This window comes from Actinoplanes italicus (assembly GCF_003001815.1).
Taxonomy (GTDB): domain Bacteria; phylum Actinomycetota; class Actinomycetes; order Mycobacteriales; family Micromonosporaceae; genus Actinoplanes; species Actinoplanes italicus.
Genome location: NZ_PVMZ01000003.1, coordinates 225,698 through 279,238, shown reverse-complemented (window position 1 = coordinate 279,238; position 53,541 = coordinate 225,698). Strand labels below are relative to the sequence as shown.

Here is a 53,541-nt window from a genome sequence, read left to right as displayed (position 1 = left end):
CCGAGAAGCGCGATCAGACCAAGGAGAAGGCTGTACGCGGGGAGCGCGCTCATGTTGCGCTTGATGACGTCCCGGTTCTTACTGGCCAGCACACCGGTGATGCTGTGCGGGTAGAGGAAGAGCGCGAGCGCCGAGCCGAGCGCCAGGGTGAAGTATTGGACCTGGTTGTTGGCGTTGAGGATGATGCCGTCATTGGGTGACGGTGACGCCTGGAACTTCGCGTCGGCGGCGTCGAAAATCGCGTTCCAGCCGCCCAGCTTGTAGGGCAACCAGATGACGGCCACGATGATCACGATGTAGATCAGGGTGTCTTTGACGAACGCGATCAGCGCCGGCGCGCGCAGCCCCGACTGGTAGGTGTAGGCGGCCAGGATCGCGAACGCGATGATGATCGGCAGATGCCGGGCCAGGACACTGTCACCGGTGACGCCCATCGTCTTGAGAACGGCTTCGATACCGATCAACTGCAGGGCGATGTACGGCATGGTCGCCACGATTCCGGTGATGGCGACGACGAGCGCGAGGGTCGGCGAGTCGAACCGGGTGCGGACGAAGTCGGCCGGCGTGACGAAGCCGTGCCGGTGTGACACCGACCAGAGCCGGATCAGGATGAGGAAGAACAGCGGGTAGATGATCACGGTGTAGGGCACCGCGAAGAACCCCGCGGCCCCGGCGCCGAAGATCAGGGCGGGCACGGCCACGAAGGTGTAAGCCGTGTACAGGTCACCACCCACGAGGAACCAGGTGATCCAGCCGCCGAAGCTGCGGCCGCCCAGCCCCCACTCGTCGAGGTGGGCCATGTCCTTCGGCGCCCGCCACCGCGAGGCGACGAAGCCCATGCCACTGACCAGCAGGAACAGCAGCGTGAAGATGACGATCTCAGTGATGTGATCGCTCACGGCTTGCTCCGCTTCCGCTTGGTCATCTGGTAGACGATCGTCGTGGTGGTGACGCCGAGCAGGATGAACGCGAACTGCAGCCAGTAGAAGAGCGGGAAGCCGGCGATCCGCGGCTCGTCGTGGTTGTACAGAAAGGTCAGCAGCGGCACCACGATCGGCACCACCAGCAACCAGTTCCAGGGACTTCTATCGGTACGGGGAGTTTCCGGCTCAGCCATGAGTCTCCTCAGTCGACGTTGCGTGTGGTCCACGTCACGCTAACGAGACTTCGGCCGTTCAGGCGATCCCCTATGCGCCGAACGGGCGGGACGGTGCGCCGAAACGCTCCGCCCCGCCCGCTGTTTCGACGCGGTGTCAGCTCAGTCCGGCCGAGATGGACTTGGTGAGCGACGCCCTCTCGTCGTCGCCGTCGAGCGACCACATCATGGCGCCGCCGAGACCCTTGGCCCGGATGTAGAGCGCCTTCTGGAAGACGACAGCCGGATCGTCGTACGTCCAGAAGGTCTTGCCGTCGAAGAGCCAGGCGTGACCGTTGCGGATGTCGCGGTGCACGCTGAAGCCCTGCGTCGTCAGTTTCTTGAGGGTCTTGTAGTCCTCGGTGCCGTTCGCGAAGACACCCGGCGCCGGGCCGGTGGCGGTCTGGAACAGGCCGTTGTTCACGCTGCTGGTGATGCCGGTCCAGCCCTGGCCGTAGTACGGCACGCCGAGGATCAGCTTCTTCTTCGGAGCGCCACCCTTGATCCAGTGGTTGATCGTGTTCTCCACCGAGAAGTCAGGGTTGTCGGGCGCCCCGGCCGGCACGCGCAGCGCCGACTGCTGGTTGGCCTTCGGCTCCCAGGTGCCGTGGAAGTCGTAGCCCTGCACGGTGGCGAAGTCGAGGTACTTGAAGATCTTCTTGACCTCGAAGCCGACGTCGATCTTCGCGGGGGCGGCCGGAACGAACGCCGTGAGCAGGTACTTCTTCTTGGTCTTCCGGCTCAGCTTGTCGAGCTGGGTGCGGAACTCGGCGCACAGCAGGGTGAAGTTCTGCTTGTCCTCGGGCCGGATGATGTTGCCGTCGTTGCCGGACGACGCGGGCCACTCCCAGTCGAGGTCGATGCCGTCGAGGATGCCGGCGGCGACGCCCTCGGGCAGGCCCGTCAGGTTGCCCTTGATCCACAGATCGATGCAGGACGAGACGAGCTTCTTGCGCGACGCGTCGGTGAGGACGGCGTCCGAGAAGTACGCCGAACCGCTCCAGCCGCCGAGCGAGATCAGCGCCTTGAGCTTGGGGTTCTTCTTCTTGAGCTCGGCGATCTGGTTCAGGTTGCCGGAGATCGGCTGCCCGGCGACGTCGGCGACACCGTCCACACTGTTCTCCGCGGAGAACGGCGTCTGCCAGTCGGCCCACGGGTCGGCGGAGGCACAGACGCCGTCCGCGGTGACCGGGCCGAACGCGTAGTTCAGGTGGGTCAGCTTGGCCGCTCCACCGGAGTTCTGCACGTCAGCGAGCTGGAAGTCGCGGCCGTAGATACCCCACTGAGTGAAATAGGCGACCTTGGCGTATTTGTCGTTCCCGTGTGCCTGTGCGGGAGCGGATACGACCACCGTGGCGCACGAGGCGGCCGCCGCCACAGCGACGAGGCGGCGGGTGAAACCGCGCATGAGCCCTCCAGGGCGAAACGTTGAAGAAAGTTTCCTAATTGAGGAAGCTAAACGTCCGCCCTGCGAGGGGTCAATATCCTTATCTCAAGTGCGCGGTTTCGTTGACCGATCTGACCGCGATGTTCCCATCCGGCCACACGTCCATCGTCGACACACCCGCGGCGTCGAGGAACAGCCGATGCAGGAAGGCATCCCCGGCCGCCAGCGCATCCCGGAGGATCAGCTTGATCGGCGACACATGAGAGACGAGAACGACGACCTTTCCGGGGTACGCGCTGAGCACCGTCTGCAGAGCGCCGCGCACCCGTTTCGCCACCGCCTGGAACGACTCCCCACCCGGCGGGGCGACACTCGTCGAACCCAGCCACGCGTCCATCTCGGCCGGCCACCGCTCCTGCACCTCGGCGAACGTACGGCCCTCCCAGGCCCCGAAGTCGCACTCGATCAGGTCGTCCATGACGGTCACCGGCAGCCCGCCCGCCTCGTCGGCGATCAGCTGCGCGGTCCGGACACAGCGGGTCAGCGGCGAGCTGAGGACCGCCGCTACCTCGCGCGAGATGCCGGCCACCCGTCCCGCGGCGGCCATCGCCTGCGCCTCGCCCTCGTCGGTGAGCGGCACGTCGCCGCGGCCCGAGTAGCGGCCCTGCTGGGTCATCGGCGTCTCACCGTGCCGGACCAGGATGATCCGGGTGGCCTCGGCCAGCGACGCGGGCGGCGCCCACGACCTGGGCTTCTCGGCGGCGGGCGCCTCGGTGACGCCGGCCTCCTGGTCCATCGCCCGGTTCGCCAGCGCGTCGGCGGCCTTGTTGCGCTCCCGCGGGATCCACTCGAACGTCACACCGGCGAACTTGCCGACCAGGGCTGCCGCCTCCGCGGCGAGCGGCCGCAGTCCCGCGTTCTTGATCTGCCAGCGGCCGGACATCTGCTCGACGACCAGCTTCGAGTCCATCTTCACGACGACCCGGTCGGCGTTCAGTTCCGCCGCCGCCTGCAGACCCGCGATCAGGCCCGAATACTCCGCCACGTTGTTGGTGGCGACCCCGAGCGAGGCGAACCGCTCGGCCAGGACCTCACCGGACTCGGCGTCCCGGACGACGGCGCCGAAACCGGCCGGACCCGGATTGCCCCTCGACCCGCCGTCCGCCTCGACGACGACGCGGAGCGTCACAGCCCCGACTCCGCGGTGCGGACCATGATCCGGCGGCACTCCTCGCAGCGGACCACGTCGTCCTTCGGGGCCGACTTCACCCGGTTCAGGTCGGCGCCGTACAGCTCGATCCGGCAGGCGCCGCAGCGGCCCGCGTAGAACAGCGCCGCACCCATGCCCGTCTCCGAGCGGATCTTCTCGTAGAGCGTGACCAGGTCGTCCGGCAGATCGGCGGCGAGCGGGACCCGGGCCTGGGTCTTGAACTCCAGCTCCTTGGCGATCTCACCGAGAGCATCGTCGCGGCGGCGCTCGGCGTCCGAACGGCGCTCGACCGCGGCCGCGATCCGGCCTTGCACCTCGGCCAGCGTCGCCGACGCCGTCTCGGTCTGCTCCATCAGCTCGAGCTCGGCGTCCTCCAGCTCGGACTGCCGCCGCTTCAGCGTGGCCATCTCGTGCTGCAGGCCCTCGACCTCGCGCAGCGAGCCGCCTGCCTCCAGGCGCTTCTGGTCCTTGTCCTTGCGCTGACGTACCTGATCGATGTCCTTCTCCAGGCGGGCGATGTCGCGTTCCAGATCGTCGACCACGACCTGGGCACGGACCCGCTCGTCCTCGAGCGCGGAGATCTCCCGCGCGACCGCGTCGATCTCGGCCAGCTCGGGCAACGACTTACGCCGGTGCGCGAGCTGCGCCAGGGTGGTGTCGACGGCCTGCAGGTCGAGCAGACGGCGCTGGGCTTCCGGGGCGGCCTTCACGGGCGGATCTCCAAATCATCGCGAATCGCATGGACGGTCCAGGGGTCGGTGTCCAGATCGGACACCACGACCTCGACGGGGAACACCTCGCGCAGCCAGGCCGCCACGTCGTCGAGCCAGGGACGCTCGCTCGCCCAGTGCGCGACGTCGAGCAGCGCCGGGCCACCGGCGGCGAGATGCTCGCTCACCGGGTGATGCCGCAGATCGGCGCAGAGGTACGCGTCGGCGCCCGACCGCGCGGCGACGGCCAGGAACGAGTCGCCCGCGCCGCCGCAGACGGCGACCGTGCGGATCAGCCGCTCCGGGTCACCGGCGGCACGGACCCCGGCCGCGGTCACCGGCAGGCGCTGCGCCGCAAGACGGGTCAGCGCCGCCAGGCTCAGCGGCTCGGGCAGCTCCCCGATGCGGCCCAGGCCACGCCCCTCCCCCGCGGCCGCGCCCTCGGCGGGCGCCAGCGGTCGCAGGCCGGTCAGGCCCAGCCGGGCGGCCAGCGCGTCGGAGACACCCGGGTTCGCCACGTCGGCGTTCGTGTGCGCGGTGTAGAGCGCCACCCCGGCCCGGATCAGCCGGTGCACGAGGGCGCCCTTGAAGGTGTCCGGCGCGATCGACGACACCGGTTTCAGGAACAGCGGGTGATGCGCGACGATCAGGTCGGCGCCCAGGTCGAGGGCCTGGTCGACGGTCTCCGGCACGCAGTCGACGACGCAGAGGACACGGTTGACCGGGTGCTCGAACTCGCCGAGCACCAGTCCCACCCGGTCCCACGACTCCGCCCAGTTCCGTGGGTAACGCGCGTCGAGGGCATCCACCACGGAGCGGACGGTCAAGTCGGTCACGAGGGCCAACCCTATACCGCTAGGAAAGCGCCCCCGGCTCGACTCGGCTGCCCGCCGCGATCGGGTTGCTGACCGCCTGCAGGGCCCGCCGCCAGGGGAACTGGCCACGGAAACGATCGGTCTGTCCCGGGCCGCCGAGACGGCACACGTCCTCGCCGTAGAGCACGTGCACACCCCAGTCCCGCAGCTTCGCGAGACTCTCGTGCAGCGCCGGGTGCAGAGCCATCACCTTGTTGGTGTACGGCACCACCGCGGTGGGGACGCCGTAGCCGTACCCCTCGACGAGGAGCCCGAGCACCAGCGTGTCGGTGATCCCGGCGGCCCACTTGTTGACCGTGTTGACGGTGGCCGGCGCGACGATCATCGCATCGGCCGCCGGCAGCACGTCGGGATCGCCGGGACTCTTGTAATCGGAACGGACCGGATGACCGGTCTGAGCCTGCAGGGCCGCCACGTCGACGAACTTGCGGCCGTCCGGGGTGGTCACCACGCAGACGTCCCAGCCGTCACTCTGGGCGAGACTGACGAGGATCCCGACGTCCCGGGCCATCGGTGAGCCGCACACCAGCACGTACAGCACACCGGGTGAGGGGTTGCCCGTCATCACGCGCTAACCCACCTCATACACCGACTCCCATCTGTTCGGCCAGCTCCGCGATCGGAGCGGGCGGCGTGCCCCGGGTACGCCGGAGCACGTCGGAAAGGACCTCATGGGCGAGCGGCCGGCACCGGATCTCGGAGGGGGCGAGGCGGTCGCCCTCCAGCAGCATCTCGCCCGCCTTCTCGACGTCGCCGATCTGCGTGTAGCCACGCGCGATGTCGAGGTAGTGGTGCGCCCGCCGCTCCGGGAGCATGGCGTGGAACCCGTTCTGGTCCATGCCCAGGTGCGTCTCGACGGCGAGGCGCCCGTCACCGAGCTCGACCGCGGTCGCGCAGCGGTGCAGCTGCACGTTGGTCGGCCCGAAGCTCGTCCAGTAGTGGTTGAAGTCGCCGCCCAGCTCCAGCGACGCCTGGTCGGCGCCGCAGAGCAGGTCCCGGACGGTCGCGCTGTCGCCGATCCGCGCGGCCGACATGGCCCCGTTGAGCAGCAGCATCCCGTACACCGAGAGCTGCTCCGGGCGCGGCCGGTCCAGCCCGGGCGCGAGGCGGTTGGCTATGTTGACGTTGACCTCGAGCGACGGCCGGACCCTGCCGAGCGCGAGCAGCGCGCTGCCCACCCGGTAACTGGCCAGCCCGGCCAGCAACTGGTCGCCGGCCCGCTGCGAGACGGCGATCGAACGGTCCGCGGCCAGCCAGGACAGCTCGTGCTCGCCGACCTTGCGCAGCGCCGACGAGGCGATCTGGTAGACCTGGCCGAGCAGATGCGCCGCGTGTGGCGCCTCGTCGCTGTCGGCGTGGGCGCTGTCCGCCGCCTGGGCGTCGCGGAGCAGCTTGGGCAGTGCGCGCGCCAGAGCCCCGTACTTGGCGTGCTGATAGGTCAGCCATGCGTGGCTGACCGCTTTGCGCATCTCCGTCAGCGGTGGGGAATGTGGCACAGCCTGGAAGAAAGCGCTCATCTGGTCATAACGCTCCAGAGCCGCCCGAATCTCCTCGACCTCCACCTGGTCGATGCAGTTCTGCGTCTCCGGCTTACGCTCCACCTCTTTGCCCAGCAGCAGCTGGACGTCCACCTGGAGCACGTCGGCGATGTCATAGACAACAGAGAATTTGTCGAGTCGGCGAACCCCGCGCTCCACCTTGTCGACCCAGCTCTTCGATTTGCCCAGCCGGTCCGCGAACACCTGCTGGGACATCTTGCGTCGGCCCCGCCAATAGGCGACGCGGCGGCCGATCGGCAGCTCGTCCACGGTGCCTCCCCCACTCAACCAGCGGTCTCTCCGCCGGTGAGCCATCCGGTGTTGATCCGCAGTGTGGACCTCTCACGTGCGCGCAGATCGCACAGCGTGTGTGATCGCCTGCTCACCGATGCTCGTAGTTTTCCTGCAAGTTGCAAAGGGTGGATCTGCCGGGCCCAACGACGTCCGTCGCCGCGGGATACGGCCTTCGCACCCGACTCCGGGGGTATCGAGCTATGCAGTGGACCAGCCGTCAGCCGTTCGTCCCACCGTCAATCCTCGACAGAGCCCTCCTACGCCGGGCCGCGCTGCGGTATGCGGCGCACGGATGGGCCGTGACGCCCGGCGCATATCTGACCGGCCACCGTTTCGACTGTGGCCGATCCGGCTGCACCATCACCGGCTGCCACCCGGCCCTTGATTCCTGGGCCGCGGCGGCCGGTGACGATCCGGCCCGTATCGCTGCGTGGTGGCGGCGGCACCCCTACACCGTCCTGCTCACCACGGGTGGCGCCTTCGACGTACTGGAGGTGCCCGCGAACCTGGGCCGGCAGGGACCGGACACCGGACCGGTCGCGGTGACCGCCGCCGGCCGTTGGATGTTCCTGGTCCGCACCGGAGACCCGCTACGGCCCGAGCTGGAACAGCGCCTCGACGTGATCCGCCACGGCACGGGATCGTGGATCCCGGCGCCACCGAGCCGGATGCCCGAGGGCCCGGTCCGCTGGGAGGTGTCGCCGGGCCGCGCACAATGGCGGTTGCCGAGCTCGGAAGAAGTGCAGGAGAAGCTGGTCGCCGCGCTCGGACCGGCCCGCCCGGCGGGCGCGTTCCCGGTGCCGCGGCAACTGTCCACGTTCCGCAGGGCGGCCTGAACTCACCCCGACTAGGCCCTTGAAAACGTGTCACAGGACTAGGTTGCCTGATCGGCGCCCTCGATCACATCACCCCTGCGGGGGAAATGGGTGAGTGAATCTCCGTGGCCTTCCCCGGGTGGCGCTGCCCGGCTTTCGCCGGCCTCTTTCTCAGGCGGCCAGGTCCCGGTAGGCGGCGATCACGGCCTCGGTCCGGCCGGCAAGGTCGGGCCCACTGTCGGCGGTCGCCGGCACCCCCGCGACCCGTGCCAGCGTCCGCTCCGCATGCCGGGCGGTGGCGGCCACCTGCCGCTCGCGGATGAAACCCTCCCCGGCCCGGGCCGCCGCGTCGATGCTGCCCAGAATCCGGTTGGCGGCGTCACCCGCCTCCCGCCAGGCGACATCGGCCCGCTCCCGGGCCGCATCGGCGGCGAGCTTCGCCGGACTGTCCATCGGAATGTCCGCGTCCCGCACACCCGCGAGATCGCCACGAAGCCGCCGCAGTTCCTGCCGGCGGGCCAGCACATCCGCCAGCTCACCGAGCGCCCGCGTCAGCGAACGGTCCGCCAGCACAGGATCGATCATCCCGTCCAGCGCCGGCCAGGTCCGCCGCACCCGCCGCGAGGCGTCCAGAGCCCCCGCGAACGCGGCCCGCTCCGGCACCGACCACAGAACCCGCGACTCACCATCCCGAGGCACCGCGAACGCCGCCTCCTGAGCCGCCCGAGCCTGCCGGCGCCACATCGCCGCGACGAGCACAGCACTACCACCGGCGGCCAGCCACCAGCTGAACCCCGACGCGGCCAGCACAGCGGAGACGAACAGAAGCGGCAACGCAAGCCGGGCCGCGAAGGTCACGCGATCCTCCCGGCTACGCCCGCTGGGCATCCGGGGAACGGTCTCGACCAGAGTCCCGGTCCGCTCACGGCGGACAACCCCACTACGAACCTTGATCGGGTACGGAGAGACGACCACCTTTTCAGCGTCGACCCCGGCGTGCAGTTCCATACCCACGTCCGGCCTCCGTGCTCGAATGTCGACACCACCCAGTCCCGTATCTCCGGGCGGGCCCAGACCGCCGAGGGGAAACCGGCCGGGACCCGCCCACCGCGGATCTCCCCGCGGACGCCAGTACGAATCGGCCCCCACACCCCCGTCTTGAGCCCAGTCCCCGTTGCACCCTGGTTGCCTCTTCCCCATCGCCCCACCCACCGCCCGCCTCGCCCGGCCATCTCGCCCCACCCCGCATTGCACGCCTCACCCGTCTTGCCCGCCGGCGCGAGGCTCTCGGCCACCTCCTTCTCCCTCTCCCTGCCGGCCCGAGCCCACGCGCCCGGGCGAGGCAGGAAGGCGGGTGGGCGGTTAGCCTCGCGCGGTGGAGCGGGTCGAACTGGTACTGCGCAAATACGACGGAAGGCCGCACCGCCGGGTGACCGGCCTGAAGCTGGGCACCGACGAGTTCGGCACCTGGATAGGCACGCCCCGCCGGACGCTGGTCCGCTACAGCTACGGCTGGCGGCGGTTCGAGTGGACCCGCGAGGACTCGGTCCGGCTGATCCCCCACGACGGCTGGTGGATGGCGATGTTCCTGGCCGAACCGAGCCGCAAGGACGTCTACTGCGACATCACCGCGCCAGCCGAGCACACCGCGTCCCGGATAACGGTCGTGGACCTGGACATCGATCTGATCCGCTACCGGGCCGGCCACCGCGTGGTGATCGACGACGAGGACGAGTTCGAGGAGCACCGCCGCCGCTTCGGATACCCCGACGAGGTGGTTGCCGGCGCAAGGGCCGCCACCGACGTCCTGCACGAGGCACTGACCACGGCCGGCGAGCCGTTCGGCGCCCACCATGGCGTCTGGATGGCCCGGCTGTCGGCGGCCACGGGCCGAAGAGACCGAAGAACTTGAAAACAAAAGGAAACGACTGGCGCCGGCCCCGCCACGCCGTCACCTGAAAATGCGCACCAGACTTTTACCGCAACCCGAATCCCGAAGTATGGATGGAGCCCGGAACAGGACCCGTTGAGCTACATTCCGGAACCGCTCCCAGGCAGCCCGCAGCCAAGCACGAGAAACGAAAGCTCCAGATAACACCAGTTCAGAAGGCATACCACTTCAAGTCGCCCTCACAATCGCATCTCACTGGAGGATCAATCCAGCGACGTTGACGAATTGTTCAAACCCTTTTAGCGTCGAACGGACGCCCAATAAGGCGAACACGGGGAGGAGTGAGTAAAATGTTTTCCAAGGAAACAACGCAGGGACGGCGCAGTGTCCGTTCCATCGCGGCAACCCTCAGCGCTGGGGCTCTCGCGGTCGCCGGAGGTGCCCTCTTCGCACCGTCAGCGGCACAGGCACACACCGTCGAGACGTGGCTGAGCCGTTCCGGCTGTAACTGGAAGGTCTACAGCTCCCACTCGGCGGCATACACCCAGGCCAGCACCGCGGACGACTGCGCCGGACACGCGTGGCTCTCCTACCGGCTTTCCGGAAGCTCGAGCTGGAGCGCCTGGTTCAGCTCCGCGACGACGGCCCGCGCGATCGTCCCCGCCGGCAAGACCATCACCGGCAGCGCCCACACCTCCTGCGCAAGCGGCTGCGAGCGCAAGTACATCTACCACTAGGCCCAAAACACCAGACGGCGGCGCCATCCTCACGGATGGCGCCGCCGCTGCATGCCTGCTCAACACTGTGGGCCGACATCGCTTGCCGCTGGATTCAGTAGTCCGCTCCTCGAACCTCGCGGCTCCTACGGAGCACATCTCACGGCGTCAGCCCCCCGATCCGCCGTGAGAGCCCGACGGGCCACGGCTCATGGCTATCGGGAAGTTATCGGTGGATTCTTCTGGAGAATTACGTTCGCCACATCTAAATCGGCGCAGTCGACATCCCCGGAGCCGCATTGCAGCAATGCAGCTTGGCGGTCGTGTCCGAGGCCCGCATACTCGTCGTATGGAGGAGACACCTAGCAGCTCCGGAGCCCGCCGACCGTCACGAGCCGCATCGGCCAAGTCGGCCAAGTCCTTCACCAGCGGCCAGACCGGCAACAGGGCTGTTCGCCGGACCGTTAAGAACGTTGTCAGCACCTCGTCCGCGCCCAAGCCCGTCACGACGTCTTCATTCCACGGCTTCGTCTCCGTCCAGTCACGTGGCACCGTCGCCCTGCCTCCGGTGCTACGCAAGCGCTACGGTCTTGACAAACCGGGCTCCCAGGTCGAGATCACCGAGCGCAGCGACGGCGTCCTGGAACTTCGCCCTGCCATCGCCGTTCCCGCAAGCCAGGCATGGTTCTGGGCTGAGAGCTGGCAAGAAGGCGAGCGGCGCGCGGACGCCGACATCGCCGCCGGCCGGACTACCACCTACGACAACGTCGAGGGCTTCATGGACAGCCTGGACATCGACGAGTGAAGTTCGACAAGACCGACGAGTTCGCTGCCGACTGGAAATCCTTGCCGCTCGACCATCGGCGTATCTTCCGCTCCCTCATGACCGCGTTCAACGCGGCTGGTGAGGCATACCTCAGCGATCCCGGGCGGCAATGGCCCGCGGGCCTGCGAGTCAAACCGATGATCAACACTAAAGGCATCTGGGAGATGACCTGGTCGTTCTCAGGGCCGGACGGCCGTGCCACATTCGAGTTCGTTCAGATCGACGGCGAAACAGCGGTCAGATGGCGACGCATCGGACGTCACGGGATCTACCAGAACCCCTAGACACGATGGACTCCGTCGAGAGCTTCGGACACTAAGCAATCCAGCGATGACGCCCGCGTTCTCAGAACTGCAACAGAAACACGCCCCCATGGGCCAGATAGCGTTGACCGCAGCCTCATGAGCCGCCGGGCCCCGCAGCTTACGTTCACGCTGGTTGAACTGGTGGGCGCGGTAGGTTTCGAACCTACGACCCCCCGCTTGTAAGGTCTGCGCCTCACCGTCCGCCCACACCCGTGACCATCCATGACCTGCACCGAAGCCCGGTAACGATCGCAGCAGGACACCTCTGAACACGAGCGAACGAGACGAAAATTGAGACGGCTCGCCTTCCGCTTGGACCTGCCTCAGGACGTACCTCTGACGGGGCGCTCAGCATAGGGTCAGCAAGACAGGCAAGCTCAACGATCGCGTGATGAGCGTACGCAGCGGAGCCCACGAGGACCTGCCGACGAAAGCTCGCACGCTTCTCCTACTCGTCGCGCATGTAGCGCTGTTGCTCGCCTCGACCTTCACGATGGTTCATCATCAACTGAGCTACATTCACACCCAAGAGCGACAGGAAGCCGCCCCGGCCCGCTGTCAGCACGTTCCATCACAGGCTATTCACGACCGCCGTGATCCTATCCAGGTGCAACCGCCCAACACCGCTGGTTAGAACACACTCGTTAAAGGACACCCGCAAACCCGAACGGGCTAGCCCAAAACTTGGGTCGATCCTCTATGCTCAACCGCGGCAGCCCCGGGAACAGCGTAATGCAATCAGAAAGATTAGCACTATAGCCAGATTCGATCAGATTATGTCGTCCGACTGCACGATCAGCAATTCTTCAAAAAGTAGCCTGAACCCCGAGTCAAGGACAGGAGGAGTCAAATGCGACCCGGGCGACGGGCAACCGGCATCCTACTCCTAGTAGTCATGGCAAATTTTGTTGCGGTACTTATTGGCATCACCACAAATATAGCTACGGAGGTGTTGCCAGATAAATGGGAGTCACACCTTTGGATATCTTGGCCAACGTTAGCCACGCTCGTACTTTTAGCAATAGTGCTAGCAGTCCGAATGCACCAGCTCAGCAATCAAGGACCTTCGACGAGTAGCGAAAGGCTGGAAAACATTCGGGAAGCCCTAGTTAAACAGGTTTGGCGAATCTGGGTTGCCGGCATTCTCGAAAAGTCCATTTATCGTCAAGTCTACATCGACCTAGACCTCGAAACTTCTGTCGACACTCAGGTATACCCTTGGCATTCCTTAGTTGAAACTCCGGGGCATACGGCTGTCAACCTAAGCAGCGGTTCAGATCTTGTAAATGCTTTAGAAGAACATGGCTCATTGCTGATCATTGGCGCGGCCGGCGCTGGCAAGACAACAATGCTGCTGGATCTCGCGAAACACCTACTCGACGCAGCCAGAAGCGACAAGGATAAACCAATACCCGTCGTCTTCCAACTTGCCTCTTGGGCCGTCACACGCAAGCCGTTGGCCGAATGGCTGGCCGACGAACTGGTTGGCGACTGGTACGGAGTACGCCGGGAGGTTGCCGAAAAGTGGATCCACGAGGAAATGATTCTGCCGCTGCTCGATGGCTTAGATGAAGTAGTCTCCGTTCATCGACCTGCATGCGCAAAAGCTATCCGCGACTTCCGAAATAGCTTCCGCCTTCTACCATTGGTTGTGTGCAGTCGAGCAGCGGAGAACGACGCACTTGAAGTAGGTCTCGATCTTCCTGTGACTATTCGCGTTCAACCACTCACACGAGAAAAGGTGAATGATTACCTGCGGCGAATCGGCAATTCCGTTGCAGGAGTAGACGAAGCTTTGCAAGCAGATCCTACGTTGTGGGAGCTACTTAATAACCCCTTCATACTTAGTCTCACAATTTCTGCCTACCAGGGATCAAAGGCGGGCGACATTGGACTCGGCGATTCCTTAGACGAACGCCGACATCGCCTATTTGAAACCTTCATCAAGCGGGCACTACGTCGCAAATCTAACGTTAACAAGGAATTCTCTAGCGAGCATGCAGTTCGCTGGCTGAGCTACCTAGCGCGAGGCCTAGGCCAACGGTTCGAGCAGGTCTTCTACGTGGAATTCATCAATGCATCTTGGCTCCCCTCAGCATCAAGCAGACGGAGCGCCATCGTCCTTTCAGCGCTTCCCGCAGGCGTTTTCACCGGCCTCGGCAGCGGTATTGTATTTGGGCTAATGTATGGATCACTGGCCGGATTCATTATCGGGTCTGTCTTCGGCATATCCGTCAGCCTAACTATGGCGTTAGGTAGCGGCACTGACGTGCCTTTTGCAGAAGGACCTAACCGCCAGATGCGTGTAGCCAGTCAGGTTGCCAGTCAGGTTGCCGAATGGTGGATTCCTGCACTAGCACTGTCCGGAATTATTGGTTTCATATTTTTCGTGATCGGCTTGGTCCCGGGCTTACTTTTCGGAGCCTTCTCTAGCGAGCCATTTTTGTCTGCTCTATGGCTTATTAGCGGATTCGCTGGAGCTGTCGGTATTGTGCTAGGGCTGCTTATCTCGGCACCGTTATTCCAGACTCTTGACAGTACGGCACCTAATAATCTTCCCCCTGGGGGAAGTATCCGCGTTGCTGCATGGTCAACGGTACTCATGTCAGCCTCTGTGGCATTGCCAACTGCAATAATATTTGCATGGTGGCACGGTATAGCCGCCGCTGTAGCTGGCATCGGGCTCGGAGCAGCTGTGGCCTATCTAGGCAACGGTCGGGCATACGTTCAATATTGGGTCACCCGTGTCTATCTCGCGCGATTTAGGCTTGCTCCCCTTCGTTTATTAGACTTCCTAGAATTTACGACGACCGCAATGATAACCTTTCGAATCGGCGGCGGCTACTTCTTTCACCATCGGCTGCTACTCGAACACTTTTCTCGACTTCCTTTGACTGGAGTCCCAGAGAAGTACATCTCGGGTGGACTGCCAGGCATCGACCTTCGACCAAAACAATTATTAGAATACGCTATGAAGCTCGCCGAGCATTCCCCCAGTGACGCAGCGAGAGCTCTAGCGTTCGTCGCCCCGGAATTACATCCCGAAGAATTTGCGCCTGTGGCTTTCGAAATCGCCAGTAGCATGAGTGCGGCCGTTTCAAGACGCCTCAATCGGTCTCGCATGTCGCATTCATCCATCGACCACTTCTACGCTCTTGAACGCTCTGAAGTGTTCGCAGCAATGGCGATCTATGGCCTAGTAGTTCGGTCAAATCACGCCGAGTTGGGCTTCGCCGCCGCGATGAGAGGCGGAGAATTAATTAATGGCTTGATCGAGCGTCGCGAAACCTTTGAAACGCCAGATGGAGGAAGGCTACTCTATCGACTTACTGCCGATGGGAGCGCGATAGAGACGATACGGGCAATAACGGAATTCTCGGAGGATGAGGATCCTCAAAGAACGGCTCGCGCAAAGGAGCTACTGGCAAAGCTTGCCGCAAACGGTTTTTCAACTGAATTCCTGGATAGAATCAACTAGATGAGGCAGTATCGAGTTCGCACTTCGATACGAGGACATACCTCACCAGGCAAGGATTAGCGTGGGATATCATGGGCTTCTCTTGCTGAGATCGGGAGTAGTAAAATGGCTAGCATTGAGCGCACGCTCGTACTTTTGAAGCCGGATGCCGTTGCTCGTGGCCTGATCGGCCGCGTAGTTCAGCGATTCGAGGACGCCGGCCTGAAGGTTGTCGGCACGAAGATGGTGCAGATCGACGCCGAGCTGGCGCGCAAGCACTACTTCGACCTTGAGGAGCGGTTCGGCAAGTCGGTCTTCGACGTGACGGCCAACTTCATGCAGACCGGGCCGGTCATCGCCCTGGTCCTCGAAGGCGTTGAGGCCGTTGCCAACGTTCGGCGCCTGGTCGGTGTCACCTTCCCGAACCAGTCTGCTCCGGGCACGATCCGTGGGGACTTCGCGCACACGTCGAAGGCGTACACCGAGGCCAAGCACATCGTTGCTGCCAACCTCATCCACGCCTCGGGCAACGTTGAAGAGGCCAAGTACGAGGTTGACCTGTGGTTCGACTCCTCTGAGCTGTTCGACTACCAGACCGTCGCTGAGAAGTACGTCTTCTAATGGTTGACGAGCAGGTCGAGGAACTGCCGGCGCTCAGTGAGGTTCGGCAGAGCTACGAAGAGGCGCGCGAGCAGGGAGACCACCGCGCGGCGGCGGAATTCGCCTACGCGCTGGCGATCCGGTTGAAGTGGATCGGGCTCTGCTCGGAGGCTGAACACTTCGCTGCCGAGTGCCTGGCGCTCGCCGAGGTACTGCCTTCGGCGACGCTCGACGATGTGGTCTCGACCCGCTCGTCTGTGGGCGGAGTTCCGCTCCCGGACCACTTCCATGACGATGTGGTCCGGTGGCGGCTGTCCAACCTCCTCGATCCGGCTGAGGCCGGTCGCCGGCTTTAGCTGAGGTTCGCGTCCAGGTGCTCTTGCACCGGGCCGAAGAATGGATACGGGACGTAAGCGGCAAGGGTGGCGCGGTCGCACCACGCCACTTCTGCCAGCTCTTCCGGATCGCCGACGTAGGCCTCTCCGCTGACGACGTCGCACGCGATGTAGACCATGGTCCGGCCGGTGTTCGGATGGACGCGTTCGCCGAGTTCCTTGGTCGCACGCACGGTGAGGCCGGTCTCCTCCAGCGCCTCGCGGACCGCGGCATCCTCGCCGGTCTCGCCGGCCTCGACCTCGCCGGCCGGGAACTGCCAGGACAGCTGGCCTTCCTTGACGTTGCGGCGAGCCATCAACACCTGGCCGTCCTGCACGATGATCGCTGCGGCGATCGGCGGACGTTCGGTGCTGTCGGTGTTGCTCATTGTTCCCCTTCCAAGGCGCGCAGAATCGGCGCGTATATCCGTTCTTCTGGGATGAAGCGAGTGATCCTCTGGCTCGGCACCCACAGGGCGCTCGCGTTCTCGACGGCGTCTCGGTTCTCGACCTCGCCGGCGAGGTAGTCGCAGAGGAAGTAGCGGGCGTTGACGCCCGTGAGCGGATGGATCCGTGCGCCCAGCTCGGTACGGACCGAGCAGTGGATTCCGGTCTCGGCGAGCGTCTCGCGGCTCGCGACGGTGGCCGGCTTCGCGCCTGGCTTGACGATGCCGGCGGGGAACTGCCAGTCCAGTCCTCCGGGATCGGCGTCGCGCCGGCAGACGAGCAGGACCTCCGCGTCCTTCACCACGATCGCGATCGCGACGGTGAGCGCTACGACGTTGCTGACGGCCTGGGCTTCGGCGTCGTCGTCGGCCTTGAGTTGACGGGCGAAGCGCAGCTTCACCGGCTCGGCAGCGCGCTCATAGGCGGTATCGAGGGCGCGTTGCAGCTCGGGGCGGATCACGATGTCCGGCCGTTCGTTCCAGGACGCGATGGTGCGCTTGGCGACACCGATCAGGGCGGCCAGCTCGTCTTGCGACATGCGGAGAGCGGCTTGCAGCGCGATGGCGTGGCGGCCGGTCCACTGGTCGATGACGGTGTCCCGAGCGGGTTGGCTCATGACAAGCCCCGCTGAGCAGGTGAGATGCGCAGACCCGTCCTCGCCGACTGACTGAGGCGCAGGTCAACGGGCATCTATCCGTCGGCCACCGTGAGGATTGTGCCTGCCGGATAGACCTCGGTCGAACCGTCCGAGCGGGTGACAGTCAAGGCCGTCGATGACGTGGCACTGTCGCCGGGACTGAGCTGGATGCTGACCGGCGTCTCGACGACGAACGTCCCATAGCCGTGGCGAACCTCGATCAGTCCTTCACTCCGAAGGATCGCGAGCGCGCGGCGCACGGTCTCTCTGGCCAGCCCGAACTCGTCGTGGAGATCCTTCTCGGACGGCAGGCGCTGCCCCGCGGTGAAGGCTCCGCTGCTGATGCGCTCACGCAGGACGTTCGCGAGCTGCCGGTAGGCAGTCCCTTCGCGGTCCGGCGTGATCATGTGGTCACGCTAGGTCGAGTGGAATGGTCCGGTGGACGTATATACGTCTAGACGTGCCGCAAATCTGACAACTGTGCTATCAGCGGCATTTCGCCGCCTCACAGGCATCGTGCATCACCAATGCATCAGAGGTGCATCGGTGATGGGTTCCTGCCTCATCGGCAGTGCGCGGAAACCTCGGTTTACTTGGCCTTACCGAGAAACGGCGCCAGCGAAGGAGGTGAGGAACAGATGCTCGGAGCCGCTTACTCCGACCCGCGACGCGGGCGGGAAGCCTGCCACTCGCGGATCGTCGCGGGACGCCAGGCCGGCGATCGGCCGAACATGCGGTCCGGCGCCGGCGCCTGGCCGCGAGAGACGTAAGCCGCCCACGTCGGGCGAGTGATCTCGGCGCCAACTGAGCGCAGGAACTCCAAGACGAGGTCAGTCGTCCACCAGTCGTCCGGCAGTTCGCCGCTCATCTCGCTCATCGCCGGTGAGATTACGCGATCTGCGCCCTGCATCGCTGCGTGCGATGCGCTCTCCATCTCCCTGTTCAGAGTGATCGCCTTGCCTGAATACAACGTCGAGCTGTAGCGTGCGCCTATGACTACAACGCGAGGTTGTATTCGGCTCGGGATCAGACCGGAAGGACTTCCGTGTACCGCGATCCGATGCCTGAAGAGCCGACCCCTGCCCACCTCGACGCCATCGAGCGCGAACAGCGCCTCCTGGAGGCGGAACTCGCGCTGGTCGACGCCGAGATCCTGTTCTTCACCGCTGAGTCGAAGCCGACCCAGCTCGACTACCGCCGGCTTCGCCGGGCTCAGAACCGTGTCCTCCGCGAGATGGTCGCTCTGCTGGAGCGCTACCTCCGCTCGATCGACGACGCAGCCTGAGCGGGGGCCGGCCATGAGTCTCGGCGTCTTCTCGACGATGCTGATCGCGGCGATCGGGATGCTCCTGATCGACCGCAAGACCCGGGGGCGGATCGTCTTCGCCGTCATCTGTGCCCTGATGCTCGGCCTGGTCATCGCCGGAAGTGACGGTGTCCTGGCGCAACCGGCTCACGCACTGGTCGACGGTGTCCGCGACGGTCTCACCTCGATCGGCCGCTCGCTGGGAGGCGGCAAGTGATGGCCGGCCAGCTGTCCCGGCTTCGGTGGGGTGTGCGGGCTGTGCTGCTGCTCGGGGTGGCCACCTCGGTCGCCGCCAACATCCTGCACGCTCAACCGAATCCGATCAGCCAGACGATCGCGGCGTGGCCGCCGCTGGCGTTGCTGCTGACTGTCGACCTGATCTCCCGGGTTCCGGTGCGGAAGGGCTGGCTCGCGGTCGTACGGCGGACGGCGACGGGCGCTCTGGCGGCTATCGCTGCGTTCGTGTCGTACGGCCACATGGTCGGAGTCGTGGCCCGGTATGGCGAGGTCGGAGCCGTGCCGTACCTGATCCCGCTGTGCGTTGACGGCTTGGTCGTGGTCGCGTCCGTCTGCCTGGTCGAGCTGAATACGTCGGTCAAGCAGGCGGACACCGAAGCGGACACGGTCGCGGACATCGCGAAGGCACCTGCTGTCCGCGCCAAGAGTCCGGCGAGCAGCGCGAACAAGACGGCCACGGCGGTCGCGCGGCTTCGGTCCCGGCATCCCGATCTCGGCACTCAGGAGATCGCTCAACGGATCGGCGTCACTGACCGCACTGTCCGCCGCCATCTGTCCGCCGCCGCGTCCTGACCGATCGGAGAAGCCCCATGTTCGAGATCGAGATCCCTCTGAAGTACCACGCCACGCTCGCCCTACAGGTTCTCGGCGAGAACTCCGAGGAGATCGCCGAGACGCTGCTGAACGGCAACTGGCTCGGACGGCGTCACGACTCGGGTGCCTGCCCGATCGCCGTCTTCCTGACCGCGATCCTGCCCGGTGTGCTCGGCGTGGCTGTCGGCAGCAATCAGTTGACCATCCACCCGGCCGACGACACCGAGCCGGACATCGATGTTGACCTCCCGCCGGCCGTCGCCGGGTTCGTCCTTGCCTTCGACATCGGGGCGTTTCCGGAACTCATCGCGCCCAGCGACGACGCGGCGCCTGACATCTGACTCTGCCCGGGGCGCGGCCTCCCGGCCTCGCAAACCATCGGCCGCGCCCCGGCCTCACCCCTTCGGTCTTCAGACCTCCTGGAGGAATCTCCATCATGGCAACCCCTTCCCCGGACGGCGAGTTCGACTGGACTGCCGCGGAAGCCCAGGTCGGCGATGTCGTCGACCTCGGTACCGCGCGGCGCCGGCGACAGCCCGACGACTGGACCGCGGACGTCGACGACGAACGCGACGAACTCGGAGACGAGCCGATCCTCGTCGACCCTCCCGACTCGGACTCGCGGGTCTCGTGGGCTGAGGCAGCCGCGGGCCGGCGCCCGATCGTTCCGGCCTGGCTTCGCTCCAAGAGCGAGGCACTCGCCCTGGCTCGCTGGATCGTCGGCCACTACACGCACGTCAGCGCCTATCACCTGCTTCGGGCGCCGCTCTACGCCGGTCGCCTGGTGGTCCGTGCTCCTCGCGGAGCGGTCCGGGCGGTTGCGGGGACGGCTCGGTGGGCTTCGGACGCCGAGGGGCGGCCAGTGCGGCTCGCTGCTGTCCGGCGTGAGGACGCTGACGAATATCTGAAGCTGTCCCGCCAGCGTGATGCCCGGGTGCGGCTCCGCGCGCTGATCCTGACCTTCGGCTTCTCGGTGGGCGCGATCGGCGGAGCGCTCCTGGTTCTTTCAACGACACAGGAGATTCGGTACGCCGTACTCGCGGTTCTCATCGGTCTACTCGGAGTGGCCGGCTCGCCTGCTGACAAGCCGCTGATGGACGTCGCCGCTGTAAAGCCGCGCGTTCGCAAACTCACGGCTGACGTGCTCACCCGGGCGTTCCTGGCCGCTGGGTTGTGCAAGCCGGACGACCTGATCAGTTTCCCGGCGCCGATCATGCGGGACGGTCCTGGGTGGCGTGCCGTGATCGATCTGCCGTTCTCGGTGAAGGCCGACACGGCGATCAAGAAGCGCAACGATCTCGCAGCCGGACTCGACCTCGATGAGGTTCAGGTGTGGCCGGAGCGGGTCCGTGGCGCGGCAGGGTCGGCGCGGCGGCTGGCGCTGTGGGTGGCGGACGAAGACCCGTACGCGAAGCCCTCTGGCCTCTGGCCCTTGATCTTGAAGGGTGTAGTGGACGTCTTCGAGCCGTTCCCGTTCGGTGAGGACCAGCGTGGGCGGATCGTCGCGTTGCAGCTCATGTTCACGTCGCTGCTGATCGGGGCGATTCCGCGGATGGGCAAGACGTTCGCCGCTCGTTTGCCAGCCCTCGCTTGTGCGCTTGATCCGATCGTTGAGCTGCACATCTACGACGGCAAGGGTGGACAGGACTGGCGGGCCTTCGAGCGGATCGCTCACCGGGTCGGCTTCGGTGTGCGGGACGAGGTCGTGCTCGGCCTGGTCGAGGATCTGCGTGCGCTGGTCGTCGACATGAACCGGCGATACGACACGATCGCGACCCTGCCCGCGGACATCTGCCCGGAGTCGAAGGTGACCCGGGGGATCGCCGAGCGACGCTCGCTGAAGCTCTGGCCGGTGCTCGTGTCGATCGATGAGTTCCAGCGCTACAGCGGGCACCCGCTCTACGGCGACGAGATCGTGAGCCTGCTGACCGAGCTGTGCAAGGTCGGGCCGTCGGTCGGGTTCATGATCTCGCTGGCCACGCAGAAGCCGGACGGCAAGGCCGTTCCGACGGACCTGCGCGACAACATCGGTACGCGGTTCGCGCTCAAGACGATGACTTGGCAGTCCTCCGAGGCCGTGCTCGGGGCGGGCTCCTACACAGCAGGACACGACTCGTCACGGCTCCAGCGCGCCCACAAGGGGGTCGGCATCCTGCTCGGTGCCGACGACTCGGGCGCGGTCGAGGAGGCCGTGACCGTCCGGACGAGCCGCACGCCGCTCGCCGACATCGACGCGGTGATCACGCGGGCTCACGCACTCCGCCAGGCGCGCGGCACACTCACCGGGCGCGCGGCCGGCGATGCTCTGGCGCTTCCTGGTCCTGCGGCGTCACTTCTCGACGACGTGCTGACCGTGGTTCCGGCCAGTGAGCCCAAGATCTGGTCGGAGACCCTCGCTGCGCGGCTCGGCGAGCTTCGGCCCGAGACGTACGCCGGGTGGAAGCCCGAGCAGGTTGCGGCGGCTCTCAAGCCGTTCGGGATCCCGGTCGGTCGGCAGGTGTGGGGAAGCGATCCGGTGACCGGCGAAAAGGCGAACCGGAAGGGCGTGCACCGCGAGGACATCGCGGCTGCGGTCGCCGAGCGTAACCAGCGGCGCCGCGCCGCATAGCGCTAGCGCGCCGCTAGATCTAGCCCCGTCAAGCGCTAGATCTAGCGGCAGCGCTAGCCCTCGAAAACCGACCTCACCAGGACGCTAGCGCTCTAGCGCCCATACCCTGCCGCGCCCTAAAACAGCCCTGGAGGGCATCAGTGGACTCCCTTCGACTCGCCGCTAGCCTGCTCTGCCCCGCCCTGATCATCATCACTCTCAGCTATGCCGCCGTCTGCGCGGCTTCGCCGTTCGGGACCTGCCGCAAGTGCTCCGGACGCGGGCGGCTCGGTACCGGGCGTGGCCTGCGGAGCCGTGCCTGCCGGCGCTGCGACGCGACCGGGATCCGGATCCGGTTCGGCCGGCGGCTCTTCAACGATCTCGCCCGCGTGCACCGCGATGGCACCCGCTGACCTGCCCTTTCGATCGACGGGATCTCACACAGTGACTCGCACTCCCCCGCACGACATCGCCGCGGAGCAAGCCGTCATCGGCTCCGTCCTGCTGGCTCCGCGCCTCATCGCGGACCTGGCGCGCGTCGTGCAGCCCGAGGACTTCTACCGCCCGGTGCACGCCGAACTGTGGCGAGTCCTGACCCGGCTGCACGCTGCGGGAGAGCCCGGGGACCTGATCGCCGTCGCCGCGCACCTGGCCGACCTCGGATCGATCGGGCGGCTCGGCGGAGTGCCCTACCTCCACACCCTCATCGCTGCCGTACCCACCACGGCGAACGGACCGCACTACGCCCGGATCGTCGCCGAGCACGCGCGACGCCGGGAGGTCGCCGACCTCGGTAGCCGACTCACCCAACTCGCCGGTAGCGGCGCCGACACCGAGGATGTCCTCGCGGCCGGCCGCGCGATGCTCGACGCCGCTCCGGCGCAGGCCTGGCCGGATCCGATCCCGCTGTCGGCTCGGCGTGCCCCGAGGCCGTTCCCGGTCGACGCGTTGCCGTCGTGGGTCGCCGAGATGGTTGCCGCCGTCGCCGAGTTCACGCAGACACCCGCGGACCTCTCCGGGTGCATCGCGCTCGCCGCTCTCTCGACCGCTGCGGGAGGGCGGGCCGAGATCGAGATCCGCGGGTCGTGGCGAGAGCCAGCGAACCTGTTCACCGTCGTTGTCCTGCCTCCCGGGTCGCGGAAGTCGGCCGTCTTCACGGCGCTCGTTCGTCCCCTGCTCGCTGCCGAGTCGGTGCTGATCGAGCGGACCCGGCCGGCGATCGTCGAGGCCGAGCTGGCGCTCCGCGTCGCCGCCAAAGCCGCCGACCGTGCGGCGAACGCTGCGGCGGCCGCAGTCGACGCGGGCGGCCGGGATCGGCTTCTCGCGGACGCGACCGCCGCCGCGATGGCTGCCGAGACGATCACCGTTCCCGCTCTGCCGCGCCTGGTCGCCGACGACGTCACCAGCGAGCAAGCCGCATCGCTGCTCGCCGAGCAGGGCGGCAGGCTCGCCGTCCTCTCGCCGGAGGGCGGGATCTTCGCCACCCTGGCCGGCCGCTACTCGGGAGCGCCGAATCTCGAGGTCTTCCTCAAAGGCCACGCCGGCGACATGCTCCGCGTCGACCGGCGATCCCGGCCCGCCGAGCACGTCGACCGGCCGGCGCTCACGCTCGGGCTCGCCGTACAGCCCGAGGTCTTGCGGGACATCGCTCAGATGCCCGGATTCCGCGGCAAGGGCCTGCTCGCCCGGATCCTGTTCGCGGTCCCGGAAAACACGGTCGGACGCCGACGCATCGGCGCCGACCCGATCCCGGGCGCCATCGCCGACGCGTACGCCGAGAACCTGACCGCCCTGGTAGTCGGACTGGCCGGCCTGGCCGAGCCTGCCGTCCTGCCATTGAGCTCTGCGGCCAACGAACGCATGTTGGCGATTGAGCGCGACACTGAACCGCGGCTCGCGCCGTCCGGGACGTGGGCGCACATCGTCGACTGGGGCAGCAAGTACGCCGGAGCCGTCGCCCGCATCGCCGGACTCCTCCACCTCGCCGAGCACCTACCAAGCGGGCCAGACGAGCCGATCTCGGCCGTGACATTCGAGCAGGCCACAGCGATCGGCGCCTACTTCGCCGAGCACGCGCTGACCGCCTTCGACGACATGGGCGCCGATCCGCTGGTCGACGACGCCCGGCACGTCCTGGCTTGGATCGAGCGCTCCCAGACGGAGCGGTTCACCAAGCGCGACCTGTTCACCGCACTGTCGCGCGGCAGGTTCCGCAAGGCCGCCGACCTCGACCCGGTGCTCAACCTCCTGGTCGCCCACGGCTACCTACGGCCAGCGCCAGCGCCCGAGCGCCGTGGCGCCGGCCGCGCGCCGTCACCGGGATGGCTCGTCCACCCGGAAGTCCTCCGGCCAGCGGGCACGGTCCAGCCGATCAGCGCCGGACGGGCCTCATGATCCGCCCCGGCCGTCCGCACAATCCGCGGAATCCGCAGAACGACCAGCCCGCAGCCATTGCGCGGATATCGCGGATTCTGCGGAGCGGCCCGCGAGGTCCCCGCCCGGCCTGTCCTCCCCGGCGACTACCCCTGATCACCTCTCGAAAGGCACTCACCGGATGACAGCCGATCCAAGCGGCGAAGCCGCCGAGATCCCCACCGAACCCATCCGACTGGTCCTCACGATCGAGCAGGCCGCCCGCCGGCTCGGCATCGGCCGGACCCTCATGTACTCGCTCGTCATGGACGGCGAAATCGAATCCGTGACCATCGGCCGGCTCCGCCGCATCCCGGTCGAATGCCTCACGGAGTACGTGACCAAGCTGCGCGAGTCGCAGCGCGACGACCAGGCCGCGTAGGAGGCAACGATGGGACGCAAGCCGAACGGCGCTTCAAGCATCTATAAGGGCGCCGATGGAGCCTGGCACGGGCGGGTAACGGTCGGCACCAAGCCGGACGGGAAGCCCGATCGTCGTCACGTGAGCGGCAAGACCGAGGCCATTGTCACCCGTAAGGTTCGCGAGCTGGAGCGGAACCGGGAGGAGGGCACGGTCCGCAAGGTTGGCCAGCGGTGGACCGTGAAGTCCTGGCTCACTCACTGGGTCGAGAACGTCGCCGCGCCGTCTGTCAGGGAGACGACGATGGTCGGTTACCGGGCTGCGGTCTATAAGCACCTGATTCCTGGGGTCGGTGCTAACCGCCTGGAGAAGCTGGAGCCGGAGCACCTGGAATACCTATACGCCAAGATGATCCGCTCCGGCAGTGCGCCGGGGACCGCACACCAAACTCATCGGACTGTCAAGACCGCGCTCAACGTTGCCGTACGCCGGGGTCACCTCGGGCGCAACGTCGCGCAGCTCGCCAAGCCGCCCCGGCTGGACGAGCAGGAGATTGAGCCCTTCACCGTCGAAGAGGCGCAACGACTGCTCGACGTGGCGGCCGGCAAACGAAATGGCGTCCGGTTCGCCCTAGCGCTGGCGCTAGGTCTGAGGAAAGGAGAAACGCTCGGTCTTAAGTGGCATCGGGTCGACCTCGACAAAGGCCTGTTGCGCACCCCCCGCCAGCTTCAGCGCTACAGGTGGCGACACGGCTGCGACAACCCGACCAAGTGCGGAGAGCGGCTGCACAAGACGAAGCCGTGTCCACCGAAATGTCATCGGCATCAGCGGGCGTGTCCGCCGCCGTGCCCTTCCGATTGCGCACGGCACGCCAGCAAATGCCCGCAGAAGCACGGAGGCGGCCTCAAAGAGGTCGACGTGAAGTCGCGGGCGGGCCGCCGCGCAGTAGGGATTCCAGCCCCGATCGTGGCGGCGCTTCGAGTGCACAAGGAAGTCCAGGATGCGGAGCGGAAGCGTGCCCGCCAACTCTGGGAGGAGGGCGGTTGGGTCTTCGCCCAACAAAACGGCCGGCCGATCGATCCGCGTGCGGATCACGACGCCTGGAAGGAACTCCTCCAAGAGGCTGGTGTCCGGGACGCACGCTTGCATGACGCTCGTCACACAGCAGCGACGATGCTCCTCGTCCTCGGCGTACCTACCCGGGCCGTCATGGAGGTCATGGGCTGGTCTCAGATGGCCATGACCACCCGGTATCAACACCTAGCTCCGGAACTCGCGGTTAATATCGCCGCGCAAGTCACGGAGCTACTTTGGAAGAATAATCGATCTCGCTGACAGATGACGGAACTCTCGGCATTGTCGAGAGTTCCGTCATTACGGGATGCCTCTTAGGCAGCGCGGTAAACATCTAGGTCAGCCGCAAGCACGACTACCGCAAAGCTCCGCTTCTCACTACTTCACAACTTTAATGATGTCAGGCAATTTGATCGCGCCCGTGAACAGGAGGAAAATCACAATGATCCCGGCAATGATAGCCAGTGATCTCATAAACCCTTGATGAGTCCGCTCCAGGCCGGAGTGGAACCTATTCATGAAGACGACGAAGCGAGCTGGAGTTTCGCTCCGATATTTCTCTCGAGGCTCACCGGAGTCGGTAAAGGCTTGCATGCGGGCGGCAATCATCTCGAAAAGCGGGACGGATGTTGGGTGGCAAAGGAAAGCCGCCACCATGATCAGATCAGACCGCACATCTTCGAGCCGCACACCGACTGACCTTTTGTTCGACAGGAAGGTTCGAAGGTTTCCCTCCACACTGCGCAGCACAACCGCAGGCGGACTCTGACTACGGACCACCGCCTCTCTCCCCGATATAACGACTGCATACCGGCTCACGAGCCGGCACAGGGCCATGAGAGCGTCACGAACTGGCGCGCCCGCCAACTGTGCTGCATGGCGATCGGTAACCTGCATTAATAGCCGAAAGGCGGCTAGATGCGGAACAGTCCAGAAGAGTAGCTGCCGGAGCAGCCATGCCAGCATGCCCATAAGCGCAATACCCACGAGATAAAGCAACTCAATCGGGTCGGCCAGTTCGCCGCCTGGCCGGGACGAGATATGCGGGCTAGTGGCCACACCGGCCAAAAATGCGACCAGCACAATCAACTCGCCGACTAGGACGAAGCGGATGACAGCAGTCGCAAATTGAATGCGTATTGAGTGTCGAATAGTCAACGGACGCACGTCGATAGCGGGAAGTATTGAGCCACTTTTACGCCCGCCGCTGCCGATATAAACTAGGGCCACCACACTAAGGACTAGGCCAAGTACCCCACAGACAGGAAGAATCAAGCCGTCGGAGATTATCCCCTGGAAGGCCATACTCAGCGGACCCGCGATAGCTACGGTGAAGCAAATAACCACAAGCAGAAAAGTCAACGAGGCTAGAAATGGCCGATCTCCGCCTGCAATCGCCCGGGCCACGAGTCGGATGTCACCTACCCGTCCTGACCGATAATCCCGGCGTACAAGAATTGCACCTATTCGCTTGTCCTCGCAAAGCCTCACAATAGATCGCGTTGCGACGTAGACCGCGCCGACGGAGAGGACCAGGCTGACGACGTACACTCGTACCGCGAAGAACAGCATCTCGAGCACCGGCTGCATGACTCACATATAGCAGCTTGAATCAAACGATGACGTCGTGGGCCGGCGGGCAGGCAATACAGTCGCAACGCGGGTGACGGCTATCATCCCCACCGCGTACGGTGTCCAGCGTGGATCATCCGCTGCTGCCTCTCACCGACTGGTTCTTCAACCTGCCACACATCATCTGTCCGACATGCTCACGCGGTCACCTGGAGAAGCGCACCAAGTTCTACACGCAACGCTCTGGTCCGTCGCACCAAGCGGAGAACGAGCGCCCGGACGAATTTGAGCCCGAGTGGGTACTGGGCGTATTCACTGGCATGCTCTCCTGCTCCCTGGCCGGCTGTTGGGAGACCGTCGCAGTGGCCGGAGACTACGAGACGGTTCAGGAACCCACAGAGTACGGGTCCTGGACAGAGCAGTATCGGCTTCGATTTGCCCGGCCAGCGCCTTCAATCGTGGATTGCCCAGCACGCACCCCAAGAGCTGTACGGGAAGCAACCGATGCCGCAGCCGCGGTCATCTGGACTGACCCTGCTGGAGCCGCAGGCCGGCTGCGGGTGGCGATCGAAGAACTAATGACCGCGCAGAATGTCACCAAGACCAGGATAGTCACCAACCAGCAGACGCAGAAGCGGCACCGGAGACACCGGATGGCCGACGAACGCATCAAGGAGTTCGCCAGAACCAAGCCAGACGTCGCCGACGTGCTGCTAGCAGTGAAATGGATCGGCAACTCCGGCAGTCACGAGTCGGGACTCAGCGCCCACGATGTGCTCGAAGGCGCGCAGATGTTCAGCCATGCACTGCGCCTGCTCTACGATCCGAGCCAATCGGAACTGCTGCGCCGGGTAGCCCTGGTAAACAAGCGCCGAGGCCCCGCGCCACGCAAGACGGTCGCCCGCAGTAGGCCCTAATCTGTCACAACTGACAAATGCCGGGCGACTGGACCACCAAACGGTATAGCCGACAGAGACGAGCTATTCGGGCCGGCCTCCTGGCCAGCGTCTCAGAGCTAGGACTGCTGAAAGGTGATGGACAGGGTCGACCGGGATCAGGCTGTCGTCGAGGATCGCGGAGGCCAGGACACGGATGCGTGTCATCGCCGCTTGCAGGTCGTCGGCGGTCGCGCGAGGGGCGTCTGCTGCTGGACCGGCGTCAACGCCACACGACGAGCGGCACGCCTATCGGGAGTAGACGCGGCGGTGGGGCGACCTTGGCCTTGGGGCGCCAGTCTCTGGGCCATATCAAGGCGCAGCCGATGACTCTTCGCAAGAGCTATCGCAGACAGGCCACAGGATTGCGTCTGAAGCGAAATGAGACAAGAAGTGAGACGGGAGCGGGTCACCTGTTTCTCTGGCGGCCCGCTCCGATGCTGCTCAGCTTGGTGGGCGCGGTAGGTTTCGAACCTACGACCCCCCGCTTGTAAGCAGACTGCGGTTTAGCGTCGTGCTTTCCCGCGTTCTACCTGCATGCCCGTGACCTGCGGATTTCCACGGAACGCATAAGCGAGTGGTGTCCAGAACGCCTAATCCACGGGCTCTGCGGCCTGCTCCTCACGCGCCAGGTCCTCGTACAGACTGATCACGCCCTGGGCGACACGTAGCCGCTCCTGCGCCGGCAGGGGAAGCGCGCGGATCCGTTCGATCTCCTCGGCCAGTCCGGTCACCGATCGCGTGGTCCGGTTCTTGTCTCTCGCCTTCGCCAGCTCCGCGATGATCGCGTTGATCGTCGCGGGGTCTGAGGGAAGGCCAGCGGCCTCAAGGGCCGATCCGGGTTCGATGCCGACTCCGAGGGCTGCAGCGACGACGGTGGGAGCGGGCGGCCTGCCGCCTTCGCCGTTGACGATCTGGCGCCAGCGGGTTGCGCTGAAGCCTGATCGCGCCGCGGCTTGGCGGCCGGAGATGCCGGCCTTCTCGCGTGCTGCTTCCAGGAGACGGCCGAGCTCGGTGGGCGCGAGCGCGTCAGTCATGAGCTCACCCTAAGGCCTACTGCGCACGACTACGCAACATCAAACATGAGTGAATTGCGTCGATCCTCGCAGTGTTGCGCATAATGCTGCGCACTCTTTGGTGCGCAGCCACTTGCGCACTGCGCACGACTGCGCAATGCTGTGCACATGACCGACACGGCACCGCCGCACCGCCAGGTAACGGGCGACGTAGACGGCCAGCTCATCCGCAAACTCCGCGTGGAGCAGGGCTTCACCGCCGCAACGTTGGCGAGAAAGGCCAAGCCCGCGAGCCTCCAGCACATCTGCGACATCGAGCGCGGACGCCGGAAGCCCTCGCCCGTACTGCTCAGCCGCATCGCCAAGGCCCTCAACACCACCTCCGCTGACCTGATGCGCACCCCGGAGGCCGCCGGTGTCAACCGCTAGCCTCCCCGCTACGCACAGATCTCTGATCGCTGCGCGCGCAGCCAACACGCGGTGGGCGCGTGTGAATTCCCCGGCTGAGCGACGCCAGGCGACGGAGAAGGCCTCGAAAGGTCAGCGCCGGAAGTGGGAGCAGCAGGTCGACCCGGACGGCGTCCTGTCGCCGGAGGAGCTTGCGGCGGGCGTCGAGCGGCTCAAGAAGGCGCACTTCGCGCTGATGTCGCTGCGCTCGGCCCAGGCCCGCGCGGCCCGCAAGGCCTCCTAGCACAAACACCAGGCGGCCCCGCCAGCTCGCCAGCGCACGGGACCGCCCAGACACCCAAGGAGTACCACAGTGACGTACGAACCGCCGACCAACCCGAGCCTGTGGCAGGTCCTCCTCGCTGACGAGGAGGGATACGTCACCACCACGGCGAAGGCCCTCGACGAGTACGGGCAGGAAAGCAACGTCGAGGTCAGCATTCGCCGCCTGTCCGCTCTCCCGACTCAGATGAGCAACGGTTGGTGGCTGACCAACCGGCCCGAGGACGAGGCCGACATCGCCGTCGAGTGGAAGCTCGACATGGTCGACGACATCGGCGAGACCGACCACATCGACGCCCAGCTTAAGGCCGCCCAGGCGATGGCCGCTGGCCTCAACGGGGCGCTCGCCAACCAGGGCGACTGGAACCGCGGCACCGAGCTGTCCGCCGCTTTCCACGACCTCGGCGATCGCCTTGCCGCGTTCACCGGCGAGCTGCCCCGCTCGGTTTGGCTGACCTTTCACTTCGTCGTCCCGGCGGGCACCAAGACCTTCGCTGTCGAGCGGCTTGCCACCGCGCTGATCGACACGGCGCCCGTGGCGAAGAAGATCAGCAACTCCTGGGAGTACGAGGCCCAGAAGAAGTTGACCTGTGGCCTCGACATCTGCGTCCAGACGCCGATTCCGGCGCCCGACGAGGAGAACCCGGCCGTCCTGAAGGCCCGGATTGCCGAGCTGGAGGCCAAGCTCGCCGGGGGCAACCGGTGACCGCCACCGCCGTCGCCGCGGTCCTCGCCCTGGTCGTCGCGCTGCTCCGACTGCGCATCCACAAGCGCGAGGCCACCCGGCTCCGCGACGCCCGCAAGCACCTCCTCGACCGCGCCGACAAGCTCCGCCGCGAGTTGACCATCGCCACCGGCGAACGTGACGCCGCTGTCGAGCTCCTCGACGAGGCGAACGCCCGGATCGCGAAGTACGACGAGGGCCTGCGCTGGCGCAACGAGCTCCGGCAGGCCGCCGTCGAGCGGGCCTCCTACCTGATGGACAAGCCCCACCCGAAGCGCACCCGACGGCAGCGCCAGGACGACATCGACCGCGCCGCCTTCGAATCGGCCTGGAACGCCCGTTTCGAGGCGCCCGCTTTCATCCCGCCGCACGAGCAGGGAGACCACCAGTGAACCGCACCGTCCTGATCGGCTGCGCCATCGTCGTCGCGGCGATCGCCATCGGCGCCGCGATCATCCTGATCGGCATCGGGCAGTCCCGCCTGCGCCAGCTCGGCCCCGAGCACCCCGGCGCCACCGTCTCCACACCGCCGCTGCCTCCGGACGAGCCGACCAGGGTGACTCCGGTCCCGCACCCGTGGCCGCCGTTCGCCCCAGCCGCCCCGGCACAGCCGGTCGGCCGGCATCGCCAGGACACGATCGAGCGGGTGTCTCCGGGCTGGATGCCGCCGACCGCCGCCGAACGGCGCCGCGGACTCGAGCAGACCCGCATCATTCCCAGCTTCCAGTCCGTTCCTCGCAAGGCAGGCGGGGCATGACCGCGCCCACGGTCGACGAGGGCCTGGACCTGGTGCGCCGCCACCAGGCCGGAGACCCCGACGCGTTCGCCGAGATCTATCGCAGCCACTACGACACGGTCTACCGCTTCGTGTACCGGCGGTTGCCGGACAAGTATCTGGCCCAAGACCTCACACACGACACGTTCACCAGGGCGTTCGCCCGGCTCACTACGAACTTCGAGTGCCGCGACAAGGCGATCGGGGCCTGGCTCGTCACCATCGCCCGAAACTTGATCTCCGACCACTTCAAGAAGAAGTCCAACCGCTCGTCCTCTCTGTTCGACATCGTCCCGGAGGACAGCGCGGACCGGCTGCGGGACAGCCGGGCTCCGGCTGCGGATGAGCCGGTGCTGGCCGCGATGGCGCACGCCGAGTTGCGTGCCCGGTTGCTGGTCGCACTGGAGCTCCTGACGGAGCCGCAGCGCAACGTGATCATCCTGCGGTTCTTCCGTGAGCTGTCGATCGCCGACGCCAGCGCCGAGATGGGCATGACCGATGCGGCGCTCAAGACCCTCACCTGGCGGGCCACCCAGTCGCTGGCCCGGTACATGAGGCGGTCGTCGTGAGCGAGCCGATCACCGCTGCGCAGTCAGCTGCGGAGTGGGCCGAGGTCCTCCGCGAGAAGCCGCCGATCGTCCTCGCGACCGGGCCGGCCGCCGACGCCGCCCGTGCTGAGCGCGACGCCGTCCACCCGCTGCTGGCCGCCATGCGCGCCGCCGCCAACACCAAGTTCGACGCGAAGGGACACCCCCGATGAGCTTCACCTTCACCAAGGCCACCAAGAAGGCGGCTAAGGCCCGCATCGCGCTGGAGGGCCCGTCAGGCAGCGGCAAGACCTACACCGCCCTGACCACCGCCCGCGCCCTCGGCCAGCGCATCGCACTGATCGACACTGAGCACCGTTCGGCCAGCCTGTACGCCGACGAGTTCGACTTCGACACCCTGGAACTCGACAGCTACGACCCCCAGCTGCTCACCGGCGCGCTCGCCGCCGCCGCCAAGGCGGGCTACGACGTGATCGTCATCGACAGCCTGTCGCACTTCTGGATGGGCACCGACGGCATGCTCGAACAGGTCGACCGGGCCGCGAAGCGCTCCGCCGGCGGGAACACGTTCGGCGGCTGGAAGGAGATGCGGCCCACCGAGCGTCGCATGATCGAGGCGATGCTGGCCTATCCGGGCCACCTGATCGCAACGCTCCGCACCAAGACCGAATGGGTCGTCGAAGAGAACGACCGCGGCAAGAAGGTGCCGAAGAAGATCGGCCTGAAGGCCGAGCAGCGTGAGGGCCTGGAGTACGAGTTCACCCTGGTCGGCACGATGGACCTGGACAACACCCTGGTCGTCACGAAGAGCCGCTGCAAGACGCTTTCCGGTGCGGTGATCAACCGCCCGGACGCCTCCTTCGGGCAGACCCTCGGAGACTGGCTGCAGGACGGCGAGGCCGGACCGACCGCCGAGGAGATCCGCGACGAGGTCCTGGCGGCGCCTCACGCCACGTACGACGAGCTGATCGACGTGTACCGCAAAGCCGAGCGGCACGGCCTGCTGATGGCCGCGATCATCACGGACACCGGGGACAGCGCTGCGCTCGGCGACTTCATCCGGGGCCGTGGCCTGGAGGCGAAGGCCCGTTCCGCGCGTGCTGCTGAGCAGGAGCCCGCTGGAGCCCCGGCATGAGCCACACACCCACCGCCGAGCAGGCCGCCGTCATCGACGCCTTCACCAGCGAGGCCCGGCCCACGATCGTCGTGCAGGCCGGCGCTGGCTGCGGCAAGAGCAGCACGCTCAAGATGGCTGCGAACGCCCAGCCCCGACGCCGCGGCCTGTACGTCGCGTACAACAGGGCCCTGGCCACCGAAGCGAAGCGCGACTTCCCCGCCTCCGTCGACTGCCGGACCGCGCACTCGCTGGCGTTCGGGCCGGTCGGCCGTCACTTCTCGGCCCGCCTGTCCGGACCCCGCGTCCCCGCGAAGACCGCCGCCGAGGTCCTCGGCTTCAACAACCCGGTGCAGATCGCCGACGCGCTCGCCCCGCTGTCGCCGGTGAAGCTGGCCCGCCTGGTGATGGCGATGGTCGGCATGTTCCTCAACTCCGCCGACAACGAGCCCGGCGTCCAGCACCTGGTGCCGGTGGACGGGTACAGCGACACCGACAACGCCGAGCTCGCGAAGTACCTGGTGCCGTTCGCACGCAAGGCCTGGGACGACCTGCAGCTGGTCCGGGGCGGGCGGCTGCAGTTCACGCACGACACCTACCTGAAGATCTACCAGCTGTCGCGGCCGCGGATCCCGGTCGACTTCGTACTCCTCGACGAGGCCCAGGACCTGAGCCCCGTCATGGCCAGCCTGTTCCACTTCCAGGACCACGCCCAGCGCATCATGGTCGGCGACTCCGCCCAGGCCATCTACGGCTTCCGCGGGGCGATCGACGCGATGCGCAAGTTCGTCGCCGACCAGCGCCTCACCCTCTCTCAGTCGTTCCGGTTCGGGCCGGCCATCGCCGGTGAGGCCAACCGCTGGCTGGACCTGCTCCGCGCCCCGCTGCGGCTCCGCGGCTTCGAACCCGCTGGCTCGACGATCGGCATGCTGGACCGCCCGGATGCTGTCCTGTGCCGGTCCAACGCCGGAGCGATCGGCCAGCTGGTCGCCGCCGTATCCGCCGGCCGCCGCGCCGCCCTGGTCGGTGGCGGCACCGAGCTCGTACGGCTGGCCGAGGCCGCCATGGACCTCATGTCCGGCAAGGGCACGGCCCACCCCGAGCTGATCGCCTTCTCCACCTGGGACCAGGTGGAAGAGCACGCCGCCCTCGACGACGCTTCCGGCTCGCTGAAGGTGCTGGTGAAGCTGATCAACGAGCACACGCCGGAGCGCATCCTGGCCATCGTGTCGTCGCTGGTCGACGAGAAGCAGGCCGACGTCATCATCTCGACCGCGCACAAGGCCAAGGGCCGCGAATGGGATCAGGTTCGGATCGCCCCGGACTTCCGGGAGCCCCGCGTCGACCCTCTGACCGGGCGTCCGTTGTGGCGCAAGGACGAGCTGATGCTGGCGTACGTCGCGGTGACCCGGGCCCGGAAGGTCCTGGACCGGGGCGGCCTGGCCTGGCTCGACGACTTCGACCGCGGTGTCCCGGGGCCGTCGTCGTGGCTGGCCACCGCGGTACGGGAACACCCCGACGCGATCCTCGACGACCTACCCAACCCGTACGACCCCAACACCCAGGACGACGAGGACGGGGTCCCAGGACCGTGCCAGCCGATCGGCTGCGACAACGGCTTCCACCTGCCCCGCTGCTTCTACGCCGGCGAGTCGCTGTTGGACCCGGCTGAGGCGCTCCGGATCGGCCGGGCAGCGGCAGGGATCGCCCTGGAGACACCGGTGCCGGCGCCGCGTCGGTCCTGCCCGGACTGCCAGCACACGACGATCGCCCACCGCCCCGCCGGCCGGGGAGTCCGGTGCTCGGCGTGCGGCTGCACCACACCGCAGCTGGCCGGAGCGGTCGCATGAGCAGGGGTACCCGGACCGGCCGCCGCCGGCCGGTCCGGGCGCCCCGGCAGCCGCACCGCGGGATCGACCTGCACCCGTGGCAGCCGAGCGAGGTGCCGGGAGTCTGCGCAAGCTGCCCGCTGTCGGAGTCGAACTCGGTGCACGACGAAGCCGCGATCGCCGCGGCCGAGGCCGAGCGAGACGCCGCCCAGGCCGAGCACCAGCGCCGGGTAGGCGACCGGTGAGCCGCCGGGGAGGTGGCCCCGACCACGCCTGCAAGAGCAAGCACCCCTACCCGACAAGGGCATCAGCTGCGGTCGGAATGTCCGCACTGGCCCGGCGCACCGGCACCCGCTACCAGCAGCTCAACGTCTACCGCTGCCCCTACGCCAGTCACTGGCACGTGGGCCACAAGGCACAGAGGAGGCGCCGGTGAATGCCGAGGATTTCGACCCGCCGGAGCCGGACGAGGACGACTACTGCGGCCCGTGCGGCGGCGCCTGCCTGGGTGACGAGGTGCACGACCAGGCGTACATCGAGATCGTCACCGCGGTCCGCCTGGGAGTCCTGTGATCCGCCGCTGCCGGGTGTGCGGCCGGAAGCTGCGCAACCAGCTCGCCCGGGTCCGCGGAGTCGGCCCGAAGTGCGCCCGCCGGCTCGGCCTCACCCCATCCCCCCGCTGCAACACCGTGCTCGTCCCGTCTATCCGCTCGGCCCCGGCCGGATCCGTGCTCGGCCAACTCCCGCTGTTCGAACTCGAGGAGACCAGCCATGCCCAAACTGCCCCGTGACCTGATGTCCGGCGGGCTGAGTGTCGCCGTCCGTGGCCAGCTCGGCCCCGACGCGATCGCTCACCGCCACACCACCGACAAGCGGCCCAACACCCGCCGGGTGGTCGGCTCCAACCAGCCGGTCCAGGTGTCGGTGAACGTCCCGGCGTGTGACCCGAAGGGCGAGCCGTCGCCGCTGTACTCCGCGGCCTGGGCCGACCACAAGGGCGCCGTCGCCTGCACCGAACAGGCCTGCTTCCCCGACGCCTGACCCGCCCTGCTCTCCGGCCCGCCAGGGGAGGACCGGGCCGGAGAGCGCCCCCAGATCGGAACCACGCACATTGACGAAACCTAGGGATGGGCACATATGAGCTACCGCCAGGTCGCCGCGGTACTCGACCACGCCCCCGCCTCCCTCACCCCCGCCGAGGCCCTCGTCCTCGTCGCGATCGCCGAGCAGCTACGCGGCACGGGAGACACCCGGCAGATCGGCACCGACGACCTCGCGCGTCGGGCCCGGCTGTCGAAGTCGGCGCTGCGGGACGCGATCTCCCGGCTCGCCCGGAACGGCATCAGGGTCCGCATCCCGGTCGGCGTGGATCGACGCGGGTTCCCCCTGTACGCGCTGCCGGGCATCGCCCCGAGATGGACGGTCCCGGATTTCCCGGCACCGGTCGGATGCCGCTGTGAAGGGTGCCGGCAAGGGGACGACGCCTCGACACCCCCACAGCCCGTCCAGGACGCCGGAGCCGGTCCCGTAGGTGGCGACCAGTCGACACCTACCCAGAAACCCCAGGTCACGGAAGGTGGCGATACGTCGCCTCCTCCGTTCGTAGGAGGCGACCAGTCGACGGCAGGCGGCGACACATCGCCGTCAGGTGTCGACCAGTCGCCGCCAGGTGGCGACCCATCGCCCCCATATCCATCCCGTGCCGTACCCGTCCTCGATCAAGGCTCGCGACCCACTCTCGCCTACGTCGTGGACCAGACCGGAGCGACCGAGGATGAGGCACGCCTGATCTTGAAAACCGTTGCCAAGCGGTACCGGCCCCGCTCTCTCGGCGCCTACGTCCGCGGCATGCGCAAGGGCGACCTCCGCGAGCTCCTCGGCGAACACCGCGACACCCACAGCCCCAGCGGGCCCGGCATGCCCGACCAGTGCGGCAAATGCGGCCCCGGCCGGCTCATCCCACTCGACGACGGCCGCGCCAAACGCTGCCCCACCTGCCACCCCGGCGTGGCCCGGAAAACCGCGTAGGAGCCCCCGATGCCCGCACCTCACCGACTACCGCACGAACCCGAACTCACCGTCATCCCCGGCGTCGACCACGTCCAACTCGAGTTCGACTTTCGGCCCCCACCGCCAGCCCCGGCACCCGAGCCGGACGAGGACGACGGCCCGATCTGGAACAGCCTCGAAGACCACGCCGCCTACCTCGCCGAACTCCGCCGCAAAGCCGCCGCCCGCGCCCGCGCACGCCGCACCGCCGCCTGAAAGGCCCCCGCCATGGACCAGAAGCCCAGCCAGTACACCGAACAGCTCCACGCCCAGGCCCGCGACATCGCCCGCCGCATCGTCGCCGCAGCCGACGCACTCCCCGCCGGCAAACCGCGCCTCGACGCCGCGCACCAGCTCGCCATCGGCCCGATCGCCACCGAGATCACCATGGGCGCCGACTGCTGCCTCCACGACCAGTTCGGCCTGGCCGTCATGGTCGCTGCCGAGCTGGCCCTCCACTGCCGACCGGAGCAGCCCCGTGCAGCCACACCGAACCCCAGGTGAGAAACGCACCGCCGCAGCAGCCGCAGCCGCCGTAGCCCGCGCACAGGCCCGCGCCACACCACCACCAGAGCCCGAACCCGGCTTCACCTACATCACGCCCACAGCCGCCCGCCAGATCCGCCTACGACTCGAATCGGAGCGCACCCGATGACCAACCTCGACGCCCGCCTCAAGCACGTCCGCATCACCCAGGCCGACCTCGTCACCGAAGCCCGGCTCCGCTTCGGAGACGACACCATGGCCATCGCCTTCCAGTGCCCGCACTGCGACGACATCGCCACCTTCGGCGAGTTCCGTGACCTCGGCGCCGACCCCGGCCGATGCGGCCAGGAGTGCATCGGCCGCCACAGTGGTGCCCTCGACGCCAAGTACAAGACCCAGAAGTACAAGGGCCGCGGCTGCAACTGGGCCGCCTACGGCCTCTTCCGTGGCCCCTGGGAGATCGTCATCCCCGCCGAGAACACCGGCCACGCCGAGAAGTCCGTGTGGGGCTTCCCGCTCGCCGGAGAGCCGGCCCCTGACGGCCCCGTCGCCCGCTACCTCGCCGAGAAGGCCGAGGCCACCCGATGACCGAGCCCACCCCAGACCCCACCCTCTGCCGCAACACCAAGCCCGCCTCCTTCGACTACTGCCACCTCGACACCGGACACCCCGGACCCCACCGCGGCGCCATCGGAGCCCAATGGCCCAACACCCCCGACTTCGAACTGCCCACCGTCGGCGCCCTCCGCGAACAGGTCGACCAGCTCACCCGCGAACGCGACCAGGCCCGAAGCGATGCAGACGCCCTCCAGCGCCGCCTCAACGACTGGGACCAACGCCTTCGCCAGACCACCCGCGAACGCGACAGCCTCGCCCGACGCCTCGGCATCCGCTTCGAGCAGATCCAAGCCCTCGACCAGATGCGAGCCACCGTCGTCGGCCGCCTCGACCGTCTCCGCACCGCCGCGGACAACCTGATCGACGCACTCGACGAGGGCGACATCGACACCATCGGCCGCATCGAACGACTCCGCGAAGCCCTCCACGAGACCAGAGGCGAACGCGAAGACGACACGCGAATGGAACTCACGGAGGCCGCAATCGAACTCCTGGAGACCACCCCGTCAAGCGGCGACACGACTTCGGTCGTACGTAATACACGGGAGGGTGACCAAGATTTTTCCGGTGGCCCCGGGGGGACGCACTCATTGCATAAGAGTGATTATCCTATGCCCGAAAGTGAGGAAAACTCGCTTCCTGAGCGGTACATGATGGCCACCATCGCCCACCACAAGCTCGGCGACCTCTCCCGCCCAGAACCGAACCTCGCCTCGATCACCGGCGAGGACGACGAGCACTGGATCGGCTCCTGGGTCGAAGGCGGCGGCTTCATCGGCGTCCGCTTCCCCAAGACCTCGACGCGCGAACTCACGCCCGAGGAGACCAAGGAGTACGACGGCCGGGTCGTAGCCGTGGGCACCCAACTGCAGGGCTACGTCATCCGCATCCCCATGGACGTCGAGGACGGCACCCAGTGACCGACACCGACACCATCGTCATGAACGGCTACCCGGTCGGACCCGACGCCGCCCAAGCCCTCGCCATGTTCGGCATCGGCCGCACCTTCGCCGACATCTGCCGCGACACCGGCCACGACCCGACCACCGTCGCCCACGTCCTGGCCGCCGCGAAGCACCAGCGCGGCCGGGCCGCCCAGATGGCCCTGGCTTGGCAGCACAAGACCGGCCAGAGCCTCGTCGACGCCATGCGCGTCACGGCGATCGCCCCGCCGCCGCCCGCTTCGAACGACGAGCTGCGCGCCTGGGCCGCCGGCCGAGGCATCCCCGTCAGCCCGCACGGGCGGGTGCCGGCGTACGTGCGGATCGCGCACGAGCGGCTCATGGCCGAGGACCTGAGGGTGGCGTGATGCGGGAGATCCTCACCGATCCGATGAACCGTGAGCTGTTCGGCATGGCCTTGATTGCGTTCGCGCTGATCGGCCTCGGTATTTGGCTGAGGTACCGATGACCCTGCTCGCGTTCTTCATCGCCCTGTACGCCGCTGTGGTGGCCACTGCGCTGTGGACCGGTCTGGGCCTGTGCGTCCGGTGCGGCCGTGTGTGTCCGCCGTGGACGGACCTGTGCTGGCGCCACACCCCACACCCGTGAAGGAGCGCACGTGAAAGACGCCCTCGGCCGCGAGCACCTGGTCACCCTCGCGCTCCCGCTGCCGCTGGAAACCGCCGGCGCTCTGCTCAAGGCGATCTGTGAGGCCGCCGAGAAGCTCGGCTACACCGAGGTCTCGCTGTTGACGGACGGCATGAACCAGGTCGTCGCGACCCCGCCGAAGTAGCCCGCTGTGGGCCGTCCGTGTGACGGCCCACCACACCCAGGAGCACCCGATGACCGCACTCGTGCACGGATACACACTGAACCAAGTGGGCGACATTGCCCGATCCGCAGTCGTAGCAGCCGGTTACGCGCCATCCAACTTCGCCGACCGCTACGACGAGGCCTGGTCCGCCGTTGTGGAGACCCTCTACTCGGCGGACGCCGCCCCTGACCGCCAAGCGCTCTGGTATGCAGGCCTCGACGCAGTGCACGCCGCCATCCGTGATGACCGCCGCCACTACGGAGCTTCGGCTTTCGACCGGAACTCCGAGCTCGCCAGCGCTCCCGGCTTCGTCCGCTACTGGGGCAACGTTGTCACGCCGGACTTCAGTTCACCGATGGTCGAACGTTTCGCGGCACGTCAGATCTGGCGTCGGCTTTCTGGCCACCACAAGACGGTTCTCGCCACGTTCGCAGCGGCTGGCACGATCTATGAGACCGCTCGGCTCCTCGACGTCACCGCCCACGCTGCTCAGCAACGCATCGACAGGGCACGAGCAGCGTTCCGGGCACTGTGGCATGAGCACGAAACCCCGTCGCGGCAGTGGCGAAAGACCTACGCTGAGCGGCCCGTCGGCCAGCTTCAGGGATGCGGCACGACCGCTGGCTACACCCGGCACCGTCGCCGCAAAGAGACGGCGTGCGAGCCCTGTGCCGAGGCCTGGCGCTCGTACGGCCGTGGCCGGAAGCGGGCGCGTGCCCAGGCCGCGAGGGTGGCCGCGTGATCCGGCATCCGCACCAGCTCCACGCCCAAGCCGCCCTCTGGTCCCTCCGCCGCGCCCTCCGCCACCTCGACGAACACCGCGACGCCCTGCTCATCCGCCGCCCCCAGCTCGGCCCCGCCGAGTCCCGCCCCCGCACGCTCGCCCAGCTGGCCCGCCACGACGAACTGCTCCGGACCGAGCGCGCCGAGCGCAAGGCGGGCAGCCTGACCGGGCTGAAGCCCTCCGCCGGCTCAGCCGCGCCCGGTGACGCCCCAGGTCTCGCCGACCTCGAACGCGACCTCCACCAGGTCCTCGTCGAGGTGCATGGGCTGCTGGCGTACGCGCACCATCGTGATCCGCTGCTCGCCTGGACCCCGCTGTGGCACGAGGTCCTCGACGAGTGGGATATCCGGCGCGACGCCCGGTGGACGTGGCTGTCCGTCGTCCTCCCAGCCACCCCGGCCCGGATCGCGGAGGCGGTCGCCCTGGCCCTCGTCGACGCGGACCAGCTGGTGCGCTCGTACGCCGGCCTGGACGCGGACCTGATCGCCCCGCCGCTCGCCCCACCGTGCCCGGCGTGCGACCGACGGCGCCTGCGCATCCAGTCATCGGCGCCGGACAGCGCGCGGTGGACGGTGACGTGCGCGTCCTCGTGCGTGTGCATCGGTGACGGGTGCGAGTGCGGCATGGACGTCCCGACGCGCGGGGTACGGCACATCTGGGCAGCAGACTCGGCGCTCGCAGCATCGATCGCGGCCGGGGTACGGACGATGGGACTGGCAGCGTGACCGACCAGGGCTGGATGGCCGACTACGGCGACGACGGCTACGACCCGGTGTACGACCGGCTCGACGACCTCCTCGACTACGAACCTGACGAGCCGCCCTGCTGGTGCTCCTGGGACCAGTTCTGCTGGTTCTGCGAGCTGCCACCCGCTCGTGTGCGTCGTCAGCAGAAGCGTCGGTGGCAGCAGCGGCGTCGACGCTGGCGGAAGATCGAGCGGCACGCCAACGACCGGTTCTGGCAGACCCGCAACCGGCCCGCCTTCGACGACGAGGCACCGTTCTGATGGCCAGGCGACTCGGCTACGGCACCCGCGGACTCGGGGAACCGTGGTGGTTCCGGCTCTGGGGCGCCTTCAGCGTGCTGCTCGGCCTGACCTTCTGGGGCACCCTGATCTACGCGGGCTGGCACTTCGCCGCGAAGTACTGGTGAGCGCATGATCACGAATCCAGTTACCGGCGAGGAGTGGGGCACCGCCTTCGAGATCGCCGCTGCCCTCGGCGCCGACATCACCCCGAAGATGATCCGCAACTGGGCCACACGCGACGGCCTCCCCGCCGCCCGCCTTACCGGCCCCGGACGCGGCGCGGTGTACTACCCGCTGCCCGCCGCAGAAGAGATCGAACAGCGTAAACGCAGCTCACGACGCGGAAGGCCCCGAACGGTACGAGCTGCTTGACACCTTCGATCACGGCTTGCACTATTTGAGCACTCCAACCCAGTAGGTGGAGTCTCTTCACTGCTCAGCCCCGGCGCTCCGCACAGGCGTCGGGGCTGTTGCTGTCTCCGGGGTCTGCGGCGGGCACCTGCGGTCGGAGACAGCCCTGCGGCCGGCGCACGTCACGGACAGCCGTGCGCCGGCCCCCAAACCACAGCGCACCGCAAGGCGGTCGCGCGCGCCGCCGGCAAGGCCCGGCCCGCACCCCTCGGGAGAACACCATGCCGGCCAGAGGCCCATACAACCCGATCACCGACGAAGACCGCGGCCGGATCATCTCCCTCCACGCCGAAGGCCTGTCCCGCAACAAGATCGCCAAACTGGCGAAGCGCTCCCAGGCCACCGTCTCCAAGGTGTGCGCCGAAGCCGGCCTCTCCTTCGACCGGCACCTGGTCGCTGAAGCCGTCGCCGCGAGAGTCGTCGACGCCGCCCACCGGCGCGCGAAGCTCCAGGACGAGGCACTCGCCGGCGCCCAGCGCCTCATGGAGCAGATGTTCACCGAGTCGAAGATCTACAACTTCGGCGGCAAGGAGAACGACTACAACGAGCGCTCGGTGCCCGAGCCGCCGTTCCGTGACAAGCAGTCCATCGCCATCGCGGTCAAAGCCCTCGCCGACACCGCCCTGAAGCTGGCTGAGTACGACAAGGACACCGGCGACGAGGGCGAGAAGTCCATGCTGACGGACCTGCGGGACCGGCTCATCCAGGCGTTCGGCGCACCCCGCAACCAGTGACGGGACTCGACCTCCGGGACCTGCCGGTCTCCGAGAAGCAGGTCCAATACCTCGTCGAATCGGACCGGTTCGTCAACCTCGCCGAGGGCGCCATCCGCTCCGGGAAGACCGCCAGTGGGCTGCTGCGGTGGCTGATGTTCATCGCCGACCCCAAGACCCCCACCACCGGGGACCTGCTCGTCACGGCGAAGACGTACGACACCGCGGTCCGCAACATCTTCAACCCGCTCCGCGACCCGCGCCTGTTCGGCCCGCTCGCCAAGGCCACCAGCTACACCCGCGGCTCGTCGACGGCGACCATCCTCGGCGAAACCGTCGAAGTGATCACCTTCAACGACGCCAAGGCCGAAGGCCGCCTCCGCGGCATGACCTGCCGCGGAGCCTACGTCGACGAGTGGTCCCTGATGCAGCAGCCATTCCACGAGCAGCTCCTCGGCCGCTGCTCCGTCGACGGCTCCCAGATCTTCGGGAACACCAACCCCGACAACCCGATGCACTGGCTCAAGACCGACGGCATCGACCGTGCCGGACCGGGCGGCGAGCTGGCCGGCGACTGGTACGTCCTGAAGTTCCTCCTCGACGACAACCCCGTCCTGTCCCAGCAGGTGAAGGACCGCTACCACCGGCAGTACAAGGGCCTCTACTTCAAGCGCAACATCTTGGGCCTGTGGGTGATGGCCGAGGGCGCCATCTACGAGTCCTGGGACCCGGACCGGCACGTCGTCAAAGACCTGCCCCCGATCGACCGCTGGATCAGCCTGGGTATCGACCATGGCACGGTCAACCCGTTCGCCGGCCTCATCCTCGGCGTCGGCGTCGACGGGCTGCTCTACCTGGCCCGCGAGTGGCGCTGGGACAGCAAGAAGAAGCAGCGGCAGCTGTCCGACGTGCAGTACTCCCGCCGGCTACGCGAGTGGCTTGACCACCTGCGCATCAACCCCGAGTGGGTGTGCGTCGACCCGTCAGCCGCGAACTTCCGGCAGCAGATGCACGACGACGGCTTCACCCCGATCAAGGCGGACAACGCCGTCGAGGACGGCATCCGCCTGGTCGACTCGCTGCTCTCCGAAGGCCTGCTCCGCGTGCACGAGTCGTGTGCGGGCTGGATCGAGGAGTGCCCCGGCTACGTGTGGGACCCGGACGCGGCGCTGAAGGGCGAGGACAAGCCGATCAAGTTGATGGACCACTCGATGGACGCCGGTCGGTACGCGATCAAGACGCCTGAGGTGCTGTGGCGGCCGCTGGTGCGGGAGACGCCGGGCGTGCTCGCCGCGGCCTGATCCGAGGAGCCCCGATGCACGAGGTCGAGCCGCTGCTTCGCACCTCCGAGGTGGCCGAGACGTTCCGCGTCGGCCCGGACACTGTGCGCCGGTGGGCGGACGCCGGGAAGCTGTCGGTCGTCTTCACGCTGGGCGGCCACCGTCGCTATCTGGAGCGGGAGATCCGCGCCATCATCGTCCCGATCCGTGAAGGAGCCCCTGATGGACTTCGGCCAGGCACTGAGCGCGCTGAAGAGTGGCAGCAAGGTCAGCCGTAGCGGCTGGAACGGCAAGGGCATGTACGTCGTGCTCCAGAAGGGCTATCCGGATGGCATCGGCGCGAACGCGAACACCGCCGAGGCCCTCGGCGTCGACGAGGGCACGGTGCTGGTGTTCCGCCCGTACCTGACGATGCGCACCGTCGACGGCGAGTTCGTGCCGTGGGTCGCCTCGCAGACCGACCTGCTCGCCGAGGACTGGCTCCTGGCCGGCGGGATCGTCCGACCCACCACCGACAAGGAGAACCCGTGACGCTGTCCCTGGGCTGCACCGTCTTCTACACGCTGTCCGCCGGCGACGTTGACGCCATCGACCGGAACCTGCCGCTCACCCGAGGCCACCAGGTCCGTAACCTGGTCAGCGTGGGCCAGGTCCTCCCGGCCGTCGTCACCGCCATCTTCGACGGCAGCGATGTGACGGCGAACCTGAAGGTCCAGCTCGACGGTGAGGACTGCTACTGGGCTACGTCCCGCACGTTCGGGGACCGCCCGGGCACGTGGTTCTGGCCGCCGCGCGTCTGATCGTCCGGGGAACGCCGTTTGGCATGGTCACTCGATGTCGTATACCCGTGACGGTTGTTGGCCCAGGCCGGGCCGCACGGCCCATCGGATACCATTGACGTCCGTGAACTGGACCTCCAGATCGAAATGATCCGGCAGTTCATGCTGCTGAGCGGCGCCCGGCCATTTGATCATGACTTCCCACTGAAGTTGTTGCCGCTTGCCGCCTTCGAGAACCGGCAACGGTGCTGGGCCGCCGATGAACTTGCCTAGTTGGGCCTGAGTTTCGCGGTACACCAGTTTCCCGACCACGTTGGTGATCGGATGCATGCCGTAATTCCCGACGACGATCTTGTACTGGTCCATCCGGCCGAAGAGATGACCGTCCACACCTGCATCGTGGAGCACCACGGTTCTTGCCTGCGCATCCTGTGCGCTTCGCTCTGCCTTGCGCAGATCATCAACGTCTTGCCGTCGACGCTCGGTCTCATGGCGCAGAGCCCGGCCAGCGTAGATGAGAGTTCCGACGGTGCCGATGCCGCCGACCCACGTACCGACGGCTTCCACCCAGTCAGGCGAGAGATCCACGACGTTCGAGCGTAGGCCACCTGCGCAATCAAGGAGGTGGCCAGCGTGCCGATCCCCACCGAAGGCGCCTGGCCACCCCCGGAATTTGCCCCCGCCTACCAGGCATACACCGACTGGGACGCCTGGTACGACGGCACCGCCGACAAGCTCCGCAACGTCTACCGCTGGCGCGACAGCAACGGCCAGTCCCTCCCGCCCTCGCAGCGTGCACGGGCCGGGCAGTACGCCGGTGGGCTCGTCGGCACCATCTCCCGCTGGCTCTGGGGCTCACCGCCCCCGCAGGGCGCCCGGGACGGGCGGATCCACATCCCGCTCCCCGCCGACCTCGCCCGCACCGCCGCCGACCTGATCTTCTCCGAGCCGCCCGCCATCACCAGCGAGAACGACGCCGTGACGGCCCGCCTGGAGCAGCTCGAAGAAGACGGCCTCCACACCCTGCTCCTCCACGCTGCTGAGGCTGCGTCCGCCCTCGGCGACGTCTACCTCCGCCCCGTCCGCGACCCCGAGGTGTACAAGGACCGCGCGTTCCTGGCCACGGTGCACGCCGACGGAGCGATCCCGCTCATCCGCTGGGGCCGCCTCATCGAGGTCACGTTCTGGTCCGTGCTCGCCTCCGACGGCGACAAAGTCGTCCGCCTGCTCGAGCACCACGAACGCGGCCGCATCGTCCACGCCGTCCACGAAGGCACGCACGACAAGCTCGGCCGCCCCGTACCGCTGACGGACTACAGCGCCTCCGCGCACCTCGCCGACCTGGTCGACGAGACCGGCAGCGAGGAGACAAAGCTCGACCGGCTCGACGTCGTCCGCATCCCGAACGCAGGCCCACAACGCACCTGGCGCACCATCGCCGGGCTGAAGTACCTCGGCCGCTCCGACTTCCAGGGCAACGAGCCGATCTTCGACCAGATCGACGAAACGTGGACCTCGTGGATGCGCGACGTCCGGCTCGCCAAGGCCCGGCTCGTCGTCCCCGACCACTTCCTCCAGTCGCAGGGCCGCGGCAACGGCGCCACCTTCGACGCGGACCGCGAGGTGTGGGCAGCCGTTAACTCGATGGGCAACCGAGAAGCTGCGATGGGCCAACAGATCTCGGCGCACCAGTTCGCCATCCGCTGGCAAGAGCACAAGGAGACCGCCGAGTCGCTCAACACTCAGGCCCTCCGGCATGCTGGCCTCTCGTCGCAGACGCTCGGCGAAGAGGGCAACATCGCGGTCACCGCGACCGAAGCCCAGGCCAAGGAGCGGATGAGCTTCACGACGCGCGGCAACCGCATCTCGGGCGCGTGGAAGCCGGGCATCCGCGACGCGGTGGAGCTCCTGCTGGAGTACGAACGCGCCTGGGGCCTCGCCGCGGCGGTCGATCCGGAGAAGCCGAACGTCGAGTTCGGCGACTCGGTGAGCGATGGCCCCGAGACCGTCGCCCGCGTCATCCAGCTCCTCAACGCCGCCTCCGCCATCTCCATCGAAACCTCAGTGCGGATGGTGCACCCCGACTGGGACGACACCCAGGTCCGCGAGGAGATCTCCCGGATCCGGGAGGACCAACGCTCGGCGATCTCTGTTGAGGAGACGCTCGGCGGCCACGCCGGAAACGGACCGCCCGGCAGCGAAGACGAGGACGACGACGCGGCGGAGGACAAGCCCGAGGAGTAGGCGATGGCGGTCGACCCGGACCAGATGGAGGAGATCGTCCGGGAGACCGTCGACCTGTACCGGGCCGCCGAACAGGCTGTCCTCGCCCAGGTGACTCGCCGGCTGGCCGAAGGCCTCGACGCACCCGACTGGGCCGCCCGCCGCCTCGGTGCCCTGTCGACGCTGCGCACGAGCGTGGAGCGGATCCTGACGATCGTGCAGCGCGCCTCCGCGCTAGCGATCCGGACCGCGCTCGCCGCCGCCTACCGGGCCGGAAGCGCGTCGGCCCTGTTCGGCATCCCCGCGAGGCTTCTGCCCCGCGACCCCGATGCCGCCCGCGCGCCCGCCGTGCTCGGCGAGATCCCGCGTGCCAGCGTGATCCACAACCTTGCTGCGGCCCTCGTCCGGGACATCGGCGAGCGCTCGCAGAACGTCCTCCGTGACGTGCTCGATGCGTACCGGAAGGTGATCGCCCAGGCGACCGCAGCCAGCGTGGCCGGCGGCATCACTCGCCGCGAGGCCTCCCAGATGGCCTACGCCCGGTTCGTCGACCGCGGCCTCACCTCGTTCGCCGACCGGTCCGGCCGGCGCTGGCGGCTCACCTCCTACGTCGAGATGGGCGTCCGCACCGTGACCGCCCGCGCCGCCGTGCAGGGCCAGACCGACCGGCAGCAGCGCCTCGGCCTGCAACTGGTCATCGTGTCCAACGTCGCCGACGAGTGCGAGCGCTGCCGCCCGTACGAGGGCCAGATCCTGCGCATCGACCGCGGCCCGACCGGCGACGTGACAGTGCCGCACCAGATCACCGGCGAACCTGTGCAGATCGAGATCCGCGCGGTGCTGGAGAACGCCCGCCGGGCCGGGTTTCAGCACCCGAACTGCCGCCACTCGGTGCGCGCGTACCTGCCCGGCGTGACGAAACATCCCACGATCCCTACTGCCGACCCGGAGGGCGACCTCGCGCGGCAGCGGCAGCGGGCAATCGAGCGCAACATCCGCCGATGGAAGGAACGCGAGCAGGCCGCGCTGACTCCTGAGGCGAAGGCCGGCGCGAAGGCCCGGGTACGGAAATGGCAGAACGAGATGCGCGAGCACCTCAAGGCCAACCCGGCGCTGAAGCGGCTGGCCTATCGGGAGCAGATCGGCGGCGGCAACCTGCCCCGCCAGCGGCGGGCCACGAACACCGCGGTGCTGGCGTCCGGCTCAGCGCCAGCGCCGCGGCCCATCCCCTACGCGGAACGTCTCGCTGCGGCGGCCACCGGCCAGCAGGCACTCGACACCCCGCAGCTCGGCGTCTCCCGCCGGCCACGGCCCGAGGAGCACGCGGACAGCCTGCGGGCGGTCAACACCTACACGGGCGCGGAGTACGCGGCGATCAACCGCCACCTGCGCGGGCAGACGCTCCCGTACGGGTACGAGGCTGCGGACGTCACGCCGATCATCGCCCGCATGGACCAGGCCATGGCCGCCTCCACCCTCACCCAGGACATCGCCGTGCACCGCGGTGTGCTCCACGGCAGCCAGCTGTTCGGCGACCGCCTGGACGGGGACTTGACCGGCACCGAGTGGCGCGAGGAGGCTTTCCTCTCCACCACCGTCAAGGAGGCGACCGCGGTCAGTTTCGCCAGCGGCGGAAAAACACCCGTCGTCATGCGGATCCTGGCCCCGGCCGGCACACCCGCCGTCGAAGCCTCCGACATGCGCCTGGAAGCCGAGGTCCTGATCGCCCGAGGCCAGCGCCTGCGTGTGGTGGCCGACCGCGGCCGCGACCCCCAGGGCGTGCGCCACATCGACGTAGAGGTGGTGACCGGTGGCTGACGAGGAGTTCACCGACGGCGAGGAGCGGATGCGGGAACGGCAGGACGGCGACTACACGCCGCCGATCCTGGCCGAACCGCGCGGTGGTCCGATCCCGGTGTGGGCCCCGGAACCGGACGACGAGCAGTAGCGGCTACCACCACCCCCGCCCACGCCTGCGCGACCAGCCGCCACCGTCGCTGTCGCCGCCTCCGTTGTAGCTGTCACCCCGGGACCGGCCATCCTCGGAGTCGGTGTAGTCGACCCAGCCGCGCGCCTTGCACCACTTCACGAACGCTGCACCACTGGCCTTCCAGCCCTTTCCCCCGGTCAGCGCGTTCTTGGCCAGCGATCCGGTCGCTTTGCGTACCCCGGCGGTCTCCGAGTCCTCGGCGTAGCCGCTGATCTGCTTCGCCAGGTCGATACGCGCGGAAGCCGTCATCGTGGCCCGGTAGCCGCTGCTGAACGTGTCACACGCGATCCCGGCGTACACGTCGGCCGTGGGCACCACTCGGATCGGCGTCGGCTTCGAGCTCGGACTTGGACTCGGGGAGCTGCTCAGGCTCCTCGGCTCGTCCTCGTCGTCGGTGCCGCAGCTGCAGAAGGCGCAAAGGCCCAGTAGTACGACGGCCAGGAGAACCAAGCCGGGCACGGAGGGTTTGTGCTTCTGGGGAGGCACGGTCAGCCCACGCAGGTGTTGTAGGCCTTCTTGTAGCCCTTGTCGGCCGCGGCCTCGCCTGTCACCACGCGGTACGGCTTGCCGCCGAACCCGTAGCCGCCCGGCGCTCCGGTGCTGGCGTCGACCTGGAACAGCACCCCGCCGTCCTGGCACTCGAAGAAGCCCACGGCCACGACCTGACCACGCGTGCTGAGGCACCCGGCGAGGGCCTTCTTCTCGTCGACGGTCTTGCCCGGGATGAACACCTCCGAGCAGGCCGGTAGCGCCGGGGCGCTCGGTAGCGACGTTTCGGCCACCACCGGGGATTGGCCTTCGGTGTGTGCGGCTGGAGCTGGGCTGGAGCAGCCGGCCAACGCGATCGCGCTGGCCAACATGACGTGACGTGCCTTCATTGATCATTCCCTCTACGGATGGCAAATGGGGCGCACGGTACGACCCGCCAGCCAAGGGCTGACGGACACACAGTCCGCGGACAAGGTGCCGCCGATGACACCCAGGAGTACCCATGCGTCACACCCGTCGCCGTGCCCTGAGCCTGCTCTCCGGAATCGAGCTGACGCCACGACCGCCTCGGGGCGGCTGGCACCGCAACGATCCGGGCGACGGCGGAGGGGACGGGTCCGCCGGTGGCGGCCCTGCAGGTGGCGGCGAGAACGACGACGCCGGTGACGACAAGACCGGCGACGGCGACAAGAAGCCGAAGCTGGACGACGGCGAGTTCGACAAGGAACGCGCCGCTCGCGCCCTCGGTTCCGCCCGCGAGGCCGAGCGAAAGGCCAAGCAGGCGGCCAAGGACAGCAGCGACAAGCTGGCCAGCGTCCTCAAGGCGCTCGGCATCGGCTCCGACGGCAAGGCCGACCCGGAGACCCAGGTCAAGCAGCTGACCGACCGCGCAACCGCGGCCGAGCAGCGCGCTGAAGCCCTGGCCGTGCAGCTGGCCGTCCGGGACGCGGCAACCAAGCACTCGGCCCACGCCGCCGAGCTGCTCGACAGCACCAAGTTCCTCGACCAGCTCAAGAAGCTGGACGTCACCGCTGACGACTACGCCGACAAGGTCGGCGACCTGGTCAAAAAAGCGGTCAAAGACAACCCCGCTCGATACGGAACCACCGGCGCCAAGGGCGGCGGCACGAGGTCCGGCAGCAGCGACCACACCGGCGGCGGACACGGCCCCGCCCGATCCGCCAACCTCCAATCCGCCGTCGCCAAGAAGATGGCCGGCTGAAAGGGGCGATCATGCCCACTTCGCTGCTTGAGGCGAAGAACAACACCAACGACGACGTCGACCTCACCGTCATCGACGAGTTCCGCAAGGAATCGCCGATCCTGGACGCGCTCGTCTTCGACGACGCCGTCAACCCCAGCGGTGGCGGTGGCACCCTCGACTACGGCTACCGGCGGCTCATCACGCAGCCGACCGCGGACACCCGTGCCTACAACACGGAGTACACGCCGACCGAGGTCAAGACCCAGAAGTACACCACCACCCTCGCGGTGATGGGTGGCTCGTTCGGCATCGACCGGGTGCTGGCCCGCCTCGGTGCGGCCGCGTCCGGCGCGGTCACACTGAACATGCAGCAGAAGATCAAGGCGACCCGGACCAAGTTCCAGGACGTCGTGATCAACGGGGACACTGCGGTCGACGCCAACTCCTTCGACGGCCTCAACAAGGCCCTCGCCGGGTCCACCACCGAGTACCTGCCGATCAACTACGGCATCACCTCGGGCTACCTGGACTGGACCGACTTCGACACCGACACCCGCAGCCACTTCAAGGCTCAGGACCGGATCGACGAGTGGCTGTCCCTGCTCGACGGCACCCCGACCCTGATCCTCGGCAACAAGTGGGCGCTGGCCCGGATCCGGGCCATGGCACGCCGGTCCGGGATGTACACCGCCGACCCGATGGACGGCCTGATGGGCCCGAACGGCCGGCCGATCGTCCGCGAGTCGTACGGCGGCATCGTGTTCTTCGACCCGGGCGAGAAGGCCGGCACGAGCGACCCGATCATCCCGCTCGTCACGCGTGACGCGGACGGCGCCGGTGGTGGCGGCAACATCGCCAACCTGACCGACCTGTACGCGGTCCGGATCGGCATGGACGGCTTCCACGGCGTCACCACCACCGACGGCCAGCTGGTCCGCTCGTGGCTGCCGGACTTCAACTCGTCCGGCGCGGTGAAGACCGGTGAGGTCGAGCTCGGCCCGGTCGGCGTCGCTCTCAAGGCGACCCGCGCGGCCGCGGTGCTCCGGAACATCAAGGTCCGGTGAGGAGCGACATGAGGACGTACACCGTCACTGCCCCCGTCCCGGACTACACCGGCGAGGTCGCTGGTGTGCCACTGGTCAGGGGCATTTACGAGGGTCCGCTGACCGCTTCGGCGCTGGCGTACTTCCAGGGCGCTGGCTACAGCGTCATCCCGGACGAGGACGAGGACCTGGCCGTCGAGCCAGCCCACTCCGAGGAGCCGCCGCCGTTCGATCCGCCGCCGGGTGCCCCGTCTCGGGGCGCGTCGAAGGCCGACTGGAAGGCCTTCGCGATGAACGACGCGCCGGAGGGTCTCCGCCTCACCGAGGAGCAGGCCGAGGCGCTCACCCGTGACCAGCTGGCCGAGAAGTTCCTCGGCAAGAAGGAGGACTCATGAGCGAGCAGCTCGGCGGCTACCGCCGCAACGTCCGTGACCTGCTGGAGTGGGCGAACGCCAGCGACCCGGCCAGCCCGGAGACGTTCGCCCGGCGCAACCTGCCGCGGATCGGCCTGTACGACAGCGCCGGTGACACCGGCCAGGTCGCACTCGCCACCGGTGTCATGACGTCGGTGCCGATCTTCCTGCGGGCCGGCGACATCATCACGAACATCTCGGTGCGGTCGGGTGCGACCGCGGCCGGTACGCCGACGAACTACTGGTTCGCGTTGTACGACGACAGCGCGGTTCCGGCGCTGCTGGGGCAGACCGGGGACCAGACCAGCACGGCGTGGGCGGCGAACACGACGAAGACGTTGGCGCTGGCGAGCCCGGTGACGGTGCCGCGGACTGGCATCTACTACGTCGGGATCATGGTCACCGCGACGACGCCGCCGACGCTGCTGGGTTCGGTGGCGGCTCCGGCGATCGTGACCGGCGAGCGGGCGTTGTCGCAGTCGTCGGGTTCGTCGCTGACGGCCTCGGCGCCGCTGACGATCACGAGCACGACGGCGAAGCAGTTCGTGCCGTACGTCGTCCTCACCTGATCTCGGTGCGGGCTCGGGTTTCCGGCTGTTCCCCGGGCCCGCACCGTTCCATCTCACGCCCTGGAGGGGCTGATGCACGAGAACATCGGCGACGACCGGCCCATCCGGGTGTGTGATCGCTGTGGACTGATCGACGACCACCCTCGGCACACGGTCGGTGCCGATCCGGACCGCGATGACCGGCCGAGCCAGGCGGTTATCGCGATCGTCCTGGGCAGCGACCACCCGGCGGAGGTGAAGGCGCTGGCGATCGACCAGCTGAACGAGCCGGGGCTGTACCTGCACATGGACTGCTGCCGTGAGGCGGGCTGCCCGACGGGTCTGTGTGGGCCGCAGACGGCGGGGGCTGAGGAGCTGCGCGGCGGGGACCTGCTGGCGCACCTGGAGGCGAAGGGGGCCGAGAAGTGACGACAGGCCTGAGCACGACGCACGCGGACGCGATCCTGAATGTCCGCCGGGGGACGACGTGGACGGCGTACACCCCGCACCTGAAGGTTCACACCGGTGATCCGGGCGCGGCGGGGACGGCCAACGCGTCGGCGGAGACGACGCGGAAGCCGGTGACGTATGCGGCGCCGTCCACGGTGAGCACGAACCGGTCGATGACCGGTACGGCGGTCTCCTGGACGTCGTGGTCGGCAGGTACGGAGACGATCTCCCACGTCAGCGAATGGGATG

General features: G+C 67.5%; 74 protein-coding genes (2 of these 74 only partly in view). 57 read left to right on the top strand and 17 right to left on the bottom strand.

Annotated elements, in window-relative coordinates:
* The 8 genes from mctP to CLV67_RS09040 all read right to left on the bottom strand — a co-directional run.
* On the bottom strand, positions 1 to 899 hold the 5' portion of the coding sequence (gene mctP / locus CLV67_RS09075) for a monocarboxylate uptake permease MctP (protein ID WP_106316727.1). The gene continues 748 nt to the left of window position 1, outside the view; 899 of the gene's 1,647 nt are visible here — the first part of the coding sequence; the start codon lies at positions 897 to 899; its stop codon lies beyond the left edge, outside the window.
* Positions 896 to 1,117 carry a DUF3311 domain-containing protein gene (locus tag CLV67_RS09070; protein ID WP_106316726.1) on the bottom strand — a complete coding sequence of 74 codons (222 nt, stop codon included), beginning with the start codon at positions 1,115 to 1,117 and terminating at the stop codon, positions 896 to 898. The genes mctP and CLV67_RS09070 overlap by 4 nt, the downstream gene beginning before the upstream one ends.
* Positions 1,118 to 1,253: 136 nt before the next feature.
* Entirely contained in the window at positions 1,254 to 2,543 is a 1,290-nt protein-coding gene (locus CLV67_RS09065) for a glycoside hydrolase family 18 protein (protein WP_106316725.1), read from the bottom strand.
* A gap of 79 nt (positions 2,544 to 2,622) precedes the next feature.
* On the bottom strand, positions 2,623 to 3,711 hold the full coding sequence (locus CLV67_RS09060; protein WP_106316724.1) for a bifunctional RNase H/acid phosphatase: 1,089 nt from the start codon (positions 3,709 to 3,711) through the stop codon (positions 2,623 to 2,625).
* Positions 3,708 to 4,442, bottom strand: a complete 735-nt coding sequence (locus CLV67_RS09055) for a zinc ribbon domain-containing protein (RefSeq protein WP_106316723.1) — start codon at positions 4,440 to 4,442, stop codon at positions 3,708 to 3,710. The genes CLV67_RS09060 and CLV67_RS09055 overlap by 4 nt, the downstream gene beginning before the upstream one ends.
* The gene (locus tag CLV67_RS09050) at positions 4,439 to 5,278 is read right to left on the bottom strand and encodes a Nif3-like dinuclear metal center hexameric protein (protein ID WP_373873148.1); all 840 of its coding nucleotides are present in this window, start codon (positions 5,276 to 5,278) and stop codon (positions 4,439 to 4,441) included. Before CLV67_RS09050 ends, CLV67_RS09055 begins: the two co-directional genes overlap by 4 nt.
* 19 nt (positions 5,279 to 5,297) lie before the next feature.
* Positions 5,298 to 5,882 carry a flavoprotein gene (locus CLV67_RS09045; RefSeq protein WP_106316722.1) on the bottom strand — a complete coding sequence of 195 codons (585 nt, stop codon included), beginning with the start codon at positions 5,880 to 5,882 and terminating at the stop codon, positions 5,298 to 5,300.
* 16 nt (positions 5,883 to 5,898) lie between these two features.
* Complete coding sequence (locus CLV67_RS09040) at positions 5,899 to 7,125, bottom strand: helix-turn-helix domain-containing protein (protein ID WP_106316721.1); 1,227 nt, start codon at positions 7,123 to 7,125, stop codon at positions 5,899 to 5,901.
* Positions 7,126 to 7,349: 224 nt separating this feature from the next.
* On the opposite strand from CLV67_RS09040, the gene CLV67_RS09035 reads away from it, so the two are divergent.
* Positions 7,350 to 7,985 carry a bifunctional DNA primase/polymerase gene (locus CLV67_RS09035; protein WP_106316720.1) on the top strand — a complete coding sequence of 212 codons (636 nt, stop codon included), beginning with the start codon at positions 7,350 to 7,352 and terminating at the stop codon, positions 7,983 to 7,985.
* A 150-nt stretch (positions 7,986 to 8,135) separates the two neighbouring features.
* Here CLV67_RS09035 and CLV67_RS09030 read toward each other — a convergent pair whose 3' ends face one another.
* On the bottom strand, positions 8,136 to 8,972 hold the full coding sequence (locus CLV67_RS09030) for a hypothetical protein (protein ID WP_239166263.1): 837 nt from the start codon (positions 8,970 to 8,972) through the stop codon (positions 8,136 to 8,138).
* A gap of 367 nt (positions 8,973 to 9,339) precedes the next feature.
* Between CLV67_RS09030 and CLV67_RS09025 the strand changes: the two genes are divergently transcribed.
* The 7 genes from CLV67_RS09025 to CLV67_RS09000 all read left to right on the top strand — a co-directional run bounded on the left by CLV67_RS09025 (position 9,340) and on the right by CLV67_RS09000 (position 16,115).
* Positions 9,340 to 9,876 (top strand): ribonuclease FAU-1 family protein, encoded by a 537-nt coding sequence (locus CLV67_RS09025; protein ID WP_106316718.1) that lies wholly within the window; start codon positions 9,340 to 9,342, stop codon positions 9,874 to 9,876.
* Between the two features lie 329 nt (positions 9,877 to 10,205).
* On the top strand, positions 10,206 to 10,592 hold the full coding sequence (locus CLV67_RS50980) for a hypothetical protein (RefSeq protein ID WP_146169025.1): 387 nt from the start codon (positions 10,206 to 10,208) through the stop codon (positions 10,590 to 10,592).
* A 328-nt stretch (positions 10,593 to 10,920) separates the two neighbouring features.
* Complete coding sequence (locus CLV67_RS52620) at positions 10,921 to 11,376, top strand: AbrB/MazE/SpoVT family DNA-binding domain-containing protein (protein ID WP_203737047.1); 456 nt, start codon at positions 10,921 to 10,923, stop codon at positions 11,374 to 11,376.
* Entirely contained in the window at positions 11,373 to 11,681 is a 309-nt protein-coding gene (locus tag CLV67_RS09015) for a hypothetical protein (protein ID WP_106316717.1), read from the top strand. Before CLV67_RS52620 ends, CLV67_RS09015 begins: the two co-directional genes overlap by 4 nt.
* 1,060 nt (positions 11,682 to 12,741) lie before the next feature.
* On the top strand, positions 12,742 to 15,180 hold the full coding sequence (locus tag CLV67_RS09010; protein WP_170153791.1) for an NACHT domain-containing protein: 2,439 nt from the start codon (positions 12,742 to 12,744) through the stop codon (positions 15,178 to 15,180).
* Between the two features lie 105 nt (positions 15,181 to 15,285).
* Positions 15,286 to 15,780 carry a nucleoside-diphosphate kinase gene (locus tag CLV67_RS09005; protein WP_106316716.1) on the top strand — a complete coding sequence of 165 codons (495 nt, stop codon included), beginning with the start codon at positions 15,286 to 15,288 and terminating at the stop codon, positions 15,778 to 15,780.
* Positions 15,780 to 16,115 carry a hypothetical protein gene (locus CLV67_RS09000; protein WP_106316715.1) on the top strand — a complete coding sequence of 112 codons (336 nt, stop codon included), beginning with the start codon at positions 15,780 to 15,782 and terminating at the stop codon, positions 16,113 to 16,115. The genes CLV67_RS09005 and CLV67_RS09000 overlap by 1 nt, the downstream gene beginning before the upstream one ends.
* On the opposite strand, the gene CLV67_RS08995 is transcribed toward CLV67_RS09000, so the two are convergent.
* The 3 genes from CLV67_RS08995 to CLV67_RS08985 form a co-directional block, all read right to left on the bottom strand.
* Positions 16,112 to 16,522: an NUDIX hydrolase gene (locus CLV67_RS08995; RefSeq protein WP_106316714.1), complete on the bottom strand. Its 411-nt coding sequence runs from the start codon at positions 16,520 to 16,522 to the stop codon at positions 16,112 to 16,114. The genes CLV67_RS09000 and CLV67_RS08995 overlap by 4 nt on opposite strands.
* The gene (locus CLV67_RS08990) at positions 16,519 to 17,196 is read right to left on the bottom strand and encodes an NUDIX hydrolase (protein WP_106316713.1); all 678 of its coding nucleotides are present in this window, start codon (positions 17,194 to 17,196) and stop codon (positions 16,519 to 16,521) included. The genes CLV67_RS08995 and CLV67_RS08990 overlap by 4 nt, the downstream gene beginning before the upstream one ends.
* Before the next feature lie 74 nt (positions 17,197 to 17,270).
* Positions 17,271 to 17,624: a GntR family transcriptional regulator gene (locus tag CLV67_RS08985; RefSeq protein ID WP_106316712.1), complete on the bottom strand. Its 354-nt coding sequence runs from the start codon at positions 17,622 to 17,624 to the stop codon at positions 17,271 to 17,273.
* Between the two features lie 638 nt (positions 17,625 to 18,262).
* Between CLV67_RS08985 and CLV67_RS08975 the strand changes: the two genes are divergently transcribed.
* The 9 genes from CLV67_RS08975 to CLV67_RS08935 all read left to right on the top strand — a co-directional run bounded on the left by CLV67_RS08975 (position 18,263) and on the right by CLV67_RS08935 (position 26,049).
* Complete coding sequence (locus CLV67_RS08975) at positions 18,263 to 18,502, top strand: DUF6284 family protein (RefSeq protein ID WP_275414897.1); 240 nt, start codon at positions 18,263 to 18,265, stop codon at positions 18,500 to 18,502.
* A 13-nt stretch (positions 18,503 to 18,515) separates the two neighbouring features.
* A complete protein-coding gene (locus CLV67_RS08970; protein ID WP_106316711.1) occupies positions 18,516 to 18,740 on the top strand; it encodes a hypothetical protein in 225 nt (74 codons plus the stop codon).
* On the top strand, positions 18,740 to 19,333 hold the full coding sequence (locus CLV67_RS08965; protein ID WP_239166254.1) for a DUF2637 domain-containing protein: 594 nt from the start codon (positions 18,740 to 18,742) through the stop codon (positions 19,331 to 19,333). The genes CLV67_RS08970 and CLV67_RS08965 overlap by 1 nt, the downstream gene beginning before the upstream one ends.
* Before the next feature lie 17 nt (positions 19,334 to 19,350).
* On the top strand, positions 19,351 to 19,695 hold the full coding sequence (locus CLV67_RS08960) for a hypothetical protein (RefSeq protein ID WP_106316709.1): 345 nt from the start codon (positions 19,351 to 19,353) through the stop codon (positions 19,693 to 19,695).
* 95 nt (positions 19,696 to 19,790) lie between these two features.
* Positions 19,791 to 21,962: a cell division protein FtsK gene (locus CLV67_RS08955; protein WP_106316708.1), complete on the top strand. Its 2,172-nt coding sequence runs from the start codon at positions 19,791 to 19,793 to the stop codon at positions 21,960 to 21,962.
* A 140-nt stretch (positions 21,963 to 22,102) separates the two neighbouring features.
* A complete protein-coding gene (locus CLV67_RS08950) occupies positions 22,103 to 22,354 on the top strand; it encodes a hypothetical protein (protein WP_203737045.1) in 252 nt (83 codons plus the stop codon).
* Between the two features lie 31 nt (positions 22,355 to 22,385).
* Entirely contained in the window at positions 22,386 to 24,335 is a 1,950-nt protein-coding gene (locus tag CLV67_RS08945; protein WP_106316707.1) for a DUF3987 domain-containing protein, read from the top strand.
* Between the two features lie 160 nt (positions 24,336 to 24,495).
* Positions 24,496 to 24,735, top strand: coding sequence for a helix-turn-helix domain-containing protein (locus CLV67_RS08940; RefSeq protein ID WP_106316706.1), 240 nt, complete (start codon positions 24,496 to 24,498; stop codon positions 24,733 to 24,735).
* Positions 24,736 to 24,744: 9 nt separating this feature from the next.
* Positions 24,745 to 26,049: a tyrosine-type recombinase/integrase gene (locus CLV67_RS08935; RefSeq protein WP_106316705.1), complete on the top strand. Its 1,305-nt coding sequence runs from the start codon at positions 24,745 to 24,747 to the stop codon at positions 26,047 to 26,049.
* 117 nt (positions 26,050 to 26,166) lie between these two features.
* On the opposite strand, the gene CLV67_RS50975 is transcribed toward CLV67_RS08935, so the two are convergent.
* Positions 26,167 to 27,378, bottom strand: coding sequence for a hypothetical protein (locus tag CLV67_RS50975; protein ID WP_146169024.1), 1,212 nt, complete (start codon positions 27,376 to 27,378; stop codon positions 26,167 to 26,169).
* 110 nt (positions 27,379 to 27,488) lie between these two features.
* Here CLV67_RS50975 and CLV67_RS08925 point away from each other — a divergent pair, with 110 nt between their 5' ends.
* On the top strand, positions 27,489 to 28,277 hold the full coding sequence (locus CLV67_RS08925; protein ID WP_146169023.1) for a DUF4145 domain-containing protein: 789 nt from the start codon (positions 27,489 to 27,491) through the stop codon (positions 28,275 to 28,277).
* A gap of 611 nt (positions 28,278 to 28,888) precedes the next feature.
* Here the strand turns inward: CLV67_RS08925 and CLV67_RS08915 are convergent.
* Positions 28,889 to 29,332, bottom strand: coding sequence for a helix-turn-helix domain-containing protein (locus CLV67_RS08915; protein WP_106316702.1), 444 nt, complete (start codon positions 29,330 to 29,332; stop codon positions 28,889 to 28,891).
* Between the two features lie 147 nt (positions 29,333 to 29,479).
* Here CLV67_RS08915 and CLV67_RS08910 point away from each other — a divergent pair, with 147 nt between their 5' ends.
* From CLV67_RS08910 to CLV67_RS08780, 30 genes are all read left to right on the top strand, one after another.
* Positions 29,480 to 29,740: a helix-turn-helix domain-containing protein gene (locus CLV67_RS08910; protein ID WP_106316701.1), complete on the top strand. Its 261-nt coding sequence runs from the start codon at positions 29,480 to 29,482 to the stop codon at positions 29,738 to 29,740.
* A 61-nt stretch (positions 29,741 to 29,801) separates the two neighbouring features.
* Positions 29,802 to 30,002, top strand: a complete 201-nt coding sequence (locus CLV67_RS08905) for a hypothetical protein (RefSeq protein WP_106316700.1) — start codon at positions 29,802 to 29,804, stop codon at positions 30,000 to 30,002.
* Positions 30,003 to 30,071: 69 nt separating this feature from the next.
* The gene (locus CLV67_RS08900) at positions 30,072 to 30,746 is read left to right on the top strand and encodes a hypothetical protein (protein WP_106316699.1); all 675 of its coding nucleotides are present in this window, start codon (positions 30,072 to 30,074) and stop codon (positions 30,744 to 30,746) included.
* A complete protein-coding gene (locus CLV67_RS08895) occupies positions 30,743 to 31,156 on the top strand; it encodes a hypothetical protein (protein ID WP_106316698.1) in 414 nt (137 codons plus the stop codon). Before CLV67_RS08900 ends, CLV67_RS08895 begins: the two co-directional genes overlap by 4 nt.
* Entirely contained in the window at positions 31,153 to 31,521 is a 369-nt protein-coding gene (locus CLV67_RS08890; RefSeq protein ID WP_106316697.1) for a hypothetical protein, read from the top strand. The genes CLV67_RS08895 and CLV67_RS08890 overlap by 4 nt, the downstream gene beginning before the upstream one ends.
* Positions 31,518 to 32,108, top strand: a complete 591-nt coding sequence (locus tag CLV67_RS08885) for a sigma-70 family RNA polymerase sigma factor (RefSeq protein ID WP_106316696.1) — start codon at positions 31,518 to 31,520, stop codon at positions 32,106 to 32,108. Before CLV67_RS08890 ends, CLV67_RS08885 begins: the two co-directional genes overlap by 4 nt.
* The gene (locus CLV67_RS08880; RefSeq protein ID WP_106316695.1) at positions 32,105 to 32,299 is read left to right on the top strand and encodes a hypothetical protein; all 195 of its coding nucleotides are present in this window, start codon (positions 32,105 to 32,107) and stop codon (positions 32,297 to 32,299) included. The genes CLV67_RS08885 and CLV67_RS08880 overlap by 4 nt, the downstream gene beginning before the upstream one ends.
* On the top strand, positions 32,296 to 33,222 hold the full coding sequence (locus tag CLV67_RS08875) for an ATP-binding protein (protein WP_106316694.1): 927 nt from the start codon (positions 32,296 to 32,298) through the stop codon (positions 33,220 to 33,222). The genes CLV67_RS08880 and CLV67_RS08875 overlap by 4 nt, the downstream gene beginning before the upstream one ends.
* Entirely contained in the window at positions 33,219 to 35,051 is a 1,833-nt protein-coding gene (locus CLV67_RS08870; RefSeq protein WP_106316693.1) for a UvrD-helicase domain-containing protein, read from the top strand. The genes CLV67_RS08875 and CLV67_RS08870 overlap by 4 nt, the downstream gene beginning before the upstream one ends.
* On the top strand, positions 35,048 to 35,275 hold the full coding sequence (locus CLV67_RS08865) for a hypothetical protein (protein WP_106316692.1): 228 nt from the start codon (positions 35,048 to 35,050) through the stop codon (positions 35,273 to 35,275). Before CLV67_RS08870 ends, CLV67_RS08865 begins: the two co-directional genes overlap by 4 nt.
* A gap of 187 nt (positions 35,276 to 35,462) precedes the next feature.
* Positions 35,463 to 35,603 (top strand): hypothetical protein, encoded by a 141-nt coding sequence (locus CLV67_RS51760; protein WP_170153790.1) that lies wholly within the window; start codon positions 35,463 to 35,465, stop codon positions 35,601 to 35,603.
* Positions 35,600 to 35,821, top strand: a complete 222-nt coding sequence (locus tag CLV67_RS54705) for a DUF6011 domain-containing protein (RefSeq protein ID WP_373873146.1) — start codon at positions 35,600 to 35,602, stop codon at positions 35,819 to 35,821. Before CLV67_RS51760 ends, CLV67_RS54705 begins: the two co-directional genes overlap by 4 nt.
* Positions 35,802 to 36,071: a hypothetical protein gene (locus CLV67_RS08860; protein ID WP_106316691.1), complete on the top strand. Its 270-nt coding sequence runs from the start codon at positions 35,802 to 35,804 to the stop codon at positions 36,069 to 36,071. Before CLV67_RS54705 ends, CLV67_RS08860 begins: the two co-directional genes overlap by 20 nt.
* 96 nt (positions 36,072 to 36,167) lie before the next feature.
* Positions 36,168 to 37,058, top strand: coding sequence for a MarR family winged helix-turn-helix transcriptional regulator (locus tag CLV67_RS50970; RefSeq protein ID WP_146169022.1), 891 nt, complete (start codon positions 36,168 to 36,170; stop codon positions 37,056 to 37,058).
* A 9-nt stretch (positions 37,059 to 37,067) separates the two neighbouring features.
* Entirely contained in the window at positions 37,068 to 37,295 is a 228-nt protein-coding gene (locus CLV67_RS08845; protein WP_106316688.1) for a hypothetical protein, read from the top strand.
* Positions 37,296 to 37,307: 12 nt separating this feature from the next.
* Positions 37,308 to 37,583, top strand: a complete 276-nt coding sequence (locus CLV67_RS08840; protein ID WP_106316687.1) for a hypothetical protein — start codon at positions 37,308 to 37,310, stop codon at positions 37,581 to 37,583.
* A gap of 147 nt (positions 37,584 to 37,730) precedes the next feature.
* A complete protein-coding gene (locus CLV67_RS08835; RefSeq protein WP_106316686.1) occupies positions 37,731 to 38,153 on the top strand; it encodes a VVA0879 family protein in 423 nt (140 codons plus the stop codon).
* On the top strand, positions 38,150 to 39,103 hold the full coding sequence (locus tag CLV67_RS08830; protein WP_106316685.1) for a hypothetical protein: 954 nt from the start codon (positions 38,150 to 38,152) through the stop codon (positions 39,101 to 39,103). The genes CLV67_RS08835 and CLV67_RS08830 overlap by 4 nt, the downstream gene beginning before the upstream one ends.
* Positions 39,100 to 39,492, top strand: coding sequence for a hypothetical protein (locus tag CLV67_RS08825; protein ID WP_106316684.1), 393 nt, complete (start codon positions 39,100 to 39,102; stop codon positions 39,490 to 39,492). Before CLV67_RS08830 ends, CLV67_RS08825 begins: the two co-directional genes overlap by 4 nt.
* Positions 39,493 to 39,743: 251 nt before the next feature.
* Complete coding sequence (locus CLV67_RS51755) at positions 39,744 to 39,917, top strand: hypothetical protein (RefSeq protein WP_170153789.1); 174 nt, start codon at positions 39,744 to 39,746, stop codon at positions 39,915 to 39,917.
* Positions 39,918 to 39,966: 49 nt separating this feature from the next.
* Positions 39,967 to 40,680, top strand: coding sequence for a hypothetical protein (locus tag CLV67_RS08820; RefSeq protein ID WP_146169021.1), 714 nt, complete (start codon positions 39,967 to 39,969; stop codon positions 40,678 to 40,680).
* Positions 40,677 to 41,447: a hypothetical protein gene (locus tag CLV67_RS08815; protein WP_106316682.1), complete on the top strand. Its 771-nt coding sequence runs from the start codon at positions 40,677 to 40,679 to the stop codon at positions 41,445 to 41,447. Before CLV67_RS08820 ends, CLV67_RS08815 begins: the two co-directional genes overlap by 4 nt.
* Positions 41,444 to 41,728, top strand: coding sequence for a hypothetical protein (locus CLV67_RS08810; protein ID WP_106316681.1), 285 nt, complete (start codon positions 41,444 to 41,446; stop codon positions 41,726 to 41,728). Before CLV67_RS08815 ends, CLV67_RS08810 begins: the two co-directional genes overlap by 4 nt.
* Entirely contained in the window at positions 41,728 to 41,874 is a 147-nt protein-coding gene (locus CLV67_RS51750) for a hypothetical protein (RefSeq protein ID WP_170153788.1), read from the top strand. The genes CLV67_RS08810 and CLV67_RS51750 overlap by 1 nt, the downstream gene beginning before the upstream one ends.
* A gap of 4 nt (positions 41,875 to 41,878) precedes the next feature.
* Positions 41,879 to 42,121 (top strand): hypothetical protein, encoded by a 243-nt coding sequence (locus tag CLV67_RS08805; protein ID WP_106316680.1) that lies wholly within the window; start codon positions 41,879 to 41,881, stop codon positions 42,119 to 42,121.
* Between the two features lie 260 nt (positions 42,122 to 42,381).
* Positions 42,382 to 42,894 (top strand): helix-turn-helix domain-containing protein, encoded by a 513-nt coding sequence (locus tag CLV67_RS08800; protein ID WP_106316679.1) that lies wholly within the window; start codon positions 42,382 to 42,384, stop codon positions 42,892 to 42,894.
* Positions 42,891 to 44,174 carry a PBSX family phage terminase large subunit gene (locus CLV67_RS08795; RefSeq protein WP_106316678.1) on the top strand — a complete coding sequence of 428 codons (1,284 nt, stop codon included), beginning with the start codon at positions 42,891 to 42,893 and terminating at the stop codon, positions 44,172 to 44,174. Before CLV67_RS08800 ends, CLV67_RS08795 begins: the two co-directional genes overlap by 4 nt.
* Before the next feature lie 14 nt (positions 44,175 to 44,188).
* Positions 44,189 to 44,431 (top strand): helix-turn-helix domain-containing protein, encoded by a 243-nt coding sequence (locus CLV67_RS08790; RefSeq protein ID WP_106317108.1) that lies wholly within the window; start codon positions 44,189 to 44,191, stop codon positions 44,429 to 44,431.
* Positions 44,376 to 44,684 carry a DUF2829 domain-containing protein gene (locus CLV67_RS08785; protein ID WP_106316677.1) on the top strand — a complete coding sequence of 103 codons (309 nt, stop codon included), beginning with the start codon at positions 44,376 to 44,378 and terminating at the stop codon, positions 44,682 to 44,684. Before CLV67_RS08790 ends, CLV67_RS08785 begins: the two co-directional genes overlap by 56 nt.
* The gene (locus CLV67_RS08780; RefSeq protein WP_106316676.1) at positions 44,681 to 44,953 is read left to right on the top strand and encodes a hypothetical protein; all 273 of its coding nucleotides are present in this window, start codon (positions 44,681 to 44,683) and stop codon (positions 44,951 to 44,953) included. Before CLV67_RS08785 ends, CLV67_RS08780 begins: the two co-directional genes overlap by 4 nt.
* Before the next feature lie 27 nt (positions 44,954 to 44,980).
* Here CLV67_RS08780 and CLV67_RS50965 read toward each other — a convergent pair whose 3' ends face one another.
* Positions 44,981 to 45,520, bottom strand: coding sequence for a hypothetical protein (locus CLV67_RS50965; protein ID WP_146169020.1), 540 nt, complete (start codon positions 45,518 to 45,520; stop codon positions 44,981 to 44,983).
* Positions 45,521 to 45,565: 45 nt separating this feature from the next.
* On the opposite strand from CLV67_RS50965, the gene CLV67_RS08765 reads away from it, so the two are divergent.
* From CLV67_RS08765 to CLV67_RS51745, 3 genes are read left to right on the top strand one after another with little or no spacing between them, the layout of a single operon-like run.
* Complete coding sequence (locus CLV67_RS08765; protein ID WP_106317106.1) at positions 45,566 to 47,176, top strand: phage portal protein; 1,611 nt, start codon at positions 45,566 to 45,568, stop codon at positions 47,174 to 47,176.
* A 3-nt stretch (positions 47,177 to 47,179) separates the two neighbouring features.
* Entirely contained in the window at positions 47,180 to 48,973 is a 1,794-nt protein-coding gene (locus CLV67_RS54190; protein ID WP_106316673.1) for a phage minor capsid protein, read from the top strand.
* Positions 48,966 to 49,103, top strand: coding sequence for a hypothetical protein (locus CLV67_RS51745; protein WP_170153787.1), 138 nt, complete (start codon positions 48,966 to 48,968; stop codon positions 49,101 to 49,103). Before CLV67_RS54190 ends, CLV67_RS51745 begins: the two co-directional genes overlap by 8 nt.
* A gap of 3 nt (positions 49,104 to 49,106) precedes the next feature.
* Here CLV67_RS51745 and CLV67_RS08755 read toward each other — a convergent pair whose 3' ends face one another.
* Entirely contained in the window at positions 49,107 to 49,604 is a 498-nt protein-coding gene (locus tag CLV67_RS08755) for a hypothetical protein (RefSeq protein WP_146169019.1), read from the bottom strand.
* 29 nt (positions 49,605 to 49,633) lie between these two features.
* Positions 49,634 to 49,927: a hypothetical protein gene (locus CLV67_RS08750; RefSeq protein WP_146169018.1), complete on the bottom strand. Its 294-nt coding sequence runs from the start codon at positions 49,925 to 49,927 to the stop codon at positions 49,634 to 49,636.
* Between the two features lie 209 nt (positions 49,928 to 50,136).
* Between CLV67_RS08750 and CLV67_RS08745 the strand changes: the two genes are divergently transcribed.
* From CLV67_RS08745 to CLV67_RS08720, 6 genes are all read left to right on the top strand, one after another.
* Positions 50,137 to 50,856 (top strand): hypothetical protein, encoded by a 720-nt coding sequence (locus CLV67_RS08745; RefSeq protein ID WP_106316670.1) that lies wholly within the window; start codon positions 50,137 to 50,139, stop codon positions 50,854 to 50,856.
* Positions 50,857 to 50,867: 11 nt separating this feature from the next.
* Positions 50,868 to 51,902, top strand: a complete 1,035-nt coding sequence (locus CLV67_RS08740; protein WP_106316669.1) for a major capsid protein — start codon at positions 50,868 to 50,870, stop codon at positions 51,900 to 51,902.
* An 8-nt stretch (positions 51,903 to 51,910) separates the two neighbouring features.
* Positions 51,911 to 52,276 (top strand): hypothetical protein, encoded by a 366-nt coding sequence (locus CLV67_RS08735; RefSeq protein WP_106316668.1) that lies wholly within the window; start codon positions 51,911 to 51,913, stop codon positions 52,274 to 52,276.
* A complete protein-coding gene (locus CLV67_RS08730; RefSeq protein ID WP_106316667.1) occupies positions 52,273 to 52,863 on the top strand; it encodes a hypothetical protein in 591 nt (196 codons plus the stop codon). The genes CLV67_RS08735 and CLV67_RS08730 overlap by 4 nt, the downstream gene beginning before the upstream one ends.
* Before the next feature lie 72 nt (positions 52,864 to 52,935).
* A complete protein-coding gene (locus tag CLV67_RS08725; protein ID WP_106316666.1) occupies positions 52,936 to 53,271 on the top strand; it encodes a hypothetical protein in 336 nt (111 codons plus the stop codon).
* Positions 53,268 to 53,541, top strand: partial view of a phage tail fiber protein gene (locus CLV67_RS08720; protein ID WP_106316665.1) — the 5' portion only. 116 nt of this gene lie beyond the right edge of the window; the window shows 274 of its 390 coding nt (coding positions 1-274); it begins with the start codon at positions 53,268 to 53,270; its stop codon lies beyond the right edge, outside the window. The genes CLV67_RS08725 and CLV67_RS08720 overlap by 4 nt, the downstream gene beginning before the upstream one ends.

Bases quoted from the DNA above. Each gene is read 5' to 3' on its own strand.
- CLV67_RS08940 (WP_106316706.1), top strand. From the start codon at position 24,496: ATGACAGCCGATCCAAGCGGCGAAGCCGCCGAGATCCCCACCGAACCC.
- CLV67_RS08745 (WP_106316670.1), top strand. From the start codon at position 50,137: ATGCGTCACACCCGTCGCCGTGCCCTGAGCCTGCTCTCCGGAATCGAG.
- CLV67_RS08860 (WP_106316691.1), top strand. From the start codon at position 35,802: ATGCCCAAACTGCCCCGTGACCTGATGTCCGGCGGGCTGAGTGTCGCC.
- CLV67_RS08910 (WP_106316701.1), top strand. From the start codon at position 29,480: ATGACCGACACGGCACCGCCGCACCGCCAGGTAACGGGCGACGTAGAC.
- CLV67_RS08735 (WP_106316668.1), top strand. From the start codon at position 51,911: ATGAGGACGTACACCGTCACTGCCCCCGTCCCGGACTACACCGGCGAG.
- CLV67_RS08970 (WP_106316711.1), top strand. From the start codon at position 18,516: ATGAGTCTCGGCGTCTTCTCGACGATGCTGATCGCGGCGATCGGGATG.
- CLV67_RS51750 (WP_170153788.1), top strand. From the start codon at position 41,728: ATGGCCAGGCGACTCGGCTACGGCACCCGCGGACTCGGGGAACCGTGG.
- CLV67_RS09030 (WP_239166263.1), bottom strand. From the start codon at position 8,972: ATGGAACTGCACGCCGGGGTCGACGCTGAAAAGGTGGTCGTCTCTCCG.
- CLV67_RS09005 (WP_106316716.1), top strand. From the start codon at position 15,286: ATGGCTAGCATTGAGCGCACGCTCGTACTTTTGAAGCCGGATGCCGTT.
- CLV67_RS08845 (WP_106316688.1), top strand. From the start codon at position 37,068: ATGCCCGCACCTCACCGACTACCGCACGAACCCGAACTCACCGTCATC.
- CLV67_RS08820 (WP_146169021.1), top strand. From the start codon at position 39,967: ATGACCGCACTCGTGCACGGATACACACTGAACCAAGTGGGCGACATT.
- CLV67_RS09045 (WP_106316722.1), bottom strand. From the start codon at position 5,882: ATGACGGGCAACCCCTCACCCGGTGTGCTGTACGTGCTGGTGTGCGGC.
- CLV67_RS08935 (WP_106316705.1), top strand. From the start codon at position 24,745: ATGGGACGCAAGCCGAACGGCGCTTCAAGCATCTATAAGGGCGCCGAT.
- CLV67_RS50980 (WP_146169025.1), top strand. From the start codon at position 10,206: ATGTTTTCCAAGGAAACAACGCAGGGACGGCGCAGTGTCCGTTCCATC.
- CLV67_RS08785 (WP_106316677.1), top strand. From the start codon at position 44,376: ATGGACTTCGGCCAGGCACTGAGCGCGCTGAAGAGTGGCAGCAAGGTC.
- CLV67_RS08805 (WP_106316680.1), top strand. From the start codon at position 41,879: ATGATCACGAATCCAGTTACCGGCGAGGAGTGGGGCACCGCCTTCGAG.
- CLV67_RS54190 (WP_106316673.1), top strand. From the start codon at position 47,180: ATGGCGGTCGACCCGGACCAGATGGAGGAGATCGTCCGGGAGACCGTC.
- CLV67_RS50975 (WP_146169024.1), bottom strand. From the start codon at position 27,378: ATGCAGCCGGTGCTCGAGATGCTGTTCTTCGCGGTACGAGTGTACGTC.
- CLV67_RS08840 (WP_106316687.1), top strand. From the start codon at position 37,308: ATGGACCAGAAGCCCAGCCAGTACACCGAACAGCTCCACGCCCAGGCC.
- CLV67_RS08790 (WP_106317108.1), top strand. From the start codon at position 44,189: ATGCACGAGGTCGAGCCGCTGCTTCGCACCTCCGAGGTGGCCGAGACG.
- CLV67_RS08885 (WP_106316696.1), top strand. From the start codon at position 31,518: ATGACCGCGCCCACGGTCGACGAGGGCCTGGACCTGGTGCGCCGCCAC.
- CLV67_RS09065 (WP_106316725.1), bottom strand. From the start codon at position 2,543: ATGCGCGGTTTCACCCGCCGCCTCGTCGCTGTGGCGGCGGCCGCCTCG.
- CLV67_RS08730 (WP_106316667.1), top strand. From the start codon at position 52,273: ATGAGCGAGCAGCTCGGCGGCTACCGCCGCAACGTCCGTGACCTGCTG.
- CLV67_RS08985 (WP_106316712.1), bottom strand. From the start codon at position 17,624: ATGATCACGCCGGACCGCGAAGGGACTGCCTACCGGCAGCTCGCGAAC.
- CLV67_RS09070 (WP_106316726.1), bottom strand. From the start codon at position 1,117: ATGGCTGAGCCGGAAACTCCCCGTACCGATAGAAGTCCCTGGAACTGG.
- CLV67_RS08800 (WP_106316679.1), top strand. From the start codon at position 42,382: ATGCCGGCCAGAGGCCCATACAACCCGATCACCGACGAAGACCGCGGC.
- CLV67_RS52620 (WP_203737047.1), top strand. From the start codon at position 10,921: ATGGAGGAGACACCTAGCAGCTCCGGAGCCCGCCGACCGTCACGAGCC.
- CLV67_RS08725 (WP_106316666.1), top strand. From the start codon at position 52,936: ATGCACGAGAACATCGGCGACGACCGGCCCATCCGGGTGTGTGATCGC.
- CLV67_RS08990 (WP_106316713.1), bottom strand. From the start codon at position 17,196: ATGAGCCAACCCGCTCGGGACACCGTCATCGACCAGTGGACCGGCCGC.
- CLV67_RS08835 (WP_106316686.1), top strand. From the start codon at position 37,731: ATGACCAACCTCGACGCCCGCCTCAAGCACGTCCGCATCACCCAGGCC.
- CLV67_RS50970 (WP_146169022.1), top strand. From the start codon at position 36,168: ATGAGCTACCGCCAGGTCGCCGCGGTACTCGACCACGCCCCCGCCTCC.
- CLV67_RS09035 (WP_106316720.1), top strand. From the start codon at position 7,350: ATGCAGTGGACCAGCCGTCAGCCGTTCGTCCCACCGTCAATCCTCGAC.
- CLV67_RS09000 (WP_106316715.1), top strand. From the start codon at position 15,780: ATGGTTGACGAGCAGGTCGAGGAACTGCCGGCGCTCAGTGAGGTTCGG.
- CLV67_RS08955 (WP_106316708.1), top strand. From the start codon at position 19,791: ATGGCAACCCCTTCCCCGGACGGCGAGTTCGACTGGACTGCCGCGGAA.
- CLV67_RS08960 (WP_106316709.1), top strand. From the start codon at position 19,351: ATGTTCGAGATCGAGATCCCTCTGAAGTACCACGCCACGCTCGCCCTA.
- CLV67_RS08875 (WP_106316694.1), top strand. From the start codon at position 32,296: ATGAGCTTCACCTTCACCAAGGCCACCAAGAAGGCGGCTAAGGCCCGC.
- CLV67_RS09010 (WP_170153791.1), top strand. From the start codon at position 12,742: ATGCACCAGCTCAGCAATCAAGGACCTTCGACGAGTAGCGAAAGGCTG.
- CLV67_RS08830 (WP_106316685.1), top strand. From the start codon at position 38,150: ATGACCGAGCCCACCCCAGACCCCACCCTCTGCCGCAACACCAAGCCC.
- CLV67_RS08865 (WP_106316692.1), top strand. From the start codon at position 35,048: ATGAGCAGGGGTACCCGGACCGGCCGCCGCCGGCCGGTCCGGGCGCCC.
- CLV67_RS08965 (WP_239166254.1), top strand. From the start codon at position 18,740: ATGGCCGGCCAGCTGTCCCGGCTTCGGTGGGGTGTGCGGGCTGTGCTG.
- CLV67_RS08740 (WP_106316669.1), top strand. From the start codon at position 50,868: ATGCCCACTTCGCTGCTTGAGGCGAAGAACAACACCAACGACGACGTC.
- CLV67_RS08915 (WP_106316702.1), bottom strand. From the start codon at position 29,332: ATGACTGACGCGCTCGCGCCCACCGAGCTCGGCCGTCTCCTGGAAGCA.
- CLV67_RS08995 (WP_106316714.1), bottom strand. From the start codon at position 16,522: ATGAGCAACACCGACAGCACCGAACGTCCGCCGATCGCCGCAGCGATC.
- CLV67_RS08870 (WP_106316693.1), top strand. From the start codon at position 33,219: ATGAGCCACACACCCACCGCCGAGCAGGCCGCCGTCATCGACGCCTTC.